The organism is Xanthomonas prunicola, assembly GCF_025266575.1.
Lineage (GTDB): Bacteria > Pseudomonadota > Gammaproteobacteria > Xanthomonadales > Xanthomonadaceae > Xanthomonas > Xanthomonas prunicola.
Map to the genome: position 1 here is coordinate 3,678,942 of NZ_CP096142.1, position 56,960 is coordinate 3,735,901.

Sequence of the window (56,960 nt, forward strand, 5' to 3'; positions counted from 1 at the left end):
CACCTCCTGGGTACGCGAGCTATGGTTCGCCACCGGCAAACCGGTCTACCGCTTCGTGACCCGCCGCGTGCTGCACTGGGAAGACAACGAAGGGCAGGGACCGAAGCCCTGAGGGGCTGGGAATCGGGAGAGCGCATCGCGAAAGCTGTTTGTTCGTCGGTTGCGGAACGTTCAAGGCGATAAGCTTTTCCCATTCCCCATTCCCATGACCCTATCCGGCAAAACCTTGTTCATCACCGGTGCCTCGCGCGGGATTGGCTTGGCGATTGCGTTGCGGGCGGCGCGCGATGGGGCGAATGTGGCCATTGCGGCCAAGTCGGCGGTGGCCAATCCCAAATTGCCAGGCACCATCCATAGCGCGGCTGCGGCGGTGATTGCGGCCGGTGGGCAGGCGCTGGCACTCAAGTGCGATATCCGCGAAGAAGATCAGGTGCGCGCGGCGGTGGCGGCGACGGTCGATGCATTCGGCGGGATCGATATCCTGGTCAACAACGCCAGTGCGATCTGGTTGCGCGGTGCGCTGGACACGCCGATGAAGCGCTTCGATCTGATGCAGCAGGTCAACGCGCGCGGCAGTTTTCTGTGCGCGCAGGCGTGTCTGCCACATCTGCTGCAGGCGACCAATCCGCATATCCTCAGTCTGGCGCCGCCGCCGTCGTTGAACCCGGCGTGGTGGGGCGCGCACACCGGCTACACGCTCGCCAAGATGGGCATGAGCCTGGTCACGCTGGGGCTGGCAGCAGAATTCGGTCCGCAAGGCGTGGCCATCAATGCGTTGTGGCCGCGCACCGTGATCGCCACCGATGCGATCAACATGCTGCCTGGCGTGGACGCAGCGTCCTGCCGCCGGCCGGACATCATGGCCGACGCCGCGCATGCGGTGCTAACGCGTTCAGCGGCCGGATTTCACGGACAATTCCTGATCGACGACGAGGTGCTCGCCCAGGCCGGCATCACCGACCTGAGCGGTTATGCGGTGGATCCGTCGCGTGCGTTGTTGCCGGATCTGTTTCTGGACTGACGACCAACAAGCTGGCGGCTGGATGCTTGCAGCGCAGGTGCACGGCGGCCAGCATGGGTGCCGCATGCGGCGTTGCGCACGATGTCGCCGCAAGTCGTCGTCGCAGGCACGCTGTGGCACGCACGAAGAGTTCACAGCCCTGTCTGCTACCGTGCGCGCTGAAAACGGTTCCAACAAGGAGGTTTCGACGTGACCCTCAACGTCTTGCGCCCAATCAGCCGCAGGCTGGCCTGTGATGACACGCGCCGGACGACAACGACACCCGATACGCAAAGGTGAGCCTCTGCTCGCACGCTTGATGGTCGCGTCTGCGGTGAATTCGCAGGCCATGCCCCAGACATTCTCCATGGAAAGCCACATGACTCATCGCCTTCGTTATGCGCCGCTGACTGCGGCAATCGCGCTTGCCGCACTGCTTGCCGGCTGCCAGAAACACGCGCCTGCCGCCGCGATGGAAAGCGCCGACAAGATCAATGCCTACATCGCCTGTTTCAATGGTGTCGAACAGCCGATACATGAGAGTTACCAGACCTATATCGGTTGGATGCAGGACCCTCAGGCCGGACCCACCGGCAAGGAACGCGGGATTCGTGCGCCGGCCACGGTGCTGTCGCATCGGGTCGAGGCATGCGGTGCGCCGATGACCGCCGCGTTGGCACAGCAACCGGTCAACGCCGAGCTCGACCCGGTCGCCAAGACGTATCAGGAACGCTTCACCATGCTCAATGAGCGTATCGGGGAGGCGGTGCGCTACTACAGCCGCGAGGATTATCTGCGCGACGACGCCAAGGGCATGCGCGCACTGCACGCACCACTGATGCAAGCCTATGCCGCTTTCTTCGAGGCCGGCGAAGCGATGAACGCGGCGTTGGAACACAACGAAGACACGCGGCGCCAGGCACAGATCGATGCGATCGAAAAAGCGCAGGGTCGCAGCGCAGCGTGGTATCACCTGAACATCATCGGCGAGGGCAAGCAGCTGGTGAAGGTGCTCGACAGCGACACGCCGGATCTTGCCGCAGCGCAAGCGCAATTGGCCGACTACCAGCGCATTCTGGAAGACGCGCAGAAAGCCAAGGCCGGCCAGGGCGATGCAATGTGGGGCCACATGGAGCGTGCTGCAGACAAGCTTGCGCGTGACGCAGGACGTCTTGTCGAACGTATTCGCAGCAAGACCCCGCTGAGCAAGAGCGAGCACATGTTGTTGGAAAGCGGCTCGATGCCGCCGGGTGGAACCCGTCAGGCGGTGCTTGCCAGCTACAACGATCTGATTGACATGAGCAACCGCATGTCGCATTGATGCCTTGTACGCATCGTTGCGGTGTGCAAATACAGTTGAATTGCTGATTGCGTTGCTGATGCCGTCGCTCTGCGAACCATGGCCGCGCATCGACCATCGACACGCCTGTCAGCGCCCCGCAGCCGAGTCACAGACCATCTGCACTGCGATCGCTTTCGCGCGCTACGCGAGAATGTGCAGGGGCGCGCAGTCGGTGCCGGCAATAGCTCTGCTAGATGCCGCCTCGCGCAAGGGCCATGGCCGCCTGCAGCTGCGACGTCATCTTTTCCTCGTCGAAGTCCGCAACTCCGCATCAGCCATTGGAAACCTCCGGCAGCGGCTCGGCGCATTGCCGGCAATAGCGTGCGTCGGCTGCGTGGCCCTCCAGCCGGCAGCGGACGCAGTTGCGTATATCGCGTTTGCCGCTGTGGCCGCCCTCGCGCAATGAGCTGGCCGGCTCTGCCGTGTAGATGCCGGTGGGCACGGCGATGATGCTGTAGCCGATCAGAATCAAGGCCGAGGTCACGAAGCGGCCCAGCGTGGTTTGCGGCACCACATCGCCCAAGCCCACCGTGGCCATGGTGACGATGGCCCAGTACATGCTGGTCGGGATGCTGGTGAAGCCGTGTTGCGGGCCTTCGATGATGTACATCGTGGCGCCGGCGATCACGGTGATGGTGAGGACGGTGAACAGAAACACCAGCACCCTGCGCCGGCTACGCCAGAGCGCGTCCAGCAGTTGTCCGCTCTCTTCGATGTAGCGGGTGAGTTTGAGGATGCGGAACAGCCGCAGGATGCGCAGCACGCGCACCACCAGCAGCGTCTGCGCGCCGGACACGAAGAAGGAGAGATAGCTGCAGGATCGACAGCAGATCGATCACGCCCCATACACTGAGCGCGTACTGCAGCGGGCGCCGCACCACCGCCAGACGCAGCGCGTACTCGATGGTGAAGATCACCGTGAACGCCCATTCCAGCGGCACCAGCCAGCCCGCGGCATGCGAATGAATGCGCGGTACGCTGTCGATCATGATCACCACCACGCTCGCCAGGATCGCGACCACCAGCATCAGGTCGTAGTGCGCGAGGGACGGGTGTCGTGGCGATAGATGAGGTCGAACCACTGCCGGCGCCAGCCATCGTCGGTGGCGGGAGTGAGTTGCGGATCTGAGAAAGGACGCATGCGCGCATTGTGCCGCAGGCCGGCGAATGCGCGAGAATGCCGGTTCTCCCTCCGCTTCTGCGACCCATCCTCATGAGCACCGCTGCCGATTCGCCCCTGTCCCTCGCGCACTACTACCTGCCGGTGTATCGCCCGCGCCAGGTCGTGTTGGAGCGTGGCCAGGGCAGCCGCGTATGGGACGACCAGGGGCGTGAGTATCTGGATCTATCGTCGGGCATCGCGGTCAGCGGGCTCGGCCATAACGATCCGGATTTGATGGCTGCGCTCACCGAGCAGGCTGGCAAGCTGTGGCATACCAGTAACGTGTTTTTCAGCGCACCGCCGCTGAAACTGGCCGAAGAACTGGTGACTGCCTCGCGTTTCGCGCACAAGGTGTTCCTGTGCAATTCCGGCACCGAGGCCAATGAGGCGGCGATCAAGCTGGTGCGCAAGTGGGCCAGCAGCCAGGGTCGGCCGGCCGACAAGCGCGTCATTGTCACGTTTCGCGGCAGTTTTCATGGCCGCACGCTGGCGTCGGTGACTGCGACCGCGCAGCCCAAGTATCAGGAAGGCTATGAGCCGCTGCCGGGCGGATTTCGCTACGTGGATTTCAACGACGTCGCGGCGCTGGAAGCGGCGATGGCCAGCGGCGATGTGGCCGCAGTGATGGTGGAGCCAATCCAGGGCGAGGGCGGTGTGATGCCGGCGGCGCCGGGCTTTTTGAGCCGTGCGCGCGCGCTATGCGATCAGCACGATGCGCTGTTGGTACTGGACGAAATTCAATGTGGCATGGGCCGTACCGGCACGCTGTTCGCGCACTGGCAGGAGCAGGTGACGCCGGACATCGTGACACTGGCCAAGGCACTGGGTGGCGGTTTCCCGATCGGCGCGATGCTGGCCGGCCCCAAGGTGGCCGAAACCATGCAGTTCGGCGCGCACGGCACCACCTTCGGTGGCAATCCATTGGCCGCAGCAGTGGCGCGCGTGGCGCTGCGCAAGCTGGCCTCGCCGCAGATAGCCGACAACGTGGAGCGGCAGTCGGCGGCGTTGCGTGCTGGCCTGGAAGCGCTCGATGCCGAGTTCGGCCTGTTTGCACAGATTCGTGGGCGTGGCCTGATGCTGGGCGCGGTGCTTGCGCCGGCACATGCCAGGCAGGCGGGTGCGATCCTCGATCTGGCAGCCAAGCATGGCTTGCTGCTGCTGCAGGCCGGACCGGATGTGCTGCGCTTTGTGCCGGCACTCAATCTGACCGATGCCGAACTGGCTGATGGTCTGGCGCGGTTGCGTTTGGCGATTGCCGAGTACATCGCGCAGCCGTGATGTCCGGAGGTGCTGGCGCACTTTTTCGCCGGCGCCGAGCCGGCTGGAGGGTGTTGCAGGATGTGTGGCGTGTGGCGCGCGTTGCCGCAGTGCGCGCGGACTTTTGACTGCCTGGGTGGGATGACTATCTGCCGCAGTACGCTCACCCCCAGCCCCGTTCCACGCCTGCGACGCGGGCGCTCCGGGGTACGCATGCCGGCGGCGTGCATGCCGTGCCCTCTCGCCCCGCCGGGAGAGGGGTTTGTTTCATGCAAGTCCGTAGCGCTTCAGCACCCGCCGCAGTGCACGTGCGTCGCGCACGGTGTCGGCGTGCAGACCGGCCGCGCGCGCGCCGCGCACGTTGACGAACAGGTCGTCGACAAACAGCGTGTACTCGGCGCGTTGCCCGAGTTGCGCAAGCGCGCGCTGATATACCTGCACATTGGGTTTGCGGCCGCCGAGTGCGCCGCTGCAGAGCACGCGGTCCTGCAACAACGGAAACAACGACGGCACGATCCGCTCGATCGCGTCCATCATCAGCGGGCCGTTGTTGGTGAGCACCGCCACAGCCGTGGTTGCCGAGACTGCCAGCACCTGCGCCACCACCGACGGGTCGGCGCGGCAGGCGCCAACGCGTGCCGCGATCCAGGTGGCGCGGTCGATCGGGTGCCCCAGCGCTTCGCTCAACTGCGCCAGATACGCTTGCGTGTCGATCTCACCGGCATCGTAGGTGCGCTCCAGACCTTGCGCGAACAACACCTCATGCACGCGCTGCGGTGAGCAGCCCGCCGCCGCCGCAAGGGCGGCCATGCGCCGTGGCCGCGCGTAGTGCGCGAGCACGCCGTCGAAATCGAGCAACAGCAGCGACGGAGGTTTAGGCGACATATGCGTGTTCGTGTGGTGACGCTGCAGCGTTGTCGAATCGGCGCGACATGGCAAGCGCGCGACCTGCACTGCCAACACCGCACAGGTAGGTGGCAGAAATAGCTATTCAGAGTTTTGAACTCGGTAGGGACCTACCCACCTGCACCGACCCCACCCTCCGCGCCGTCGTTGCGGAGCAACTGCGCTGGTTATGGTCAATGCACGCCGCATCCGCGGTGTCAGCCGGTCTCGGGGAGCGCCCGGTCACTCAGCACGCCACACGTCTTCAGGGGTTGATTGCATGCGAAAGTGCCTGAACACCGATCGATTGGCGGCCTCGGTCGCCACCATCCTCACCACCACCCGCTCGCGCCACACGCTGGCGTCGGTGACCTTGTTGCTGGCCGGCGCACAGAGCTTGCCTGCCTTGGCGCAGGAAGCACGCACGCTGGATGCGGTCAGCGTGGTGGGCACCGGGTCCACGCGCACTACCGCGTCTATCTCGGTTGACGAGATCCAGGCGCAAGTGCCCGGGGTGGCGCCGCAGCAGTTGTTGGCCAGCCTGCCCGGTGTGAACGTGCAGACCACCGACCCATTCGGGCTGTACGAGTTCGGCGATTCGATGACGATCCGCGGTTTTTCCGCCAACCAGATCGGCGTGACGCTGGACGGCATTCCGATCGAAACCTTCGACACCCGCGAAGGCGGCCCGATTACGCGTTATGTCTCCAGCGAGAACCTGCTCGATGTCATCGTGTCGGCCGGTTCGGGTGATGTGACCCAGCCCTCCTATCACGCACTCGGTGGCGCGATCCGTTACACCAGCCTGCCACCGAAGGGCGGCGACAGCTGGAGCGGCAATCTCACCCAGACCATCGGTTCGGAGGATCTGGTACGCAGCTTCGTGCGCCTGGATACACCCGATTGGTGGGACGGCGGCCCCAGCGCGTATCTCTCCGCCTCGCGTACGCAAGGCGGGGTGTGGGACATGGAGCCGGCCACGCAAAAAAGCGATCACTTCGAAGCCAAGATTCGCCAGGCCTGGGAGGCGGGCAGCCTGACGCTGGGCTGGATCTACAACAATCGCAAGGACTACGACGTGCAGTCGTACAACTCCGACGGCTCGGTGGCGTGGGATATCCATGAACGCATCACCGGCAACCCGGAAGTGGATGCCGAGCATTACAGCGAATGGCAGAACGGGCGGCGCGACTCCTTGCTCAGCCTGCACGGCGATTTTCTGTTCAACGATGCGATCGGCTTCACCGTCACCGGCTACTACGAAAACAAGCACGGGTACGGCGTCGGCGGAACCCCGCCGAGCACGGCGACCGGCTTGTACAACGCTGCCATCGCCGGCACCCCGGGGCGCACCGACATCGCCATCAACGACCTGCAGATCGTCGATGCCAACGGCAATGTCACCCACGTCGGTGCGATGACGCGGCGCGAAGAAATCATGGGGGGCGATCGCTATGGCCTAACGACGGCAGTGTCGTGGGAGACCGAGCACAACAAACTCGAAATCGGTGCGTGGTACGAAAACTATGACTTCGACCAGGTGCGCCCGCTGTACAACCTGGATCCGGCCACCGGCGCGCTACTCAAGGACTCACTGCCGATCGTCATCTATTACGACAATCACTTCTCCACCGAAGTGAAGCAGCTCTACATCAAGGACACGCTGCGCCTGCTGGACGATCGGTTGACGATGGAGTTCGGTGCCAAGGGGCTGGATGTCAAACGCGACTACAACGGAATTGCCAATCTCGATGACTTCAATGTCGGTATGCGCCGCGATGTCACGATCAAGAACAGCGATTGGTTCCAGCCGCAGGTCGGCGCCAGCTTCCAGCTTGCCGACGGCGTGCAGGTATTTGCAAACTACGCGGAAAACTTCAGCTCGGCACCGCGGTTGGCGCTGACCTCGGGTGCATTCAACCCGGATATCGCGCCGGAAGCATCCACCAACATCGATATCGGCATCCGCGCCGAATCCACGCAGTGGAGCGGTTATATCGCCGCCTACAAGATCGATTACGAAAACCGCATCATCGCGCTCACCGACCCGGACCCGTTGGTGGTTGCGCCCACCGTCTACGCCAATGTCTGCGACGTGCAGACCTACGGTGCGGAAATCTCCGGCATGTGGAAACCAGCACCGGGCTGGCGGCTGGGCGCATCGTTGACCTGGAATACATCCGAATTCCAGGACAACTACTTCGGCCCGGTGAGCGGCAACCTGGTGCAGGTGAAGGGCAACGAGGTGCCGGATGCGCCGAAGGTGATGGTCAGCGCCAACGGCGGTTGGGAAGGCGAGCATTTCTTCGCCAACCTGGATGCCAAATACACCGGCACGCGCTATGGCGACACGCTCAATACCGATCAGGTGGATGCCACCTTCATCGTCAACGGCAGCCTTGGTTACCAGGGCGACAATAGTGGGTTTCTCGCCGGTGGCCGGCTGCAGTTGTCGGTCTACAACCTCTTCGACAAGGACGATGCGATCGGCGCGGTGTTTCCCAACGAAAGCTCCGGTTCGTACCAGTTGATCGCACCGCGCCAGTTGTTCGCCAGCCTGGCCTACAAATTTTGAGGTGCAGCCGCGACCGGCAAACCTGCCGGCCGCGTGCGTTTCGTCCATGACATGCAGGGGAAGTGCGTTGATGCAAGGCAATCACACGGGAGCGATGACGCGGCGGCAATTGCTGGCGCGCATCGGCATGACCGCCGGCGGCGCAATGATGTATCAGGCGATGAGCAGCCTGGGCATGGCCGCCGAATCCAACTTCAAAGGCCCACTGCAACTGGATGGCGACCCCAAGGGGGCGTCGGTCTTGATCCTCGGTGCCGGGCTGGCCGGCATGAGCGCCGCCTTCGAGTTGCGCAAGGCCGGTTACCGCGTGCAGCTGCTCGAATACAACGACCGCCCCGGCGGGCGCAACTGGACCCTGCGCGGCGGCGACCGCTACACCGAGTTGGGCGGTGCCACGCAGCATTGCCAGTTCGACGACGGCTTGTATCTGAATCCGGGGCCCTGGCGCATTCCGCACCACCACAAGGCAGTGCTGAGTTACTGCAAGCAGTTCGGCGTGGCGCTGGAAGCCTTCAATCAGGTGAATTACAACGCGCTACTGCATAGCGAAAAAGGCTTCGGCGGCAAGCCGCAGCGCTTCCGTGCCATCGATGCCGATTACAAGGGCCATGTGTCCGAGTTGCTGGCCAAGTGCACGCAGCAACACGCTCTGGACAAGACGGTCAGTCGCGAAGATCAGGAGGTGCTGCTCGAATCCCTGCGCACCTGGGGCGCGCTCGATCAGAAGTTCGGCTATGTCAAAGGCAAGGACAGCAGCGAGCGGCGTGGCTTCGCGCGTTACCCCGGTGGTGGGCTGTCGGGCAAGCCGGAATTCTCCGATCCTTTCAGCGTGCAGGACGTGTTGCGCTCACGCCTCTGGACCACGTTGGCAGCCGGCAATAACTATGAGATGCAGACCACCATGTTCCAGCCGGTGGGGGGCATGGACCAGATCGGCAAGGCGTTCGCACGTCAACTTGGGGATGCCATCATCTATAACGCCAAGGTCACCAAGGTCGATCAGGACGGCAGCGGCGTGCGCGTGTCCTGGCAGGACGCTGCGCGCGGCGGCGAAGAACGTATCGCCAGTGCCGACTGGTGCATCTGCACGATTCCACTGTCGGTGCTCAGCCGCATTCCAGTCACCGCCAGCGATGCGATGATCACGGCGATCGGCAAGGTACCGTATGCGGCGTCGGTGAAAGTGGGCCTGCAATTCAAACGCCGGTTTTGGGAAGAAGACGAAGCGATCTATGGTGGCATCAGCTATACCGACCTGCCGATTACCTTGATCAGTTACCCCAGCACCAACTACCACAGCTCCGGCAAAGGCGTGCTGCTCGGCGCCTATGTGTGGGGACTGGATGCGTACCAGTTCACCGCGATGCCGCCGGAGCAGCGCGTGCGCAAGGCGGTGGAATACGGCACGCAGTTGCATCCGCAGTATCCGCGCGAATTCGAAAACGGCATCGCAGTCGGCTGGCACCGCGTGCCGTTTACGCATGGTTGCTTCGGCATGTGGAGCGAACAGGCGCGCGCTGAGCACTACACCCCGCTGTGCCAGATCGATGGGCGGCTGGCACTGGCTGGTGAGCACGTGTCCTACATCCCGGCCTGGCAGGAGGGCGCGATTCTGTCGGCGCACGATGTCGTCGGCCGCCTGCATCGCAAGGTCATTGCCGGAGGAGCACGCGCATGAGTCTGTTGCCACGAGTGTGCGGCGCCACCGTTGCGCTGGCCATCCTTGCGTTGTTGCTGCCGCCCGGCGTGCACGATGCGCAGGCGCAAAGCTCCGATGCCACTCAGCTGTTTCCGCAGCAGGGGTTCGCCAAAGCCTCCGGTCAGGATGTATATCAAGCGATCTGCCAGGGCTGCCATATGCCGTCCGGACGTGGCGCGCAAGGCGCTGGCGACTATCCTGCGCTTGCCGGCAACCCAAAACTGGCAGCCGGCCCATACGTGACCATGATGGTACTCGACGGCCACGCGGGCATGCCGGGTTTCGGCGACATGCTCGACGACCGCCAGGTTGCCGAAGTGGTGAGCTACGTGAGGACTCACTTCGGTAACGACTATGCCGAGCGCGTCACCATCGACGATGTCACATCGCTACGCCACTGATTTTTCTCACACAAGGAATTGCCATGCTCCGTTCCATGACGACCGTTCTCACCGCTGCAGTGCTGTGCTCTGCCAGTCTCGGCGCCGCGCAGGCCGCCGAGGTGATCCGCCACAAGATTCCCAATAGCGACTTTCCCATTGCCGCCGCTGTGGAAATTCCCGCCGGCAAGGCCACGGTGTATGTTAGCGGCAAGGTGCCAGCGGTGATCGATACCAGCGCACCGAAAGATTCCGCTGCTGCCTATGGCGACACCAAGGCGCAAACGGTGAGCGTGTTGAACCAGATCAAGCAGCAGCTGGCCACGCTTGGGTTGGGCATGGGCGATGTAGTGAAGATGCAGGTGTTCCTGGTGGGTGATCCGGCAATGGGCGGCAAGATGGATTTCAACGGTTTCATGGAAGGGTATCGCCAGTTCTTCGGTACCAAGGAGCAACCCAACCTGCCGGCGCGCTCGGCGTTCCAGATCGCTGCATTGGGTAACCCGCTATACCGGGTCGAGATCGAAGTTGTCGCTGTGCGTCCCTGATCCGCGTCGTCATCCTGCTGGAGGTTGTCATGAAAACTGCTCTTTCGCGCCGCACCTTTCTGCGCGACTCCGCACTGTTTGCCGGCGCCGCCGGTGCAGGCAGCTTGCCATTGCTGGCCAGCGCCGTCGAACGCTCGGCTGCCATCGCGCCGACACCGGCAACGGCAACGGCAACGGCAACGGCATTGGCACCGGTGATGATCGACTCCAATGAATTTCCGGATGGACCGTCTGCTGCCGCAGTGAAAGCCATCGCGCAGATTGCACCGCAAGGCGGGCGTTACCTGCGCGAGGTGCAGATGGAATTGATGACCACGTTGGCTGCCGAACTCAAACTGCCGATCGATCACCTGATGGCGTATGCCGGATCTACCGAGCCGCTCGACTACACGATGCTGGCATTCACTTCGCCCAGCGCTGCGTTGGTCACCGCCGATCCCACCTACGAATCCGGCTGGCGTGCTGCAACCCGCAATGGCGCACGTTTGATCAAAGTGCCGTTGCGCAGGGACTTTTCGCACGATGTGCAGGCGATGTGCGCCGCCGATGCCAACGCGGGCGTGATCTATATCTGCAACCCCAACAATCCTACGGGCTCGGTCACCGCACGCAAGGATCTGGACTACGCCTTGGCGCACAAGCCCAAAGGCAGCGTGTTGGTGGTGGATGAGGCGTATATCCACTTTGCGCAAAGCATGCGCAGCATGGTCGACATGGTCGCCGCCGGCGAAGACGTGGTGGTGTTGCGCACGTTCTCCAAACTCTATGGTATGGCCGGTATCCGTCTGGGTTATGCGGCGGCGCGCCCGGACTTATTGGCCAAGTTGAAGTTCTACAGCGTCAACAGCTTGCCGGTCACCGCCGCCGCCGCAGGGCTGGCTAGCCTGCGCGATCCGGTGCTGGTGCCGCAGCGGCGCGCACGCACGGCTGCAATCCGTAAGGACGTGATGGACTTTCTCGGCAAGCAGGGTTATGCCTGCACCGCATCGGAGAGCAACTGCTTCATGGTCGATGTGCAGCGGCCGGCGACTGGCTTCAGGGACGATATGGCCACCCACGGCGTGTTCATCGGCCGTAGCTGGCCGGTGTGGCCAACCTGGTCGCGCATCACCGTGGGTACGGAAGCGGAGATGGCGCGCTTCAAGCAGGCGTTCGTGCAGGTGATCGCAGGCAAACGTGGCCCGCTGCCGGTTCCTGCCATTGCTTCGGTTGCGGAAGATCCGATGGATGCGTTTTTCCGTTACGCGTGAGGTTGGCGTGCGTTGGAAGGCTTGCGTGCAGTCAGCAAACCTCTTCGCATCCTTGGTCAATATGCAAGTGCACTGCAGTGGGCTCGCACGTGATGCACTGTTGATTGCGATCGCGCGTTACTCTGGCACTATCAGCACCTCTCACCACCTCGCTGTTGCAGCGGCGCGCCGCGTGCGACGTGCTGCAATTTCCTAACGCAGGAGTGTTCTCTTGAAGCTGTTTTCCACAATTGCCGTGTGTGCGCTGGCGCTGATGGCGCCTTCGGCATGGGCACGGACGTGCGCGGTGACCATCACCGGCAACGATCAGATGAAGTTCGACCAGAGCGCGATCAAGCTCGCGCCCGATTGCACGCAGGTGGAGCTCACGCTCAAGCATTCCGGCAAGATGGCTGCCACGGTGATGGGGCACAACTGGGTATTGACCAAGTCTGCCGATTTCCAGGCGGTGGCCAACGCCGGCGTACGCTCGACCATCGCCGACAGTTATCTTCCCAAGGCCGACGCGCGGGTGATTGCGCACACCAAGGTGATCGGTGGCGGTGACAGCACCACGGTGAGCTTTCCCACCAGCAAGCTGAACAAGGGTGCCGACTACACCTTCTTCTGCTCGTTCCCCGGGCACTGGGCGATGATGAAGGGCACGCTGAGTTTCGGGTGATGCGTGCTCGTCGGCCAGCCCTATGAAGAGCAGCCAGCATAACGACTGCGCTCACCGCCAGGCGGGCGCGGCCGGTGCACGGAATCGGCGTGTATCACGCGGACTTTACGGTTCTGAGCGCGCCGTCCACGCCCACCTGACGGTTGCTCGCGAGGTGTTGTTAGCCGCTTCAAGTCTGGCCACCGCACGTGCAGCGCTGCGTTGAATGTGGCGATGCATCTGGCTGCTGATCAGTCAGGTAGCGTGCCCTGAGCTGCATGCGGGTCGCTTGCACGTAACAATCCGCGCTGCAATGCCTGCGCCAGCGCGCGTTCGCGGCTGCGTGCGTCGAGCTTGCGGTACAGGTTTTTCAGATGGAATTTGACCGTGTTTTCCGACAGATGCAGGCAGCGTGCGATCTGCTTGTTGGAGTAGCCGCGCGCCAGTTGCGCCAGCACTTCCAGTTCGCGCTCGCTGAAAATGTCGCCGGCTGGGTCGTCATCGCCGCTGAGGCGTTCCAGCAAGGCCTGGATGGTCAAGGCGCGCGTGGTGCCGCCAACGGTGAGCGGGTCGTGTTGGCGTAGCGAACGTAGCATCGCTTTGGCCGGCAAGCCCAATTCCACAATGGCCTGCCAGCTTTGCGTGAGTGCGACATGGTCCAGCGCGCTGTACAGATGCGGCAGGGCGGCAACCAGCTCGCCGCGTTGCTGCAGTACCAGCGCAATCCGCGCACGGGTACGTGCCAGATGCCAGGCATTGTCGTTGGCCAGGCAGGCCTGCTCTAGCTGTCCCAGGATAGTGAGCGCCGCGCTGCTGCGTCCGGCCAGGCGATGCCAGCGTGCCAGCGCGAATCCCATCGCAGCGCGATCGTGCCAGCGGTGTGGCGAGCGCAAGGTGTGCGCCAGGCCGGATTCGCCGCCGGTACGTGCGATCAGCACATCGATGGCGGCGTTGCCCGGATGTTCAAGCAACAGCATCAACCGCCATGCGGTAGCCAGTTCCGACAAACGCGCCAGCTTGCGTCCGTGCGCAATCTGCTCGATATGCTCCAGCAACAGCAATGCGCTGCGTCCGCTGTGGTCGCGCACGCGTTCCAACCCCAACGCGGTGCCGTATCCGGCGGCCAGCACGTCCATACCGCCATCGTGTTGTTCCAGCAATTCCAGTGCGGGATGCAACAGATCGGCGGCGGCGTCGTGGTGGCCGCGTTCGTAATGCAATTGCGCAAGCAAGCATTGCGCGGCGGCTTCCAGCACGCGATCCAGTTGCGGCGTACGTGCACACCAGCTCAGCGCCTGCTGGTAGCAGGCTTCCGCATCGCTGAGCCGGCCGCGATAGAACAGGCTCTGGCCCAGCGACAGCGCTGCCTGGCTTGCGCCCAGATCGCTGCCGCCGCGCTGCATCGCGTCGCGCGCGTTGAGTGCGTAGCGCTCGGCAACTGCGAAGGCGCTTTGCGCGATCGCGGTGCTTGCGCAGATGCATAGCAACATGCCGCGGCCGAGATGGTCGTCTTCATCCAGTGCGCCGGCCTGGGCAGCAATCTGGGTCAGACCATGCGGATTGCCGCAGATTTCGTCCAGACGGTCGCGCAGCAGCGCTACCATCACGGTGTAATCGCGCTGCAGCGGCTCGCGTAGCGCAGCGGGAAAATCGCGGAAGCGCTCCAGCAACAGCCGTGCGTGACTGAACTCGCCAAGCTTCACGTGCAGGTGCGCCTGGGTGAGATTCAACGCAGGCGTGTCGCGGATGGTGCGGTGGTCGAAATGGCGCAGCAGCGCACGCACTTCATGCGTGCCGTGGGTCAACAGCAGTTGCCAGGTGCCGGCGCGTGCGATGTAGCTGGCGGCAAGATCACCGCAGCCGCCGCGCGAGGCATGCCGCACCGCCTCGGTCAGATACTGATGGTCGCCGAACCAGCGCGCCGCGCGCTGATGCAACTGCACGCTGTGTCCGGGATGTTCGCGGTCGAGCAGTTGCTGCAGGAAGTCGGCAAACAGCGGGTGATAGCGGAACCATTCGCGCTCGCCATCCAGCGGCACCAGCAAGCCGTGGAAATGCTCCAGCCGTGCCAGCAAGCGGCCGCTGTCCTCGCGCTGGCGCACGGCATCGGCGAGCGCGGCGTTAATGCGTTCCAGCGGGCTGGTGCGCAGCAGCAGGTCGCGGGTGTCCGCGTCCAGATCGTTGACCACCTGTTCGGCCAGATATGCCGCAATCTGCGCGCTGCGCCCGGAGAAACGTGCCGCAACCTCCTGCTGCCGTTGGACGTCGCCTTCCAGCCACAGCCGCGCGAGTTGCAGCGCCACCGGCCAGCCTTCGGTGTAGCGGCGCAATTCGTCCACCACCGGTGCTGGCACGTGCGGGCCGAGCAGCGCCTGTGCTTCAACAGCGTCAAGCGCCAGTTGCGTGCTGCCGATGCGGCTGAGCTGGGCTTGCAGATCCAGCCGTGCCAACGGCAGGTTGGGCACGCGGCGGGTGGCGAGCACGAGATGCAAACGCCCACCGCTGTGCTCGATCAAGCGCAGCACCAATTCATCGACGTGGCTGCTGCCGAGCCGGTCGTAGTCGTCGAGAATCACGCTGATGCGGCGCGGCGCGGTGCGCAGGGCGCGGATCAACAGCGCCGCCGCTTCGCGCGGATCCTGGTCGCGGTTATGCAGGACTGCGGCGCACAGCGTGTGGTCGGCGCCTGCGCTTTGTAGCGCCAGTGCAAGATGGCCGAGAAAACGCGCGGCATCGGCATCTTCTTCGTCCAGCGACAGCCATGCCACCGCACCCGGCTCGCGTGCGCTCCGTTGCGCATGCCACTGCGCCAGCAGTGTGGTCTTGCCGAACCCGGGTGGGGCGAGCAAGAGCGTCAGTGGGCGCGCCCGCGCTTCATCCAGTGCAGCCAGCAGCACGCCACGCACGACGGCATCGGTGCGCGGCAGCGGTGGCTCAAGCTTGCCGGCAAGCAGCCAATCGGGAATGACATGGTCGCGCGACGGTGACGGGCGCGGCGTGAGCAGCGCAACAGGCTTGAGCATGAGGCGAAGGCGACCGTATCAAGCGTCGGCAGCGTGCCGGCTCGACACGCTACAGATCGTGGTGAACCAGCGGCAATGCAGCGCGATCACCGGACTTGGCGACGACAGTGCAGCGGCTGCTTCGAGGGTCCCCACCCATGCCCGTCCATGAGCACCATTCAGAAATGTATGACAGCCACGCGACAAAAGCAAAGCGTTTTGCGCCGAGTTGACGCGTTCAGGGTGACGGATGCGCCAGCCTGTGCGCACGGTCAAGCAACGCTAGAGGTCGCCTGGCTCCAGTGGTGCGCATTCAGAGGACACTACACAGCGTCAGGAGCACGCGGTCACGGACTTCTCGTAACGCGTACCGCCTTGCCGTTGCTGCTGCCGCGAACGAAACGGGCGACCCGCACAGTCAGGCTCACCTGCAAGTCCGGTGACACGTACATCGTCAACGTCCTGAGCAACTGCAAGTGCGGCACGATCACGCCGCGCCGCAAACCCGCAAAGCCCCGCGCTCACTGCTCACCGATTCCCCATTCCCACCCCTCAGCGCGCCACTTCTGCAAACGCTTCGCGCGCGGCCGCCAGCGTGGCCTCGATCACGGCCGCATCGTGCGCGCCGGACATGAAGCCGGCCTCGTACGCCGAGGGCGCCAGATACACGCCCCGCTGCAGCATTGCGTGGAAGAAGCGATTGAAGCTGGTGATGTCGCACGCCGTGGCCTGTGCGTAGCTCTCCACGATCTTGTCGGTGAAGAACAGCCCGAACATGCCGCCGACCTGATTGGTGGTGACGGCGATGCCGGCTGCGCGCGCGGCATCTTCCAGCCCTTCGCACAGCATGCTGGTGGCTTCGCTCAGGCGCGCATGGAAGCCCGGTTCCTGCACCAATTCCAGCATCGCCAGGCCGGCAGCCATGGCTACCGGGTTGCCCGACAAGGTGCCGGCCTGGTAGATCGGCCCGGCCGGAGCGATCTGCTCCATCAGCTCGCGGCGGCCGCCGTACGCACCCACCGGCATGCCGCCGCCGATGATCTTGCCGAAGGTGCTCAGGTCCGGGGTCACGCCGTAATGCGCCTGCGCACCGCCGAGCGCGACGCGGAACCCGGTCATCACTTCGTCGAAGATCAACAACGCGCCGTGCCGCGTGCACAGCGTGCGCAGATGCTGCAGATAGCCGGCCAGCGGCGGAATGCAGTTGGCGTTGCCCACCACCGGCTCGATGATCACCGCTGCTACCTCCGCGCCAATCTCGTCGAACAGGGCGGTGGCACCTTCGAAATCGTTGAAGCTGAGCGTGGCGGTCAGCTCGCTCAGGCCTGCGGGCACGCCAGGCGAGGTCGGCACGCCCAGGGTCAGCATGCCGCTGCCGGCCTTGACCAAAAACGAGTCGCCGTGGCCGTGATAGCAGCCTTCGAATTTGATGATGCGATTGCGCCCGGTGGCGCCACGCGCCAGGCGCACCGCCGACAGCGTGGCCTCGGTGCCGGAGTTGACCATGCGCACCATCTCGCAAGAGGGCACCAGCCGGGTAATGGTCTGGGCCATGGTCACTTCGGCGGCGCACGGCGCACCGAACGATAATCCGTTGCCGATCGCCCGCTCCACCGCTTCGCGCACGGCCGGGTGGTTATGCCCGGCGATCATCGGGCCCCACGAGCCCACGTAGTCGATGTAGCGGTTGTCGTCGACATCGAACAGGTAGGGGCCATCGGCGCGCGCCACGAAGAACGGCTCGCCGCCGACCGACTTGAACGCCCGCACGGGGGAATTGACACCCCCGGGCAACAGGGTCTGCGCCTGGGCGAACAGGGCGTGGGAGCGGGTGTGATTCATGCGCGCAGATCCTTGAGAAATACCGATTAGGGGCATCGACACCCGGCAGCGGGCATCGCGTTCGCCATTGTCACGCCTGCGGCCTCGCGCGCCTACCCGCAGGAAGCCCACCTACCCGTCGGAACGGGCGGGTAGGGGAACTCGGCTGCCTATGATCGAACGCGACGGGATCGACAGTTTGGGAATGAGCTGATGGCGTGCAGTCATTGGCGCTCACCTGCAGATGTTCAGAAAGTGTGATTCCGGTAGCCACTGGCACCGTTCATCTGTCGCCTTGCCGACAGTTCAACACTTGGGAGAGCGCATGAACCGTAGTATCCAGAAGCGTGTCTTGGCGTTGGCATTGGTTATGGCCATGGGCAGCGTCCACGCACAGTCCACCACCGGCAGCATCGTCGGCAGCGTAGGGCAGGGCAGTGGCACGAGCGTGCTGGTGGAAAACAACAGCGGCCTGAGTCGCGAAGTGCCGGTGGATGCGCGGGGGCGCTACACCGCCGGCAATCTGCCGCTGGGCACTTACAAGGTGACGGTCAAGCGCGATGGCGCAGTGGTGGAAACCCGAGAGAACGTCGCCATTACGGTGGGGGCCAACACCGACGTCTCGTTCGCTGCCAAAGACGCGGGGAGCGGCGTGCAGACCCTGGACAGCGTCACCGTCAGCGCCGCCAGCCTGACCACGATCGACGTGAGCAGCGTGGATACGCGCACCGTGGTCACCGCCGAACAGTTGCAGCAACTGCCGCTGGGCCGCACCGCCGAAGCGATCGCGTTGCTGGCACCGGGCGTGGTGGTCAACAGCGGCGGCTTCGACAACGGCCCGCTTGGCGGCTCGCTGCCCAGCTTCGGCGGCTCGGCGGCCAGCGAAAACGCGTATTACCTCAACGGCTTCAACACCACCACCATCAGCAATAACCTGGGTGGCCTGACCCTGCCGTACGGCGCCATCGACCAGCAGGAAATCTTCACTGGCGGCTACGGCGCGCAGTACGGCCGCGCCAACGGCGGTGTGATCAACCAGATCGGCAAGCGCGGCACCAACGAGTGGAAGTTTGGTGCCGCAGTGATCTGGGAGCCGAACGGTCTCAAGGCCAATCAGCGCGACATCTATTGGCGTCCGGACAGCCAGGGCAGCACCATCAACAACGCCGCCTACCGCTACGCGCGTGCGGCCAATGGCTTGTATCAGCCGGCCAGCGAGGCCGAAGCCAGTCAGACCACCTACAGCGCCTATGTCGGCGGGCCGATCATCCAGGACAAGCTGTTCTTCTTCCTGGCCGCCGAGCAGGTGAACTCTGACGGCGTACGCGTGGGCACCAATCGCGACACCGACAACGGCCGCACCGGCGGCCTCACCGACTACGACTACAAGCAGAAGCGCTGGTATGCCAAGGTCGATTGGAACATCACCGACAACCACTTGATCGAGGTGACCGGTGCCAGCGACGTCGCCGAAACCAACGGCTCGATCTATCGCTACGACTATCTTGCGCGTCAGCGTGGTGCGTATTTCACCGATGAATCCACCTGGAAAACCGGGCCGACGCTGTTCACCGGCAAGTACACAGGGTATCTGAGCGACAACCTCACCGTGACCGCGCTATACGGCAAAATGAGAACGCCGGACGAACTGACGCCGTTCAACTACGACGCGGCCGGCGGCCCGGTGATCAATAGCGCCGCGCTACAGAATCCTGCCTATACCGGCGGCACACCGCGCATCGGCAATCAGTTGGTCACCTCGGTCAGCTCGCCCGACCGCGAATACAAAAAAGACAACCAGCGCCTGAACTTGGAATGGCGCATCGGCCACCACACGCTCAACGTTGGTATCGATAACCAGAAGTCCGAAGGTATCGATGTCGGCTCGATCCTCTCTGGCCCCGGCTTTGCCTGGACCTACGGCCAGACCAATGATCCATACGGGCTGGCCACCGGCGGGCTGGTGAGCCAGTCAGCCAACGAAGCCGGCGGCGTCGGTGCGCCGAGCCCGGGCCTGGTGGATCCGGTCAATGGGGCGAGCGGTTACTACGTAGTGCGCAACATCAACACCAGCCTGTATTCGTACGAGGCCAAGCAACGCGCCTATTACATCGAAGACAAGTGGCAGGTCACCGACAACGTGCTGCTGAGCCTGGGTCTGCGCAAGGACGAGTTCACCAACTACACCCCGTTCGGTGATCCCTACATCGAAATCGATAACGCCTGGGCGCCGCGCTTGGGTTTCAGTTGGGACGTCAATGGCGATTCCAGCCTGAAGGTGTTCGGTAACCTGGGCCGTTACTACCTGGGTCTGCCGCTGTCGGCGGTGAGCCTGTTCACCCCGGCTACCACCACCGATACCTACTTCACCTACAGCGGCATCAATGCCGATGGCACGCCAGTTTTGGCGCAGCAGTTGGGCTCGGCGGTGTCGGCCAACTCGCGCTTCGGTCGCATCGCCGATGTGCGCACGGCGGTGGCCAAGGACATCGAAGGCGAAAATCAGGATGAACTCATCCTCGGTTTTACCAAGCAACTCGATAGCGGCTGGGTGCTGGGCGTGCGCGGCACGCATCGCCGCCTCAATGCCGGCATCGACGACCAGAACTACGATGTCTCCAATACCGCGTTGATCGATGCAGCGGCAGCGCAAGGGGTAACCATCGATTTTTCCAAGGTGGCGGGCGCATCGTTGATCAATCCGGGCCAGACCAATACGTGGGGCGTGATCGGCACCGATGGCCAGTTCCACGAAGTATCGGTGAGCCGCGAAGCGGCCGGTTTCCCGAAGTTCAAGCGCAATTATTCGGCAGTGGAATTCAATCTTGAACGTCCGTTCGACGGCACGTGGTACGCCAAGGTCAACTACGTCTGGTCGCATAGCTACGGCACCACCGAAGGCCAGGTGCGTTCGGATCTGTGGCGTACCGGCGGCGCACTCGGCAGCTATCAGGGCCAGGCGTCGGTCTCGACCACACAGAGCTGGGACCACCCTGCGTTGATGGAGCACTTCAACGGCGATCAATCCAACGATCATCGGCATCAGCTCAAGCTGTTCGGGTTCTACCAGTTCACCCCGCAATGGGGCGCATCGGCCAATTTCAGCCTGATTTCCGGCGCTCCGCATAACTGCCTGGGCAACTACTACGGGACCGAATACAGCGGCCGCGATCCGGCCGGCTACGGCGGCAGTGCAATTACCGGCGGTCCCTATCACTACTGCTACAACCCGGAAACCGGCACCGGCGTGGCATCGCCTCCGGGTTCGCAGGGGCGCCTGGGCTGGATCGCGCAGTTGGATATGGGCGTGACCTACAAGCCGGCCTTTGCCGGCGGCAAGCTGGCGTTGCGCTTGGACGTCTTCAATATCACCAACGAGCAGACCGCGACCAACATCTACCCGTTCTCGCAGTTGCCTGACAACACCACCAACCCGCTATGGGATCAGGTCGTCGCCTATCAGGCGCCACGCTCGGGCCGGGTGACGCTGAGCTACGATTTCTAATCGCGTCATTCGATAACCGCAGTCCCGGCAGCGGCGCGTGATGACACGCGTCGCTGTTTTGTTTTGGGGGATGGCGCTCAAATCGACATCGTTCTGATGAGCGAGAACACGCTGCCTGAGCGATGACTTGGCTGAGCGCATTGCACTGCATCACGGATGTGTTCCCAAGACGATTGGCCAACTGTCTGGTGAGGACATCGCGCACTCGATATCTTCGCGTTTACTGCAGGGCCCTTGCCCGCCCACCCTCGCAGGACACGCTGCAAGTAAGTCCTTGTAAGCTCCGCGGCGGCATCCATGCCGCCAAGGGTCCCGCGACGGTGGGCGGGCAAGGACCAATGGAGATGGTCGGTGTGCAAGTTGCAGGCACTGCTCGACGTGCGTTGTTCGTAAGAGGAGAAGGGCTGATGACTTTTCGCTACGAAGGCCGAGCAACACGCAAGCGTTCACCAGAGGACCGACCAACTGTCTGGTGCGGTGTCCTCGCCGATTGCAGGACCGTTGGCGGCATGGATGCCGCCATCGAGCCCCCATGGACGGGTTCACGGCGTGTCCCGCGAGCGGCGAAGGCACCGCACACTCGATGCACCCGGCTTTTTGTAATCAACAGATGCGGTGAAATAAAAACTCACTAGCTTGAAGCGCATTACAAGACTTGGACAAATAGCTTGAGCCTGTAAGCCAAAACGCCTTCCGTACTGAGAGCAGCTAACAAAACTACTGTGCAGCCCCCAGGCGGGCGCGGCCGGTGCTCGGAATCGGCATGTACCACGCGTACACTCCGGTTCCTGCGCGCCGTCCGCGCCCACCTGACGGCTGCTCGCTACGTGTGTTAGCCGCTCTAAGACCCAAACCCTGCGCGATACGCCTGCAAGGCTGCAACCGGATCCGGCGCCGCATACACGCCACTGACCACCGCTATCAAGTCGGCACCCGCAGTCAACAGCGCAGGTACCTGCGCGGGCGCGATGCCACCGATCGCCACGCGCGGCAGGTTGAGGGCGGCGGCCTGCTGCAGCAACGTCGGCGTCGCGCGACGGGTGGTCTGCTTGGTGGTGGTCGGGAAAAACGCACCGAAGGCCACATAGCTGGCGCCCGCTGCGGCGGCTGCGCGCGCACGTTCGATCTCGTCGTAGCACGACACCCCGATGATGGCCTGCTCGCCCAGCAGCGCGCGCGCTGCCGTCACCTCGCCGTCGTCTTCGCCCAGATGCACGCCTTGTGCACCGACCTGCGCTGCCAACTGCGCATCGTCGTTGATGATCAACGGCACGCCGTACGCCGCGCACGCCTCGCGCAAGGCGCTGGCCTGACGCAGTCGCAGCGCCGCGTCCGCTTGCTTGTTGCGGTATTGCAACCAGGCGATCGACGCCAGCAAGGGCGTCGTGCGCAGAAGCAAGCGCTGTGTGTTGGGCTCGTCCGGGGTGATCAGGTACACACCGCGGACGTTCAGGCGGTTGGGCATGGCAGCGCTTCCGAAAGCGGTGGATGGGGTGGGACAATGTAGCCCCACCGTTGCACGACCGCGATTATCCGATGAGCGAGACATCCACGACCACCTACCGCACCTGGATGTGCGTCGTCTGCGGGTTTCTCTACCACGAGGCCGACGGCATCCCCGAGGAAGGCATCGCCCCTGGCACCGCCTGGCAGGACGTCCCCGACACCTGGACCTGCCCAGATTGTGGCGTCACCAAGGAAGATTTCGAGATGGTGGAGGTCGACTGACGGGATGCTGTTTAAAGATATTATTTATCTTATTTCTAAGAGGTAATAGGTCGGGTCTAATCGACTGAGGGTCCTGTCCATAGAATTGCAAGCGGAATTTAAAAGGCGTAGCCTCGATGGGTAGCCAATGATGGCTGCCTGAATTTCGTCGTCTTTGGCGAATAAGTCCAGAATTTCTTCAATAATAAAAGGAATTTTTATGTTGAAATTATCACTTCGGACAACGATTTTGATTTTATGTTTTGTGGTTTCATTCGAGGCAATTGGTTCTGCGGCCGGTCAACAGTCCCTAATTCAAGGAATGGGGGAGCGTTTGCCGGCGGGTAAGGCGAATCTTAGTCTTTCACCATTATTCAGGGTGTACGTTTTTGAAAAGGCTGGGCTCAAATTCGTTCAGATCAACGCCCTTAACAACGATTTATTGGCGGTGCTATCTCTAGTGCCGGGCGCAGAATCCCAGCTTCCCATCGGAACAAGCGCGCAGAGCTCTACGGTGCAGCCAAATGGGATGATGACAGCACAGGCAAGTTGCCCTTGCAGTGCGCAAATAGTCTACAGTGACGCAAATTATAATATTGTCGTCATATATGGCTCGAACGGCGAGTACATAACGTCTTATCAGGTGCCCAGGTCTCCCCAGGGTAAACCTCATTAGGTGATGTTGCGTGTTCTAGGTAGCAGCAGTCAGTGCGCCCGCGCGCGCTGGCTGTTCAATTCCACCAAGTGCTCGTGCAAATTGGCAGCGTCCTGCGCACTGGGGTTGAGCACCAGGTAGCGCGACAGATCGTGGCGGGCGCCATTGCGGTGGCCCAGGTGCAGATAGGCCATGCCGCGGTCGCGCAGCGCTTCGGGTTGGTCGGGCACCAGTTTCAGGATGCGGTCGGCGCTGCGGGCGGCGCGGTCCCAGTGCTCGGCGTCGGCATAGACGCCGTGCAGGTTGCGCAGGATGCGGATCAAGATCGCACGGTGCGGTGCCGGGTCCAGAATCTGCGCCAGCGCGCGGTCGTCGGGAATTTCACCCCCCAGATGCGGGCGGGCACGTTCGCGCAGCTCATCCACGCCGAGTGGACGGCCGCCGTTGAACGGGTCCATCACCAGCACGCCGTCGTCCACCGGCAGGCGCACCAGGAAATGCCCGGGAAACGAGACCCCCGCCAATGGGATGCCCAGCCGGCGGGCGACTTCGATCTGCACCATCGCCAGCGAGATCGGATTGCCCAGCCGGCGCTCGAACACCTGGTTGAGATAGCTGTTGCGCGGATCGTAGTACTCGTCGTGATTGCCCGAGTAGCCCAACTCGTCGAACAGATAGCGATTCACTGCCGCCATCTTCAGCGGCCACAGATCGATCGCGTCCACCTCGCGGCGCAGATGCTCGACGTGGCTCTGCACCAGCGTGTCGTATAGCTCGGCATCCAGCTGCGGATACTCGTCGCGCGCGATCAGCAGCGCGGTGGACATCAACGGCACCGCATCGTCGTCCAGGCTGGCGAGCGCGGTCCAATGGGGAAGTGGGAGCATGTCGACCATGCTGCCAAGAGTGTCGGCAAGCGGCGCAGGGTTCAAGTCCGGTACTTCCTGACAGGGACGCGCGCCGCGTGAAGACGTCATGCCGTGGAGGGCTCCGTCAACGGGCGCGGTTACCGCTTCGGCAGGTAGCGCGCCGGTATCTGCCGGCAGGCAGGCAACGCGCTCGCCAGATGGTCAGAGGGCCGGATCGCAGCGTTTATTTCAGCGTCGGGATGTCCGGGCTGAAGGTCAGCGTGGCACCGTCCTTCAGGCCGAGTTTGGCGGCCTGGCCGGCGTTGAGCTCCAGCACATACCGCGCCGGCTGCCTGCTGGGGTAGGGCGGGCAGGCGTCGCCGGCCGAACACGGCGGCACATCGCGCTGCTGCGAGACAAGCCGGCGCTGCTCATCGAAATACAGGATATCCAGCGCGATCTTGGTGTTCTTCATCCAGTACGCCATCGGCTCCTGGCGGTCGTGGATGAACAGCATGCCGCGGTCTTCGTCCATGGCATCGCGGAACATCAGTCCCTGGGCGCGATCAGCATTGTTCTGCGCCAGCTCTACCTTGTAACGCGTGCCCGCAAGTTCCACCCAGCTGTCGCCGCTGCTGGCGCAGCCGCCGAGCAGGGTCAAGAACGCAAGGGCGAGAAAACGAAGACAACGCATGCGGCATACCAGCGGACAGGGATGCCGCACGATCTGCCAAGCGCCCGCGTGCGTCAAGCTGCTGCGGTGCGTTGGTAGTTCATTGCGAGCGAGCTGTATCCGGCTGCCATCGCTTCGCAATGTAGGTCACAACTGCGCGTGCGCGCGCTTGCGCACGATCGTTCAGATCACCCGCGGCGGTTCGCCACCGACGATCACGACATCGGCCGGGCGCCGTGCGAACAGACCCACGCAAACCACGCCGGGAATCTGGTTCAAGTTGCGCTCCAGCGCCACCGGGTCGGTGATCTGCAGGTTGTGCACGTCCAGCACCACATTGCCGTTATCGGTCACCACGCCGTCGCGCCACACCGGCTGACCGCCGGTCAGCGCCAGGATCTGCCGGGCGACCAGGCTGCGCGCCATCGGAATCACTTCCACCGGCAGCGGAAATTTTCCCAGCACCGGTACCTGCTTGCTCGGGTCGACGATGCAGATGAAGCGCTCGCTGGCTTCGGCGATGATCTTCTCGCGTGTCAGCGCTGCGCCGCCGCCCTTGATCAGGCAGCGGTTCGGGTCGCACTCGTCGGCGCCGTCCACGTACAGCGACAGGTTGCCGGTGTGGTTGAGATCCAGTACCTCGATGCCGTGCTGGCGCAGGCGCGTGGTGCTCTGCTCGGAGCTGGACACTGCGCCCTTGATGCGATGGCCGATGCGGCCCAGCGCGTCGATGAAGTAGGCCACCGTCGAGCCGGTACCGACCCCGACGATCATGCCGTCTTGCACGTAATCGATGGCCTTTTCGGCGGCCAGGCGTTTTGCTTCGGACATGGGTAAGAGCTCGGGATGAGTGATTGGGGGTTGGTAAGAGCAGGTCACGCGGGACGGCAATGGGCGACTTCCCACTGCCGAATTCCCCATCATTGCGATTCCATCGCCAGCAATAGCTTCCACTGCGCGGCAGTCACCGGCAGGATCGACAGGCGGTTGCCGCGCGCGATCAGCGGGAAGCCTTCGCCCAGCGCATCGGCCTGTTGCTTGATTTCATCCAGCGAAATCGTACGCGTGAGTTTGCGCTCGAATGCCACGTCCACCAGCATCCAGCGCGGATCTTCGCGGCTGGACTTGGGGTCGTAGTAATCGGACTTCGGATCGAACTGGGTGTCGTCCGGATACGCCGCGCTTGCCACCTTGGCGATACCGACGATGCCGGGCACCTTGCAGTTGGAATGGTAGAAGAACACGCCATCGCCAACGTGCATGCCAGCGCGCATGAAGTTGCGCGCCTGGTAGTTGCGCACGCCGTTCCACGGCTCGGTGCCGACGCGTTCCAGATCATCGATGGAGAACGTGTCCGGCTCGGACTTCATCAACCAATAGCGCTTGCGGGCAGTCATTCGGAAACGGTGTCGTCTTTCAGGAAGGTGGCGTGTTCGGTGCAGATGGCGTCGACCGCCACATCCCACGCTTCAGTGGGCAGGGCGGGCACCTGCTGCGCAGCGAAGCCGACGCCGACCAGCCAGGGCGGCGGCGCCTGGCGATGCCGGAACGCGAAGCTGCGATCATACCAGCCGCCTCCCATGCCCAGCCGGCGGCACGCCGCATCGAAACCGGTCAAGGGGGTAATCACCAGCGCCATCTCTTCTGGTGCCAGCATGTCGGCGCGGTCCACATCAGGCTCGGGAATGCCGTAGCGATTACTCACCAACGGCTGGCCAGGCCGCCACGGCGCAAAGCGCAGTACGCGCCCATCCAGCACCGGCAAGCAATAGCGCACCCCGTCCGGCAAGGTCAGCTGCCAGCGATGCAGCGCAATTTCGCCATCCATCGCCCAGTAACCCGCCACGGCACCGCTGTGCGGTGCGAATGGCAGAGCCAGCAACCGCTCGGCCAACGCATCGGCTGCGGCTAAGCGCTGTGTTGCCGGCACGCTGCGTCGGTGTGCGCGCAAGTGCAGACGCAATGCATCTCGGTCCTCGGTCATCAGTGTCTCGCGGCGCAATCGGTGCTGCATTGTCGATGGCGCACACGCGCATGCCTAGCGTGGCGTGCAATGCCGCTCGCAGACGCGGCTGTGGGTCTGCGCAGAGCGACTGGTGGTGCGCACTGCTGGCACCTGTCGTCTGCAGCGCTCACGCATCAGCGATGCAGCGGCAACGCCTTCGACGCAGCAACAGGGGCGCGAACGCAACAAGAGCCGCAGTGCCGCATCAACGACCGCAGGTCAGTCGTTCGGACGCGCAAAAAGAAACGACGCCCGAAGGCGCCGTTTCAGATTTGCATTCTCCGCCATGACGATGCGGGCGAAACGACCTTGAACCCGGGGTTCAAGTGGGGACGTTGTGAGGCCATCGGGCTTCCCGCTACGAGGCGGACTTGCACACCCAGCTCCGTCGCGCCCCCGTGGTCGTAATTAAGGGACAAGGCGAATGTTTTGCACGCTGTCGTTTACAGCAGAGAACGCAGGCGAATTATAGACCTCTGCGCCGCGATGGCTAGCCCATTCGTCGGCCGGCGGGCTTGAGGATTCATATTTGCGATGGCAGTGCGAATTCCGCTCAGCGTGGTGTGTCGGCAACGCTATCCAGTCGGCGATTCAAGGTGTCCAGCGTATTGGCCAATTCACGATCGTAGAGCGCCTGCTGTTCGCGCAGTTGCTGCAACTCATGCGCCAGATTGAGCGCAGCCAGCACTGCGACACGGTCCACCGCCGCCATGCGATTGCTGCCGCGGATCTCACGCATGCGTAGATCCAGCAGCCGCGCGGCTGCTGTAAGACTCTCGCGTTCGTCCGCAGTCACGCCGACCGTGTATTCACGATCCAGAATACGCACGCTGACCGGTTCGTTGTTGCTCACGTGTGCTGCTCCAGTGACTTCAAGCGGGCGATCATCGCTTCCACACGCGAGCGCGCCTGCTCGTTCTTGGTCAACAGTTGCGAGCGCTCGCCGATGAGCTGCTCCTGTTGATGACGCAGGCTACGGTTTTCGTCGGTGAGCCGTTGGGTACGCTCCACCAAGGCCTCCACGCGGGCGGCGAGTGCGCGGATCTGAGCGAGGGCGGCAGCGTTGTCCATGCGCTCACGATAGGTGCGTGCGCGCGCGGTGGTCAAGCGTCCCGCGCACGTCCCGATCGCTGGGCTAGCCCAAGCCCTGCAAGGTCTGGCGCAGAATCCAGACAGGCCGGCATCGCACGCGTGGAACCCTGCATGGAACGCGCAGATCGCGGCCCATGCTGGCCGCCTTGATACACTGGGAAGTCATATCGCCGGCCCTGCGTCGGCACCTTATCGCTCTTCAGCCTGGATGACCCGATGGATCTGCCCGACGTAACCGCTGTGCAAAACGAAAGCCGTCAGCTCGCGCTGGCGTCCTCTGCGGCGGAGTTGCATGGCGGGCTGTGCGGGTGGCTCTCCGGCGGCGGCGCCGACAGCGCCGACTGGCTGGCACGCATTTTGGCCGACACCGGCCAGGGCGCACCCAAACAGGGCGGGGCGCTGGACCAGCTGCGGCAGGCCACCGTGGCGCAACTGGAAGACCGCGATTTCGCCTTTGAGCTGCTGTTGGTCGAAGACGGCGCCCCGTTGCCAGCGCGTACCGATGCGTTGTTCGACTGGTGCCGCGCCTTCCTAGGTGGATTTGGTCTGGCCGCGCAGCAGCGCCCGGCGCTGAGCGAAGAAGGCGAGGAAGCGCTGCAGGACCTGGCGCGTCTGGCGCAGGCTTCCAGCGACGACTTCGACGCGGCCGACGAGGACGACACCGCATTGGCCGAAATCGAAGAATTCGTGCGCGTGGCGGTGCTGTTGCTGCATGGCGACTGCGTGATGGGGCCGCGTTTCCGCCAACGTCTGAACTGATCGGTCCGCCATGAAGAAGCTCACCGGGATCGGCACAGCCGAGTACGCGCGCCGCCGCAAGCAGCTCATGCAGATGGCCGGCGAGCAGGCCATCCTGATTTTACCGGCCGCGCCTGAGCGCGTGCGCAGCCACGACACGCATTATCCGTACCGGCAGGATTCGGATTTCTGGTATCTGAGCGGGTTTCCGGAGCCCGAAGCGGTGCTGGTGCTGGTGCCCGGCCGCAAGCATGGCGAAGCGATTCTGTTCTGCCGCGAGCGCGATGCCGAGCGCGAAGCCTGGGATGGCCCGCGCGAGGGCCAGGAAGGTGCGGTGGAGCGCTACGGCATGGACGATGCGTACCCCATCGACGATGTCGACGACATCCTGCCCGGCCTGCTGGAAGGGCGCAGCCGCGTGTACTACCACTTCGGGCGCGATGTCGATTTCGATCTCAAGTTGATCGGCTGGCTCAAGCGTGTGCGCGAGCAGGTGCGCCATGGTGCACAACCGCCGCACGAATTTCTCGAGCTCGGGCACCTGTTGCACGAACAGCGTCTGTTCAAGTCGCGCGATGAGATCGCGTTGATGCAGCAGGCCGCCGACATCAGTGTGCGTGCGCACCGCGCGGCGATGCGGCTGGCGCGGCCGGGGGTGCATGAGTACGAATTGCAGGCTGAGGTCGAGCGCGAATTCCGCGCTGCCGATGCGTGGCCGGCGTACGGCAGCATCGTCGGCACCGGTAGCAATGCCTGCGTGCTGCATTACCGCGCCAACAACGCGCGCAGTCGCGATGGCGAGCTGGTGCTGATCGATGCCGGTGCCGAATACCGCGGCTATGCGGCCGATATCACCCGCACCTTTCCGGTCAACGGCCGCTTTACGCCGGCGCAGCGTGCGCTGCACGATCTGGTCGGTGCTGCGCAGGCGGCGGCGCTTGCGCAGGCATACCCCGGCGTTGCGTACGAAGCGGGGCATCTGGCCGCCGTGGAAATCTTGACCGAAGGGCTACTGCGACTGAGCCTGCTCAAGGGCAAACTCGAGCGCAACATCGCAGATGGGCAGTACAAGCGATTTTATCGGCACAAGACCGGCCATTGGCTGGGCCTGGATGTGCACGATGTGGGCGACTACCGGCTGGCCGGCGACTCACGGCTGCTCGAGCCCGGCATGGTGTTCACCATCGAACCGGGGCTGTACGTGTCTGCCGACGACACCTCGGTAGAGGCCAAGTGGCGCGGCATCGGCATCCGTACCGAAGACAATGTGCTCATCACTGCCGATGGCCACCGGGTATTGACCGACGCATTGGCGCGCAGTGCCGACGAGATCGAAGCGGAGATGGCTGGCGGCGCGTAGCCGCCCGGCAAGCAAGTGATGCGAAGCGGCTGATACCACGCAGGGCGCAGCCGTGCGGCAGGCATGGCGCAACGCAGTCGCTGCGCTGAACGCGGGGTTCCCGCCGATTCCGAGTAATAACTGCCCCGCCGGGTTGTTCGCTGCGTTTATTGACCCAGCTGCGGTGTCTGCGCGCGTTCGGGCTGCTGCACCTGCTCGCTCGGCCCGGCAAGTCGCCGCGCGCGCTCGAACGATTGTTCTTCCGGCGTGCCGAGCGCCTGTTCGGTTTTCATGTGCGCGCGCAGATGTGCCGGGTTGGCGGGATCGCCTTGCACCACGAACACGTTTTCGCCGCCGTGCACGCCGCGATGGTTCGCTTCGCTCATCAGCACGTGATCCACGCGCGACAGCCCGCCCTCCTTGGCCAGCGGCAACAACGCTGCAGTGAGGCGGGCGCTGGTCTGATCTGGCGCGCGGCCGTGCGCCGCATCGATCGCATGCACGCCGCGTTCGATCTGCTGATACATCGTGTGGTCCGGGTGCGAGGTCTGGCGTGGATCGTTCATGGCAATGTTCCGTGTGTGGTAGTGCTGAAACGTCGCGGTGCGTTACCGGGTGGTGGAAGGCGCGGCGGACCTCAGTGGAGGCGCGATGCATGTCGGTGCCGGGTTTAACCGTTCCGTCCAGGCACGGTGCGCCGTGATGTTGTCAGGTGCGCCGTGTCCTCATGCGGCGGCGAAGACCGGGCGAGTCAGATTTTCTGCGCTTCCCTCGGTGCACACCACTTCATCTTCGATGCGGATGCCGCCGTAGGGCTTGAACGCTTCCACGCGCTGCCAGTTGACGCTGGCGGCGTGGCCGTTCTTCTTCACTTCGTCCAGCAACATGTCGATGAAGTACACGCCGGGCTCGATCGTGACCACCATGCCGGGCTCCAGCACGCGGGTCAGGCGCAGATACGGGTGGCCGGTCGGGCGCTCGATGCGGCCGCCGCGGTCGCTGGCGGCAAAACCAGCCACGTCGTGCACCTGCAAGCCGATCAGATGGCCCAGGCCATGCGGGAAGAACGCAGCGCTGACGCCGGTGGTCACTGCTGCCTCCGGCGAGACGGTCAGGACGCCGAACTCCTTGAGGATGCCCATCAACGCCAGATGCGCGTCGAGATGCAGCTGCTTGTAGTCCACACCGGCACGTACGTTCTGGCCCATGCGCAGTTGCGCAGCATCCACCGCGTCGATCAGTGCCTGGAAGTCGCTCCCGGGGTCGGCGGCGTAGGTGCGGGTGATGTCGCTGGCGTAGCCGTATGCGGAGGCGCCGGCGTCGATCAGAAAGCTGCGCAGCGGTTGCGGCGGCTGTTGGCCCAATTCGGTGTAGTGCAGTACCGCGCCGTGTTCGTTGAGCGCAATGATGTTGCCGTACGGCAACTCATTGGCGTCCTGGCCCACCGCCGCGCAATATGCCATGTGGATGCCGAATTCGCTCTGGCCGGCGCGGAACGCCGCTTCTGCAGCGCGATGGCCGCGCACCGCCAGTTGCTGGGCGATGCGCAGCAATGCCAGCTCGTACGGCGTCTTGAACGCGCGCTGGTATTCCAGGTAATCGAGCACCGGCTGCGGGTTGTTCGGCACATACGCACCGAGCGTGCTTTGCGCTTCGCCCAGAATCGCACAGCGCTCAGCTTGTTTGGGCAGCAGGGCCAGCGCTTGGTCCGGGGTGCGGATGATGTGGATGTCGCAGTGTTCCACCCACCAGCCGCTGGGTGCGGCGGGCACGACATGCCAGTAGTCGAACGGCTGATAGAAAATCACCGTCGGGCGCTTGCCCGGCGTGTAGACCAGCCAACTGTTGGGCACCCGCGTCAGCGGCACCCAGGCTTTGAATTGCGGATTGACCGCGTAAGGGTAATCGCGGTCGTCGAACAGCTGGTAATGCGTGCTGCCGCTGGGAACCACCAGATGCTCGAAGCCGCCGCGCTGCAGCGCTTCGTCGGCGCGCGCGGTGAGCGTACGCAGGTGGTCGGAATACAGGCTGCTCAAGGAGGGCTGGGTCATGCGGGGCTCGATCGGCAATGCAAAGGCAATGCACAATTTTGCCGCAATCCTTGCAACGCTGCTGTCGTGGAGTGGCTGCTACAACCAACGTGCAATCGTCAGATGGCGCGACGGCGCGAGGAGCGTCCGGACGCCCGGTTAGATGTGGCGTCTACCCCTGCCGCGCCCGGCTGGGGGCGGTCGTGGTGCAAGCCGCATTAGCCAGCCAGATGCTCTTCGGCGATCCAGGCGCGCAGGCGCTGCCGGTGCGGCTCGGACATGGTCAGGAAGCGCACGCCGGCCCAGGACTGCCCGGGCGCGTGCGCGGCTTCGGACCACAGCAGATGCACGCCGACATCGATCTCGGTGGCGCGGCCAACCCGCTCGGGCAGCGTGAAGCGCAACTGATACAAGGCGTCGTCGTGCAGCGGAACCGACCCCAACAACAGCATGCCGGTTTCGGACAGGTTGCCGACCCGGCCGATCTGCGCCTCGGTCAGCGTGTCGATGACCGGCAGCAGGTCGGTCGGCTGGCGGCGCGGTGCGCGGCGGGTGTCCTGGATCATGGCTGGGCCTCGGTAACAGGCGACTGGCCGGCCAGGCTGCGCAGCGTGCGCACGGTGGCATGCCAGGCGCGATCGATCAGACGCGATTTTTCTTCCACCAGCAGACGTGCCTGCCCACCGGCCATCAGCCGCGCCAGGCTATCCAGCGAGTGCTCGCCAACCTTCTGCCCGCGCTGATTCACGAACAGTGCGTTGCCGGTCATCGGGCTGTACCAGGACAGGCGTTGCCGGCGCAGATCGCCCTGCTGGTTGATCACGAATTCGAACCAGGTCCCGAACGGCAAGCTGCGCAGCTGCGCGTAGCATTCCTCTTCGGCCGGCGTGCGCGGCGTCGCCGCCGGCTTGCGCGGCGCGCTGTCGCCCTGGTCGCCGAGCCGGGTACGCGCCTTGAGTTTGGCGGCAAGCTCGGTGCGCGAGGTCACTTCGTCTTCGCCGCCGGGCGTGGACAAGCGCCGCGCGATCGCCGCCGCTTCATCGTGGTGATACCCCACCTGCAGCAGCGCGGTTTCCACATCGGTGCCGAGTGCGATGTCGGTGGGCTGGCCCTTGCTGCGGCAGGTGACTTCGGCAATGCGCGCGGTCAGCGCCTGGCGCTCTTTCCATTCGGGCGACTGCTCGCCCTGGCGCAGCAAGGTCAGCGTGAGCACATCCGACCAGGCCTGGCGCAGCAGCGATTGCACGAAGCGCGGTGGCGCGCTTTGTTCGCACAGTTGCTCGATGCGCGCTTCGGCCTGCTGCTTGGCCGATGCCAGACGCTCTTTGCCACGCGCAGCATCCACATGCCGCCGCTCGGTCACTTCTGCCTTGCGCGCGAGTGCGCGCAGATGCGTCTGGATGTCGTCGTTGGCAGCGGCGAAAACGGCCTCGTCGCCCTGATAGTCGTTGACGATCTTGTCGACCGCGCTGCCCAGCTTGTGCAGCAGTTGCGGGTCGATATCGTCCTCGCCCAGCCACACGGCGCCGGATTCAGCCACGGTGTTGAGCAATTCACGCACAGGGTGCTGGTCGCGCACGAAAAAATGCGCGTCGGCCAATGCGGCGCGGGCGACCGGTACCTGCAACTTTGCCAGCAATGCCTGTGCCGGCGTCTGCTCGCGCACCTCGCGCTGCATCTGCGCGTAGAGCAGGCCAAGCAGGTCGAAGGTGTCGTTGTCCTGCCGCGCCAGCACGGCATCTGGACCGTGCTGGCTACGCAGCAGCTCCAGCACCTGACGCTGCACTGCATCGATGCCCGACGCTTGGTGTGTCGCTGCGGCCTGTCTGGCGAGCGCACCTTGCAGGCTGGCAAGCGCATCGCCGAGCGCGGCCTTGGGCACGGCAGCGGCGGCGGCGCGCTGCGATGTGTGGGTCGCTGCTGCGAGCAACGTGGAGGAGGGCGGCATCGCGGTGCTGGCGGGCGCGGCTGCGCCTGCGTGACCTGCATGGACAGCTGCCTGCGATTGCCGTGCCGACGCCATCAAGCCGCCCAGGGCCTGCACTGCATCGTTGAGCGCCGGCGACAGCGCCTGCGCAGGTGCCGCCATCGCAGGCGCTGGTGACGCAGCAGCGTGATCCAGCAAGGCGCTCTGCCAGGCCGTTGGCGCAGCTTGGCCTGCCCAGCCAGTGGCCGGGCGCGGCAGGCGCGAGGCTGCAGCATCATTGCTCGTTGCCGCGGCGTCTTTCGAGCCCTGCGCCGATGTCGGCGGCGTACGCCGCGTCTGTACCTGCGTGGGCTTGACCAGATACGGGTGATAGATCAGCCCCGGCAGGATGCCTTCCTGGTCCAGCAGGCTGTTAGCGCTTTCGAACAGATCGCCCAGACGGTCCATCACCTGGCGCTCGAATACCTTGTACAGCGTCAGCTGTCCATCCAGGCTCAGCCCGAGCGTTTCCCCGCACTGACGCAGAATGCGGCATAGCGCGTACGGGCCAAGCGGTAAGTCTTCCAGCTCGAATTCGGGCACCGCACCGATCACTGCCAGACGCTGCGCTAGCAAGAGCAGTGCACCGGCGCGCCGCGATGTCTCGCGACGTGCGATTTCGCTCAGCACGATGTCGCGATCGATATCGGTGTATTCGACCAGTGTCAGCATCTGCGGTTGCGCTGGGACATCGATCAGCGGCGCCAGCACCGGACGTTCGCGCAAGCCGGCCAGCGCCTTCGCCAGCTCCTGCACAAACGCCTGTGGAAAGCGGTCGATATGGTCGCGCAGGCCGCGCGTCTGTGCATAGGTTTCGGCCTGGATCTGGCTGTTGCGCGCGTGCTCGGCCTGATACAGCAATTCGCGTTCCAGCTCGACGACGGTCAGTCGCAGTGGTCCGTTCAACGCCTGCACGCAATGCGCGTGCAGCATGCCAAGCAGGCGCCGGCCGCGCGCGGACACTGGCGCATCGGCAATCGGGCCGCTGAGTGCGGTGGGCAGGGAAGACACGGGCGTGGACATCCGGGGGAGGCGGACTCGGTTCGAAGCGTGAGCTATGTAGCATGTTTTTCCACAGGCTGCGCGGCATGGGCGCCCAGCGCAGCCGGTTCGCACGATGCCACGCGGTGCAGGTGCGGGCATGCGCTGCGCGCATGCAGCCGATCGACCAAAGGGTTGCGGCGACTCAGCCCAGGAACAACGCGACCACATCATTGGTAAACCGACGTCCCAACTCGGTCGGCACCACGCGCCCATCCTGCCGGGTCATCCAGCCCTGTGCCAGCGCGCGCGCCAGCGGTACCTCGATGACGGAGGCCGCGAGGCCAGTAAGGGTTTCGAAATCGCTCAGCCGGAAGCCTTCATGCAGGCGCAGCAGATTGAGCATGTATTCGAATGGCAGCCGTTCGCGCGGCACGATGTCGTCGCCGCCGATGGACGCGGCGGTACCCGCACTGGCCAGATAAGTCTGCGGATGTTTGTGCTTCCAGCGCCGCAGCACGTGCTCTTCGGCACCGGAGCTGATCTTGCCGTGCGCACCTGCACCGATCCCCAGGTAGTCGCCGAAACGCCAGTAGTTGAGGTTGTGCGCGCACTGCCGCCCCGGCTTTGCGTACGCACTCACTTCGTATTGCGCGTAGCCGGCGTCGGCCAGCAGGCGCTGGCAGTGTTCCTGGATATCCCAGGCGGCATCGTCGTCGGGAATACCCTTGGGCGGCCGCGCGAAGAACACCGTGTTCGGCTCCAGCGTGAGCTGGTAATGCGACAGGTGTGTGGGCTGCAGCGCAAAGGCACGTTCCAGATCGTGCTCGGCTTGCATCAACGTCTGCTCGGGCAACGCATACATCAGGTCGATATTGAAATTATCGTAGCCGGCGTCTTGTGCCAGTTTGATTGCACGTTCGGCTTCAGCGCTGTCGTGAATACGGCCAAGCCGTTGCAGCGCCACGTCGTCGAAGGTCTGCACGCCGAAGCTCAGACGGTTCACGCCCGCAGCGCGGTAGTGCTCGAAACGGCCGTGCTCGGCGGTACCCGGATTGGTTTCCAGGGTGATTTCAGGATTCGGCGCAAAGCGCAGTCGCGCCGAGGCAGCTTGCAAAAAGCGGTCGATCGCTTCGGGCGGAAACAGGCTGGGCGTGCCGCCGCCGAAGAACACCGAGTGCACCACGCGGCCCCACACCAGCGGCAGATCCGCATCCAGGTCGCGGATCAGTGCGTCCACGTACTCCTCGAACGGCAGCACGCCCTTGGCCGCGTGCGAATTGAAATCGCAGTACGGGCATTTGCGCACGCACCAGGGCAGGTGCACGTAGAGCGACAGCGGCGGCGGAATCAGCTGGGGCATTGCGCTAGGCGTACTTCACAGCGACAACGCATGCAGCTTGTGCTGCAACGTGGCCAGCGCCACCGCACGATGGCTTAGGCGGTTCTTCAACCCAGTGTCCATTTCCGCAGCGGTCAGGCCATACACCGGATCCAGAAACACCGGGTTGTAGCCGAAGCCGCCATCGCCGCGCGGCTGCGTGGTGATCACGCCTTCCCAGCTGCCTTCGGCGATCAGTGGTTGCGGATCTTCCGGATGCCGTAGCAAGACGATCACCGCATAAAACCGCGCGCTGCGGCGATCGGCCGGCACATCGCGCATGGCATCGAGCAACTTGGCATTGTTGGCCAGCGCATTGGTCGGGCTACCGGCATAGCGCGCGCTGTACAAGCCGGGTGCGCCATCCAATGCGTCCACAATCAACCCGGAGTCATCGGCCAGCGCCGGCAACCCCGTCACTGCGCTGGCATGGCGCGCCTTGATCAAGGCGTTTTCGACGAAGGTCAGGCCGGTTTCCGGCACATCTTCCACGCCGAGGTCGCCTTGCGCGACGATGCGCAGCGGCAGGTCGGCCAGCATGGCGCGCAGTTCTTCCAGCTTGCCGGCGTTGCCGCTGGCCAGGACCAGTTGTTTCATTGCTTGGGCTCCAGCAGATCCCACTTGGTGCCGTACAGATCGCGAAACACCACGACCGTGCCGTACGGCTCTTTGCGCGGGGTTTCCAGAAATTCCACGCCGAAGGCCTGCATGGCCGCATGGTCGCGCCAGAAGTCGTCGGTGTAGAGGAAATGATCCACTCGCCCTCCGGTCTGATCGCCGATGCGAGCGCGTTGCGCGGCGTCGGCCGGCTGCGCGAGCAGCAAGCCGGCGTCCTGCGCACTGCCAGGGCCGATCACCACCCAGCGCTTGCCGTCATCGAGTTGGCGATCCTGCAACACATGGAAACCCAGCGCGCCGGTGTACCAGGCAATGGCCGCATCGTAATCGGCAACCAGCAAGGTGGTCAGGGCGATACGACGGCTCATCCGGCCAGCGCAGCGCGTTGCAGGGCGAACAGTTCGCCCATGCCCTTTTCGGCCAGGGCGAGCAGCGCATTGAGTTCGTCGCGACGGAACGCGTGGCCTTCGGCAGTGCCCTGCAGCTCGATGAAACCGCCGCCATCGTTCATCACCACATTCATGTCGGTGTCGCAGTCGCTGTCTTCGGGGTAATCCAGGTCCAGCACCGGCTCGCCGCGATAGATGCCCACCGACACCGCGGCCACCGCGCCGATCAGCGGGTGCTTCTTGATGTCGCCGCGCTTGAGCAGCAGGTTCACCGCATCGGCCAGCGCCACGTAGGCGCCGGTGATCGCCGCGGTGCGGGTGCCGCCGTCGGCCTGCAGCACGTCGCAGTCCAGGGTGATGGTGCGCTCGCCCAGCGCAGTGCGGTCCACGCAGGCGCGCAATGCGCGGCCGATCAGGCGCTGGATTTCCAGCGTCCGCCCGCCCTGCTTGCCACGTGCGGCTTCGCGGTCGGAACGGGTGTGGGTGGAGCGCGGCAACATGCCGTATTCGGCGGTCACCCAGCCTTCGCCCTTGCCGCGCAGGAAGTTCGGGACGCGGTTTTCCACGCTGGCGGTGCACAGCACGCGGGTGTCGCCGAAGCTCACCAGCACCGAGCCTTCGGCATGGCGGGTGAAGGAGCGTTCGATGCGCACCGGGCGCAGCTGATCGGCCGTGCGGCCGCTGGGACGGGAAAAGGTCATGCGATGAGTCCGGAAGTCGGGAGGTGGGTCTTGGCGCCAATGCACGGCGGGCAGCAGCCGGCCGGTGTGGGCGGCTAGGGTACCATTCGCGCTTTGACGGTACGGGATTGACGATGATCCGAAGCATGACCGCGTTTGCCGGCGGCGAACGCATCACGCCCTGGGGCACGCTGGGTTGCGAGCTGCGCTCGGTCAACCACCGCTTTCTGGAAGTGGGCGTGCGCCTGCCCGAAGAACTGCGTGCGCTGGAACCGTTGCTGCGCGAACGCGTGGCAGCCAAGAACAGCCGCGGCAAGCTGGACCTGACGTTGCGCCTGCGCGCGCCGGACAACGCGCAGACGCTGGCGGTCAACGAATCGCTGCTGCAGGAACTGGGTGCGCTGGCCACGCGGCTGGACGGGCTGTTTCCCAAGTTGCAGGTGGGCTTCACCGATCTGCTGCAGCTGCCGGGCGTCCTGCAGGTGCAGGACGTGGATGCGCCTGCGCTGCAGGCACAGGCGATGGCCTTGCTCGATGAAGTGGTCGACAGTTTTGTGGTTGCGCGCGAGCGCGAAGGTGGCAAGCTGGCCGAGGCGATCAGCGAACGTGTGGACGCGATCGAACGCATCGCCGCCGAGGTGCGCATCTTGATTCCGGTGATCCGCGAGGGGCAGCGCGCCAAGCTGGCTGCACGCCTGGCCGATCTGCCGCATCCGGTGGACGCTGGCCGCGCCGAGCAGGAACTGGTGCTGTGGTTGCAGAAGCTCGATGTGGACGAGGAACTGGACCGCCTGTCCAGCCACATCGCCGAAATCCGCCGCGTGCTCAAGCAGCGCGAGCCAGTCGGCCGTCGCCTGGACTTCCTGCTGCAGGAATTCAACCGCGAAGCCAATACCCTGGGTTCCAAGTCGGTGGACAGCCGCACGTCCAATGCCGCGGTGGATCTGAAGGTGCTGATCGACCAGATCCGCGAGCAGGTGCAGAACATCGAATAACCGGGATTTGGGGATTCGGGATTCGGGATGGGGCAACTGCACGCCCCTCTATCTGCGGGCTGGGTCCAATCCCGGTAGCATGTCGACCCCGGTGGTACCGGTCCGCAGCCCGTTCGCGAATCCCGACTCCCCAATCACGAATCCCTGATCTATGCGCGGCACCCTCTATATCGTTGCGGCCCCCTCGGGCGCCGGCAAGAGCAGCATCGTCAACGCCACCCTGGCGCGCGACCCGAAGATCGCCTTGTCGATCTCGTTCACCTCGCGCGCGCCACGGCCGGGCGAGCGGCATGCCGAGCACTACCATTTCGTGTCGGCCGACGAGTTCCAGGGCATGATCGAGGCGGGCGACTTCTTCGAATACGCGCTGGTGCATGGCGACTGGAAGGGCACGGCGCGGCAGTCGGTGGAGCCGCAGCTGGCGGCCGGTCACGACGTGCTGCTGGAGATCGATTGGCAGGGTGCGCGCCAGGTCCGCCAGAAGGTGCCCGATGCGGTGAGCGTGTTCATCCTGCCGCCGTCGCGCCAGGCGCTGGACGAGCGCATGCGCAAGCGCGGCCAGGACAGCGAGGACGTGATGGCGCAGCGCCTGGCTGCCGCGCGCGAAGAGATGCTGCATTTCGAAGAGTTCGATTACGTCATCATCAACGAGACCTTCGACACCGCGGTCTCGGAGATGTGCGCCATCTTCACCGCCAGCCGGCTGCGTCGGCAGGCGCAGCAGCAGCGGCATGCCGGCCTGATCCAGGCGTTGCTGGACTGAGTTGCTGGTGCGCCAGGGCCGGAGCGGCGATCGGCGATGCCAGCGTAGCGACGACGCTGCAGCTGGAAATCGATGCTCGGCCAGCGCGCCGCCGCAGCTGACAGGCCGGCGGCCGGGCCAGGCGTGGGGGCCCGTTCTGCGCACCAGGGCAGTGCTGCGGCTTGATCGATCTGCTCCAAGTGACTGATTCCAAAGCGAACTGAATGACCGCCGGTTGCCCGCCCAGCCGCGCAGGCGTACACTCCGCCCCCCTTTCCCTCATTCGATGCGCGGCCGTTGCTGGTCGCCGGGAGCCCGCATGGCCCGCATTACCGTAGAAGATTGCCTGGAAGTCGTGAACAACCGTTTCGAGCTGGTCATGATGGCCTCCAAGCGCGCCCGTCAGCTCGCCAACGGCGTGCAGCCGTTGATCGAAAACGCAGACGCCAGCGACAAGCCCACCGTGATGGCGCTGCGCGAGATCGCCGCCCGCCGGATCGACAACGCGCTGATCGATGAAGTCGAGAAGGCCGAACGCGAGCGTGCCGAGCGCGAAGCGCTGGAATGGGCCGCCGCTGAAGTGGTGGCCGACGAAGACATGTCCAAGAACGACGACTGATCGTCCCGGCCGCTGCGGTGGCCAACGATCTCCGGACAGCCCGCCTTGTGCGGGCTGTCTGCGTTTTGAGGGATGGCGCGAGCGACGGGATGACTGCGACAGGGTGGGACGCCTCCGTAGCTCGCGCTGCGCCGCCGTGTGGGGTGCATGCTGCGCGCCGCGTGCTGCATCCGACCGCTGCCCGCGACGGTGCCCTGGCCGTTTTTATCGACCTCGATGCAGCGCAGCTAACCGATCCGCGCGCTGGTCGTCAGACCGACGCCAACCACGCCCGTGCTTGCCGCTCGCGCGCCGCAGGCGTCGGCAGTCATCGTGCGCCGATGTCTTCCATCGTGTGGCGCAGCTGCCGGTCCAGCGCCTGCATGGCCTGGTACCCGCGCCGCTTTGCGGCATGCAAGCGTGCGATGTCTTCCGGCGTCGCTGCGGTGCTCGCGCCCAGGCCGCTCATCGCCGACATCGCTGCCGGCAGATCGGCAAAACCGCCGCTGGCCACGGCGGCCAGCATCGCGCTGCCCAGCAGCACCGGTTCGGCGGTGGCCGCGACCTGCACCGGTACGCCGCAGGCATCGGCCATCAACTGGCGGACCAGGCGGCTGTGGCTGGCGCCGCCGCTCATGATCACGCTGTCGAACGTCACTGCCTGCGCGCGCAGCGCATCGATGATGTCGGCCAGCCCGTAACCCAGGCCGCAGATGCCGGCCACGTACAGCGCTTCCAGACCTTGCAGGTCGTGGTCGATGGTCAGCCCGGCGATCATCGCGCGGGCGTTGGGGTCGGCATCGGGAGAGCGGTTGCCCAGATACTCCGGCAGCACGTGCAGCCCGCGCGCCAGCACGGCGGCCTGGGATGCACTGCCAACGCGTGCCAGCACGCGCTCTTCCAGCCACTGCAGTACATCGCGGCCTGCAGCGGTCGCCTGCGCGTTGGCGTCGGCATAGCCCGGATGGGAGCGCACCAGGGTGTCGATTGCGATGCCGGCGGCGGATTGGCCACCTTCGTTGAGCCACAGCCCCGGGACCAGTGCGGAGCCGTAAGGCCCCCACACGCCGGGCGTGAAGCATGGCGTCTGGGTGCTGGCCAGCACGCAGGCCGAAGTGCCGAAGATATAGGCCAAGCGTGCGGTGAGCGGCATCGGCTGGCCATCTGCAGACGGGCTGGCGAGCGTGCCGATGGCACCGGCGTGGGCATCGATCAACGCCGCGCCCACTGCGGTGCCCGCACGCAGGCCCAGCTCGCCGGCAGCGCGCGCTGTCAGCCCCCGGCCCAGTGCCGTGCCCGGCGGCACCACGGTGCTGCCGATCCGCGCGGCCGCATCGTCCAGCAGGTCGGCCAGGCCGATGCGTTCGAAGTAACGCCGGCTCCAGCCTCCGTCGTGCTGCACGTAGGTCCACTTGCAGGTCACCGTGCACAGCGAACGCGCGGTGCTGCCGGTGGCGCGCCAGCTCAGCCAATCGGCCAGGTCGAAGAAGTGCGCCGCGCGCGCGTAGCTGTCCGGCAGGTGCTGCTTGAGCCACAGCAGCTTGGGAGTCTGCATCTCCGGAGAAATCTGCCCGCCGACGTAGCGCAGCACCGGCTCGTCGGTGGCATTGATGGACGCGGCCTGGGCGATGGCGCGGTGGTCCATCCACACGATCACATCGCGCTCGGCCTGGCCGCTGGGACTGATGCACACCGGCCCGCCGTCGGCGGCCACCGCCACCAGCGAGCAGGTGGCATCGAAGCCGATGCCGGCCACCCGCGCGGCGTCCACGCCTGCTTGCGCCAGCGCGGCGCGGATCGCCTGCACGCAGGCCTGCCAGATGTCTGCCGAGGATTGCTCGACCATCTCGCCGGGCAGGTACCAGGTCTGGATGGCGTGGCGCGCGGTGCCGAGCAACTGTCCGTGCGCGTCGAACAGCCCGGCGCGGGCGCTGCCGGTGCCCACGTCCACGCCGATGTAGATCGCCTCGTTGGTCGCTTGCATGATTTACCAGCAGGTATAGCCGCCGTCGGCCAGCACGATACTGCCGGTCATCAGGCTGGCGGCAGGGGAGGCCAGGAACAGCGCCACCGAGGCGATTTCTTCCACTTCGCCCAGCCGCCCCATCGGCGTACCGCCGATCCAGGCGTCGTACATCGCCGGATCTTCCTTGACGAAGGCATTGAGTGGCGTGGCGATGTAGGTCGGCGCGACTGCATTGACGCGCACACCGCGCGCGCCCCACTCGGCGGCCAGCGATTTGGTCAGGTGATGCACCGCGGCCTTGGAAGCGTTGTAGTAGGCCTGCGCCTGCGGTTTGTTGACGATGAAGCCGGACATCGAGCCGACATTGACGATCACGCCATCGCCGCTGTCCAGCATGTGCTTGCCGAACGCGCGGCAGCACCAGAACGTGCCGTTGAGATTGACGTCGATGACGTTGAGCCAGTGCTCGTCGGTGACCGTTTCGGCCGGGGTCTGGCTACGGGCGATGCCGGCGTTGTTGACCAGGATGTCGACCTTGCCGAACTGGGAGTTCAACGCATCGGCCACGCTGGTGACGCGTGCCGAATCGGTGACGTCCATCTGCACGACCTGCGCATCCAGTCCCTTGCTGCGCAGCGTGGCCAGGCCTTGCTCGGCCACATCGCCATCGTGATCGGCGATGACCACCTTGGCACCGGCTTCGGCCAGCGCCTGGCAAATGGCCAGACCGATCGCGCGGCCGCCGCCAGTGACGACCGCCACACGGCCATCGAGTTTGAACTTGTCCAGATACATCGGCATATCTCCTGCTGGTCTTGATCGTGGGGGAGTGGCGAGAACGGGGGAGGAACAACGAGGAAGTGGTGCGCTCAGCGCATGGCCTGTTGCTGCGCGTCGAAGCGGTGCAGATGCTCCGGGTCGGGGATCAGGGTCACCGTCTCGCCGACGTGCACACGCAGATCGCCGGTGCAGCGCGCATCGACCGTGCCCACGCCGGGGATCTCCACGTACACGAAGGTGTCGCTGCCCAGGTGCTCGGCCTGGATCACGCTGCCCTGCCAGGCATCGCCGGTGCCGGGTGCGGAGCTGCCGCGCTGCACGTCGATATGTTCCGGGCGTACCCCGAGCGTGGCTGCGCCGTGGCGCGCGGCTGCCTCGCCCTGCAGCAGATTCATGCGTGGCGAGCCGATGAAACCGGCCACGAACACGTTGGCAGGGCGTTCGTACAACTCCAGCGGCGTGCCCACCTGTTCGATACGTCCGGCCTGCAGCACCACGATCTGGTCGGCCATGGTCATCGCTTCGACCTGGTCGTGGGTGACATACACCGCGGTGGTCTTGAGTTGCTTCTGCAGGCGGGTGACTTCCAGCCGCATCTGCACGCGCAGGGCGGCATCCAGATTGGACAGCGGCTCGTCGAACAAAAACCCCTTGGGCTCGCGCACGATGGCCCGGCCGATCGCCACGCGCTGGCGCTGGCCGCCGGACAACTGCCCGGGCTTGCGGTCGAGATAATCGCTGAGATTGAGCACGCTGGCGGCCTGCGCCACGCGCCGCTCGATCTCGGCGCCGGGCACGCGCGCCATCTTCAGGCCGAAGGCGATGTTCTTGCGCACGCTCATGTGCGGATACAGCGCATACGACTGGAACACCATCGACAAGCCACGCTTGGCCGGCGCCAGTGCGGTGACGTCCTGGCCGTCGATGAGGATGCGCCCGCCGCTGACGTCTTCCAGCCCGGCGATCAAGCGCAATAACGTGGTCTTGCCGCAGCCGGACGGACCGACGAAGACCACGAACTTGCCATCCTCGATCTCCAGATCCGCGCCGTGGATGACCTGTGTGTCGTCGAAGGATTTGCTGACACCTTGCAGCGTGATGCGTCCCATGAACCACCTATCAAAGTTGAGTGAGCTACTTCACCGCGCCGAAGGTGAGCCCGCGCACGAGCTGCTTCTGGCAGAACCAGCCCAGCACCAGGATCGGCGCGATGGCCATGGTCGAGGCGGCCGACAACTTGGCCCAGAACAGGCCTTCCGGGCTGGAGTACGAGGCGATGAACGCAGTCAACGGCGAGGCCTGCGACGAGGACAGGTTCAACGACCAGAACGCCTCGTTCCAGGCCAGGATCACGTTGAGCAGCAGCGAAGACGCGATGCCGGGAACGGCCATCGGCGCCAGGATGTAGAGGATCTCCTTGCCGATGGTGGCGCCATCCATGCGCGCCGCTTCCAGGATGTCCTTGGGGATGTCCTTGAAGTAGTTGAACAGCATCCAGACCATGATCGGCAGGTTGCTCAGGCACAGCACGATGATCAGGCCCAGCTGCGTATCCAATAACCCGGAATCGCGGTAGAGCAGATAGATCGGCACCAGGACGCCCACCGGCGGCAGCATCTTGGTGGACAACATCCACAACAGGATGCCGCGCGTGCGCTTGGTGGGCGAGAACGCCATCGACCACGCGGCAGGGATGGCGATGGCCAGCGCGATCAGGGTCGAGCCCAGCGACACCGCCACCGAATTCCAGGCATGCGCGAAGTAGTCGCTGCGTCCCTGCACGGCGACATAGTTTTCCAGTGTCCAATGGAAGAATACGAAGCTGGGCGGGCTGGAAAACGCATCGACCTCGGTCTTGAAGCTGGTCAGCAGCATCCACAGGATGGGGAAGAAGATCACGCCGCCGACCGCCCATGCGGCGACCGTGGTGAGGAGGATCTGCAGCGTGGGAGTGCGACGGGCCATCTCAGGTCTCCAGGTTCTTGCCGACGATGCGCACCAGGAAGATGGCTGCGATATTGGCCAGCACCACGGCGATCAATCCGCCTGCCGACGCGGCGCCGACGTCGTATTGCAGCAGCGCCTGCGAATAGATCAGGTAGGCCAGATTGGTGGTCTGCAGGCCGGGCCCGCCGCCGGTGGTGACGTAGATCTCCACGAATACGGTGAGCAGGAAGATGGTTTCGATCAGCACCACGATGGTCAGCGGGCGCGCCAGATGTGGCAGGGTCAGATGGAAGAAGCGGTCCAACGCTCCGGCGCCGTCCATCAGCGCCGCTTCCTGCTGTTCTTCATCCAGTGACTGCAACGCGGTCAGCAGGATCAGCACCGCAAACGGCAACCATTGCCAGGCCACGATGACGATGATGGAGAACATCGGGTACTGGGTGAACCAGTCGATCGGGGTCAGCCCCACGCTCTGCCAAAGCCACGCCAGCAGCCCGGACACCGGATGCATCAGCAGGTTCTTCCAGATCAGCGCGCTCACCGTCGGCATCACGAAGAACGGCGCGATCAGCATCAAGCGCACGATGCGGCGGCCCACGAACACCTGGTCCAGCAGCAGCGCGATCAGCACCCCGAACACCGCAGTGATCGCCAGCACCGACCCGACCAGCGACAAGGTATTGCCCAGCGATGACATGAAGGCCGGGTTGCCCAGGAAGTAGCGGTAGTTGCCCAGCCCGACGAAAGTCTTTTCCGGCGTGAGCAGGTTGTAGTTCAACGTGGAAAACCACACCGTCATCGCCAGCGGCACGATCATCCAGGCCAGCAGCAGCACGATCGACGGCGCGATCAGGAACCGTGCGAGTTTTTGCGTTTGATGCGTGGCCATCGGCAAGGTCCAGGATGAAGGTAGGCAGCGCGCCTGCGATGCATGGCAGCGGACCGCTGCGTCGACGCAGGGGCGGGCGTCGAACGCACGGCCGGGTCGGGCGTCAGAAGTTCAGGCTGACCTGCAGGCCGAGGATGGTGGCGTTGTCGCCATCCAGTCCGCCCGGATGACGGATGTACTGCACGCTGGGCATCACTTCGATCCCGCGGCTGACGGCAATGTTGTAATTGAGCTCGATGGGATATTCGTAGCGCTGCACGCCGATGGCCGCCGCGCCCGCGGGCAGGCGCTGGTTGTAGCGGGTCTGCGCCGCACGCAGGCGATCGCTGAGTGCATTGCGGCCGATCGCCACGCCGACGCGGTCGTTGGGGCGCGCGGCGGACAGTCCTTTCCAGAACCCGCCGACGGCCAGCACCTGACCCACCGTGCTGACCTGGTCGTCGGCGTCGATGATGCTGGCGAACAGCCGCAAGCCGCCCCCGGCGCCATTGCTGGTGACCTGTTGTTCAACGTTGGCGTAGAACGCGCGGTCGGTGTCCTGCAGCGCGGCCGGATCGGTGCCGAGGCTGGTCGGCACGCCCGAGCGGGTGTAGACGCGCGGTTGATCGTTGCTGTTGCGGGTCGTGCCGATCCGGTAGTCGCCATCGATCCCGTTGCCGTAGTCGGGCTTGTACTCCACTTCGGCCACCAGCAGGGTACCGTGGTCGTCGCCGGAGGTGCCGAGCTTGAGGCCTTGGTCGGTGGATCGGTTCTGCGGGTTGGCATCGTAGCCGCCCACGCGGAAAAACCAGCGTTTGTCCGGGCTGAAAGTGACCACGCCGCCCCAGGCGCTGAGCGGGTCGCCATACCAGTTGTTGCTGATGTAGTTGGACGAGCCGCCGCTGCAGAAGGTCAGGTGCTGGTAGTTGCAATTCAGCGCGAAGAAGTCGGCGCTGGGATACAGGCGGCCGCCCTTCAGTGTCAGCCTGTCCTCGAACAGGCGCTGGGTCAGCGAGAACTGGGTCAGGCGTGTGACATCGCCGCGTCCGAAGATCTGCTGCGATTGCAGGAGCGTGGGGATGCCTGCGGTGTTGTTGATCAACTCGCCGTTGCGATTGGTGATCTCCAGCTTGAAATCGGCGCCGGACCAGCCCCACAGCCGTTGCAGATCGAAGTAGCCGCCCAAAAAGAATTGATCGGCATAGGCAGTGCGTTCGCGCAGCCCGCCGGAGGTGTTGTGCGCGGTCTGGCTGAAGTGCGCCAATTTGAACTGGATGCCGTCATCGGCCAGCCGGCTGCGCAGGCCGCCCCAGTCGCCGCCGATATGCTTGTCCGGATCGAATGCCTGGGCGCTGGCCTGGGTGCAGGCCATACCGGCGAGCAGCATCGTCAGCGCAGGTGTGGTGTGCCTGATCTTCATCGATTGCCTCGTGGGAAGGTGCGGCGCCGTGACGCCGGAACATATCTGTGGCAAGGGGGCGGCCGGGCGGGGCGCCCGGCCCATCGCAGCGGCTTAGCGTTTGGGGTAACCGGCCCGCTGCATCTCGCGCTCGGTGGCGGCCTGCGCGTTCTTCAACGCGTCATCGACGCTGATCGAGCCGGTGAGCGCAGCGGAAAACTGCTGGCCCACGGTGGTGCCGATCGACTGGAACTCGGGAATGGCCGCGTACTGCACGCCGACATAGGGTACCGGCTTGACCGTGGGGTGATGCGTGTCGGCGCCCTGGATGGCAGCCAGGGTCTGCTTGGCGAAGGGGGCGGCCTTGAGGTAGTCGGCAGTGGTGTACAGCGACTGGCGCGTCCCCGGCGGAACATTGCCCCAGCCTTCCTTGCCGGCCACCAGCTCGGTGTAGTCCTTGCTGGTGGCCCAGGCGATGAATGCCTGCGCCTTGTCGGCCTTGTTCGAGCTGGCCGGGATGGCCAGATTCCAGGCCCACAGCCAGCCGGTGGTCTTGCCCTTGCCCGCGTCCGGCGCCGCAGCAAAACCGACCTTGTCCGAGACCTTGGATTCGCCGGGATTGCTGATGAACGATGCGGCCACCGTGGCATCGACCCACATCGCGCACTTGCCTGCGGTGAACAGCGCAAGGTTCTCGTTGAAGCCGTTGGATGCGGCACCCGGCGGGCCGGCCTGCTTCATGACATCCACATAGGTCTGCAGTGCGGCCTTCCATTCCGGCTGGTCGAACTGCGGTTTCCATTGTTCGTCGAACCAGCGCGCACCGAAGGCATTGCCCATCGCGCTGATCAAGGCCATGTTCTCGCCCCAGCCGGCCTTGCCGCGCAGACAGATGCCGTAGATGCCGGCCTGCTTGTCGGTCATCTTGCGGGCGGCGTCGGCCACGAAGCTCCACGAGGGCTGCACCGGCATGCTCAGGCCGGCCTTTTGCAGCAGGTCGGTGCGGTACATCAGCATCGAGCCTTCGGCGTAGAACGGCGCGGCATACACCTGTCCCTTGTGACTGACCGCGTCGCGGATCTGCGGGATCAGATCGTCCACCTGATAGTCCGCATCGAACGTCAGCGGCTTGAGCCAGCCGCGCTCGGCCCAGATCGGTACCTCGTAGGTGCCGATGGTCAGTACATCGAACTGGCCGCCCTTGGTGGCGATGTCGGTGGTGACGCGCTGGCGCAGCACGTTCTCTTCCAGCGTGACCCACTCAAGCTTGATCTGCGGATGGGTGGCGGTGAAATCCGAGGTGAGCTTCTGCATGCGGATCATGTCGCCGTTGTTGACCGTGGCGATCACCAGGGTGTCTGGCTTGGACGCCGCGCCGCCGTCGTGCGTGCCGCCGCCGCATGCCGCCAGTGTGGCGCTCAGTGCCGCGCCGATCAGGGTCTTGATCGAAGTGTTCATACCGATGCCTCAGCGTGAGGTTGGTTGAGTAAATGCCCGTGTGATGCGCATATGCCCACGGCCTTGCCGCGCTGTAAAGCACTTTCGATCGTGCAGCGCAGCATCGCCGCGCACGCCAACGTGCCCGTGCATGCCGGCAAATTTCAGCAATGAACTGCCATCCAGCCCCGCTGCGATTGCGCCGCTCAGCTGGCGAGCAAGGCCTTGGCGGTGTACTCGTCGGTGATCAGGCCATTGAGGATGCGGCCCTTCAGCGCGGCCTTGATCGGGCCCACCTTGGCGTTGCCCACGGCCACGCCGATCGACAGGCTGGTCGCCGGCACCGGATGCGGCACGCTGGTCAAACGCAGGTTGGTGCCTGCATCGATAATGTCGCCGGTTGCGGTGAGCGCCCAGCCGATCACTTCGCCCACTGCGCCCAGCCGGATCAGGTCCAGCAGTTCGGTGCGGCTGATGAAGCCATCCACATGCAGGGGCGCGGTCTGATCGAGCTGACCGACACCGACCAAGCGCAGATCGGCCTTTGCGGCGATCGCACGGACCCTGCGCACCGCCTCGATTCCCAGCAGCGTTTCGCGCTCTTCCTGCGAGGACAGAAACACCGGCAGCGGCATCGGGTAGTGCTGCGCGCCGGTCAGGTCGGCCAGGCGGGCCACTGCATCGAACGGACTGGCCGAGCCATCCGGGGAAATGTTGCCGACCAGCGAAACCAGCTGATGATTCCGCGTCTGCATCGCGGGGATGCGCTCCACTGCCGCGCGCATGGCACGGCCGGTGCCGATGCCGATGATGCTCGGGGTGTCGCTGCGCAGGGTGGATTCCAGCAGCGCCGCGGCACGTTCGGCGACACCGGTGACCAGGTGCGGGTCGGCCGGGTCGGTGGGCGCGACCTCGCAATAGCGCATGCCGAAACGGTCCTGCAGCTGCGCGGCCAGATCCATGCAGGCGGCGATCGGATGTTCCAGCCGGAAGGTGATCAACCGCTGGCTCAGGCACAACGACACCAGGCGCTGCGCTGTTGCGCGCGAGACCTTGAGCTTGCGTGCGATCTCGTCCTGGGTGTTGCCGGCGATGTAGTACAGCCAGCCCGCCCTGGCTGCGGCATCGAGTCGGCTGGTGTCGTTATCGGGGTTTGCCATCGTCACATCTGTCTGCGTGGAAGTCTCAGCCTAACGTAGTGCCCCGGCGCTGGGTTCCGATGGCACCCAGCGCTGCGGCGACGGCCGGCATGTCTGCGAACACCTGCGATGCGCCTGCGGCAGCGAGCGACACGGCGGCGGCCGCGGTTGCGCGGTGATGGCCGCCGCCGGTGAATCCCCAGACCTGCATCCCGGCCGCACAGGCGGCCAGCACGCCGCTGGGGCTGTCTTCGATCACCAGGCAGGACGCTGGCTCGACCTGCATGCGTGCGGCGGCGAGCAGGAACAGATCCGGCGCAGGTTTGCCGCGGGCGACCTGCTCGGCGGTGTAGATGTGCGCGCCAAAATGACCGGCCAGGCCGGTGACCTGCAAGCACAGGCGCACCCGTTCCAGATGGCTGGACGAGGCGACGCAGCGCGGTATCTGCAGTGCGTCCAGCAGCGCGGCCACGCCCGCCATCGGCTGCAGCTCAGTGGCAAAGCGTGCCAGCAACGCGGCATTGAGGTCGCGCTCGAAGGTGTCCGGCAGTGTGCGCTCCAGCGTCTGCACATGCGCACGCACGCTGCCCAGGCTGCGCCCGAGGAAGTGCTGCTGGACCCCGTCGATGTCGATGTCCACGCCGTGTTGCTGCAGTGCCTGGGCCAGGACCGCGCACGCCAACGGCTCGCTGTCGACCAGCACGCCGTCGCAATCGAAGATCAGCAGGTCGGGGGGAGCAAGCATGGGTGGAGTCCCTGGAGTGGCGCGGGTCCGAGTGTAGCAGTCGGGCAAATGCCGCTTGGCTGGGCAGAATTGCAGGCCGCGCGTCCGGGGCCGCTACGGCTGGCGCGGGGCGGCGACGCAGCGGCCGATCGCAGCCAGCCAACCTGTCCGCAGTGCATGCCGCGTTGCCGCAAACCGGCCACTGGCATAGTCTTCGCGCATGAACCCAGGCCCCACTGCCCAGGCGACCGTGGCGACGTCCCCGTCTTCCGACCCGGCCATCCCCGACTACGTCCTGCACCTCGAGCGCGCTGCCAGCTACCTTCCCAAGGAGCAGCTGCCGATCCTGCGCCGTGCCTGGGAAGTCGGTGCCACTGCGCATGCCGGCCAGACCCGCAAGTCGGGCGAGCCCTACATCACCCACCCGGTGGCGGTGGCCGGCGTGCTGGCCGAGTTGGGCCTGGACATGGAATCGCTGATCGCCGCGATCCTGCACGACACCATCGAAGACACGCCGCTGACGCGCGAAGAACTGGCGTCCGAGTTCGGCGAAGCGGTGGCCGAACTGGTCGATGGCGTCACCAAGCTGGACAAGCTCAAGTTCCGCGACCGCCAGGAAGCGGCGGCCGAAAGCTTCCGCAAGATGCTGCTGGCGATGTCGCGCGATCTGCGCGTGATCATGATCAAACTGGCCGATCGCCTGCATAACATGCGCACGCTCGGCGCGCAGAGCACCGAAGCGCGTGGCCGCATCGCCCGCGAGACGCTGGAAATCTACGCACCCATCGCGCAGCGCCTGGGCATGAGCCTGATCAAGTCCGAGCTGCAGAATCTGGGCTTCCGCGCCTTGTATCCGTGGCGCCACGCCATCATCGAAAAACATATCCGCAGCCAGCCGGTGGTGCGGCGCGAATCGATGGCGCAGGTGGAAGTGCAACTGTCGCAGCGGCTGGCCAAGGAAGGGCTGGAGCATCGGCTGGTCAGCCGCATCAAGACGCCCTGGAGCATCTATTCCAAGATGCACGAAGAGAACAAATCCTTCGACCAGGTGATGGATGTGTTCGGCTTCCGCCTGGTGGTGCGCACGGTGGCCGATTGCTATCACGCGCTCGGTGCGGTGCATGCCAGCTTCAAGCCGCTGGACGGGCGCTTCCGCGATTTCATCGCGATCCCCAAGGCCAACGGCTACCAGTCCTTGCACACCGTGCTGTTCGGACCGTACGGCTCGCCGATCGAAGTGCAGATCCGCACCGAAGAGATGGACCTGATCGCCGAACGCGGGGTGGCTGCGCACTGGACCTACAAGGTCGGCTCGGCCTCCCCCAATAGTGCGCAGAGCCGCGCGCACGACTGGATCGTGGATCTGATCGATTCGCAGCGCGCCGCCGGTTCGTCGCTGGAATTCCTGGACAACGTCAAAGTCGACCTGTTCCCGGACGAGGTCTATCTGTTCACGCCCAAGGGCAAGATCCTGGCGCTGCCGCGCAATTCCACTGCGCTGGATTTCGCCTACGCGGTGCATACCGATGTGGGCAACCGCGCCGTGGCCTCGCGGGTTGACAAGAAACTTGTGCCCTTGCGCACCAAGCTGGTCAGCGGTCAGGCGGTGGAAATCATCACCGCACGCTCGGCCACGCCCAAGCCGCAGTGGCTGGAATTTGTGGTCAGCAGCAAGGCGCGCACGGCGATCCGTCACCAACTCAAGCAGCTCGAGCACGAAGATGCGGTGCAACTGGGTCATCGCATGCTGGACCGCGCGCTGGAAGCAATGGACTCCTCGCTGGAACGGCTGCCCAAGGGCCGCCTGGACGCTTTCCTCAACGAGCACCGCTATCCACGTTTGGAAGCGTTGCTGGCCGATGTGGCGCTCGGCAACTGGATGCCCAATCAGGCCGCGCAGGCGCTGATGGCTTACGCGGAATTGCGTGGGGGCGGCCTGTCCAAGCATTCGCACGAAAAGATCCTGATCGACGGCAGCGAACGCGGCGTGATCAGCTTCGCCAATTGTTGTCAGCCGATTCCCGGCGACGAGATCATGGGCTACCACACCGCCGGCAAGGGCATCGTGGTGCATCGCCTGGATTGCCCGAACCTGGCCGAGCTGCGCAAGTCGCCCGAGCGTTGGGTGCCGATCGATTGGGACTCCAATGTGACTGGCGACTACGACACCGCGCTTGTGGTCGAAGTGGAAAACCGCACCGGCGTGCTGGCCCAGCTGGCTGCGGCGATTGCGCAGAGCCAGTCCAATATCGAGCGCGTGGATTACCTGGACCGCGATTTCAACGCGGCGGTGCTGCGCTTCAACATCCAGGTCCGCGACCGCCGCCACCTGGCCGAAGTGATGCGCCGGCTGCGGCGCCTGCATGTGGTGCAGAGCGTGGGGCGGCAGTAGAAGCGGCGAACAAACCGTAGCGAGCAGTCTCAGGTGGCTGTAGGCGTCGCGCTCAAAGCCGGCGTGTACGCGTGGTCCATGCCGCACCGGGCACCGGCCGCACCCGCCGGGCGGTGCGCACAGTCGTGTTGCCAGTTGCTTTGAATCCGGTCCTGGCGTTGGACATTGGCTGCGCCGCCGTGCGTCTGTGACAGTGCACGCGGCTTGCCCGGCTCAGGCGATCAAACGGCGCAGCGCAGGGTTGTCGTTATCCTGTTTCCACACCAGGTGCAGCTCCACCGGCGTGGCCGGGGTGTCCTCGCGCAGCGGCAGGTACACGATGCCGGCGTAACGCAGGCCGCTGGCGCCTTCGGGCACCAGCGCCATGCCCATGCCGCCGCGTACCAGCGCCAGCACCGAATGGATCTGGCTGACGTACTGCACCGAGCGCGGCGCGATGCCGCGCGCACCGAACAATTGCGCCAGCAGATCGTAGAAGTAACGCGCCTCGTCCGGTGCGTAATTGACCAGCGGCTGGCCGTGGAAATCCTGCAGACGCAGGCTGTCGCGGTGCGCCAGCGGCGCGTCTTCCGGCAGCGCGGCGATCAGCGGTTCGCGTGCCACGCAGCGGCTATGCAGGCCCTGGCGTTGGATCGGCGGGCGCAACAGTCCGATATCCAGCCGGCCTGCATCCAGTGCGTCCAGTTGCGCCAGGCTGACCATCTCCTTGAGTTGCAGATCCACATCCGGCGCTTGCCTGCGCCACCGCGCGATGGCCTCGGGCAGGAAGCGGTAACTGGCACCGGCGGTGAAACCCACCGACACGTTGCCGGCATCGCCGGTGCCGATCCGGCGTGCGCGCAGGCCGGCGTTTTCGGCCATGCGCAGGATCGCGCGCGCTTCGGCAAGCAAACTGCGCCCGGCCTGGGTCAGTCGCACATGCCGGCTGTTGCGCTCCAGCAGCGCGGTGCCGACGCTGTGCTCCAGCAACTGGATCTGCCGGCTGAGCGGCGGCTGGGTCATGTTCAGGCGCTCGGCTGCGCGACGGAAATGCAGTTCGTCGGCGACGGCGACAAAGCAACGCAGCTGCTGCAGATCGAACATGGTGGATGCGCCTCGCATGGCAAAACAGGTGAATTGGATGCTGCACCCGCAACATCGCTTCGCCGCCAGCGCCAATGAATAGGCTGTGCCCTGCCAACAACCACGTTGGCGGGCGCAACCGGCCATAATTACGCAGCGTCGAAAAAGCGTTGCAAAGCAGCCATTTGCGGCGCACTACGTCGATTGATGATGTAATTGATTCAATTTGTGTATCAAACAATACGTCCTTTGATTTGGACCGGCAACGATCTGCGTTTCTAGGATCAACCGCATCCCCCGCCCAGGAGCGTTTGTCCGATGAGCAGCAGATACACCCCGTCCGAAATGGCCCAAGCGCTGGGCGCCGGGCTGTTGTCGTTTCCGGTGACCCATTTCGATGCCGACCTGGCCTTCGACGAACCCGCCTACCGCAGCAATCTGGACTGGCTGTCTTCGCACCCGGCCGCCGGGCTGTTTGCCGCCGGCGGCACCGGCGAACTGTTTTCGCTGACGCTGGATGAAGTGAATCGCGCCGTGCGAGCAGCGGTGACCCAGACCGCCGGCCGCATGCCGGTCATCGCACCGGCCGGTTACGGCACCGCGATCGCCATGGAGATGGCGCAGGCCGCCGAGCGCAACGATGCCGACGGCATCCTGCTGTTTCCGCCGTACCTCACCGAGTGCGATGCCGATGGCGTGGCCGACCATGTCGAGCGCGTCTGCAAGGCGACCAGGCTGGGCGTGATCGTCTACGGCCGCGCCAACGCCAAGCTCGACGACGTGACGCTGGCGCGGGTGGCCGAGCGTTGCCCCAACCTGGTGGGCTACAAGGACGGCATCGGCGATGTGGATCGCATGACCCGCATCTACGCACGCCTTGGCGACCGATTGCTGTACGTGGGCGGACTGCCCACCGCCGAAACCTTCGCGCTGCCGTATCTGGAAATGGGCGTGACCACGTATTCGTCGGCCATCTTCAATTTCCTGCCCGAGTGGGCGCTGGCGTTTTATGCAGCGGTGCGTGCGCGCGACCACGTCACCATCTACCACGAGCTCAATGACTTCGTGTTGCCGTACACCGTGCTGCGCAATCGCCGCGCCGGTTATGCGGTGTCGATCGTCAAGGCCGGCATGCGCGCGGTCGGCCGCCCGGCCGGTCCGGTCCGCACGCCGCTGGCCGACCTCAACGAGGACGAATTCGCCCAGCTCAAGCAACTGATCGGAGGACGCCGCTGATGCACAGCATCACGGGCCAATCGCTGATCGGGCAGCGCGACGTGCGCGGCGCGGGGGAGCAATTTCATGCGGTGGATGCGGCCAGCGGTGCGGCATTGCAGCCGGCATTCGGCTCGGTGAGCGCACAGGATCTGGAACAGGCCTGTGCGTTGGCGCAGGCGGCGTTCGATCGTTACCGCGAAACGACGCTGGACGCGCGCGCAGTCTTCCTGGAAACCATCGCCGAGCAGATCCTGGCGCTGGGCGATGCCTTGATCGAACGCGCCATGCACGAAAGCGGCCTGCCGCGCCCGCGCCTGGAAGGCGAGCGGGGGCGCACGGTGGGGCAGCTGCGCCTGTTCGCCACCGTGGTGCGCGAAGGAAGCTGGCTGCAGGCGCGGATCGACCCGGCGCTGCCGCAACGCACGCCATTGCCGCGTGCGGATCTGCGGCAGCGGCATATCGCGCTGGGGCCGGTGGCGGTGTTCGGTGCCAGTAATTTCCCGCTGGCATTCTCGGTGGCCGGTGGCGATACCGCCTCGGCACTGGCGGCCGGCTGCCCGGTGGTGGTCAAGGCGCACAGCGCGCATCCGGGGACTTCGGAATTGGTGGGCCGTGCGATCCAGGCGGCGGTGGTGCAATGCGGTCTGCCCGAGGGCGTGTTCTCGCTGCTGTTCGACGCCGGCATCGAGATCGGTGCACGACTGGTCGCCGACGCGCGCATCAAGGCGGTGGGTTTCACCGGCTCGCGGGCCGGCGGCATGGCGCTGGTCAAGATTGCCGCCGCACGCCGCGAGCCGATTCCGGTGTATGCGGAGATGAGCGCGACCAATCCGGTGTATCTGTTGCCGCAGGCGCTGCAGACGCGCGCATCGGATCTGGGCAAAGCGTTCGTCGGCTCGCTGACCCTGGGCAGCGGGCAGTTCTGCACCAATCCCGGCTTGCTGCTGGCGATCGATGCGCCGGCGCTGGATGCATTTGTCGCCTCCGCAACGCAAACGCTGCAGGCCGTGTCGCCGGCAGCGATGCTCACCGCAGGCATTGGCCAGGCTTACGCGCAAGGCGTCCAGCGTCTGGCCGCGCACCCGCAGGTCAGCACACTGGCACGCGGCGCTGCGGCGGACGCCGGGCGCTGCCCGGCGGCGTTGTTCGGCACCGACGCCGATGCCTTCCTGGCCGATGAAGCGCTGCAGGCCGAAGTCTTCGGCGCCTCGTCGCTGCTGGTGCGTTGCAGGGACATCGAACAGCTACGTGCGCTGAGCGAGCACCTGGACGGCCAGCTCACCGCCACCTTGCACATGGAGGCGGGCGATACCGAACTGGCCGCCGCCTTGCTGCCGGTGCTGGAGCGCAAGGCCGGACGCATCCTGGTCAACGACTGGCCCACCGGCGTGGAGGTCTGCCACGCGATGGTGCACGGCGGCCCGTTCCCGGCCACCTCCGACAGCCGCAGCACCTCGGTCGGCACGCTGGCAATCGATCGCTTCCTGCGCCCGGTCTGCTACCAGGATCTGCCGGCGGCGCTGTT

Annotated in this window: 49 protein-coding genes, 3 other RNA genes and 1 pseudogene (2 of these 53 cut by a window edge); 22 read left to right on the forward strand and 31 right to left on the reverse strand. The window is 64.8% G+C overall.

Annotation, left to right across the window (positions count from 1 at the left end):
* The 3 genes from M0D43_RS15800 to M0D43_RS15810 form a co-directional block, all read left to right on the forward strand.
* On the forward strand, positions 1-112 hold the final stretch of the coding sequence (locus M0D43_RS15800; protein ID WP_101362025.1) for a serine/threonine-protein kinase. Its footprint begins 548 nt before the window's first position; the window shows 112 of its 660 coding nt (coding positions 549-660); its start codon lies beyond the left edge, outside the window; it ends in the stop codon at positions 110-112.
* A 93-nt stretch (positions 113-205) separates the two neighbouring features.
* Positions 206-1,021: an SDR family oxidoreductase gene (locus M0D43_RS15805; RefSeq protein ID WP_252162160.1), complete on the forward strand. Its 816-nt coding sequence runs from the start codon at positions 206-208 to the stop codon at positions 1,019-1,021.
* Between the two features lie 358 nt (positions 1,022-1,379).
* Complete coding sequence (locus M0D43_RS15810) at positions 1,380-2,321, forward strand: YiiG family protein (RefSeq protein WP_252162161.1); 942 nt, start codon at positions 1,380-1,382, stop codon at positions 2,319-2,321.
* 292 nt (positions 2,322-2,613) lie between these two features.
* Here the strand turns inward: M0D43_RS15810 and M0D43_RS15815 are convergent.
* Positions 2,614-3,483, reverse strand: a pseudogene (locus M0D43_RS15815) (ion transporter).
* A 72-nt stretch (positions 3,484-3,555) separates the two neighbouring features.
* Here M0D43_RS15815 and M0D43_RS15820 point away from each other — a divergent pair.
* Positions 3,556-4,782 carry an acetylornithine transaminase gene (locus M0D43_RS15820; protein ID WP_252162162.1) on the forward strand — a complete coding sequence of 409 codons (1,227 nt, stop codon included), beginning with the start codon at positions 3,556-3,558 and terminating at the stop codon, positions 4,780-4,782.
* A gap of 246 nt (positions 4,783-5,028) precedes the next feature.
* Here M0D43_RS15820 and M0D43_RS15825 read toward each other — a convergent pair whose 3' ends face one another.
* Positions 5,029-5,646: an HAD-IA family hydrolase gene (locus M0D43_RS15825; RefSeq protein ID WP_252162163.1), complete on the reverse strand. Its 618-nt coding sequence runs from the start codon at positions 5,644-5,646 to the stop codon at positions 5,029-5,031.
* 292 nt (positions 5,647-5,938) lie between these two features.
* Between M0D43_RS15825 and M0D43_RS15830 the strand changes: the two genes are divergently transcribed.
* From M0D43_RS15830 to M0D43_RS15860, 7 genes are all read left to right on the forward strand, one after another.
* Positions 5,939-8,221 (forward strand): TonB-dependent receptor, encoded by a 2,283-nt coding sequence (locus M0D43_RS15830; protein WP_260808281.1) that lies wholly within the window; start codon positions 5,939-5,941, stop codon positions 8,219-8,221.
* A 70-nt stretch (positions 8,222-8,291) separates the two neighbouring features.
* Positions 8,292-9,899 (forward strand): flavin monoamine oxidase family protein, encoded by a 1,608-nt coding sequence (locus tag M0D43_RS15835; protein WP_252162164.1) that lies wholly within the window; start codon positions 8,292-8,294, stop codon positions 9,897-9,899.
* A complete protein-coding gene (locus M0D43_RS15840; protein WP_252162165.1) occupies positions 9,896-10,321 on the forward strand; it encodes a c-type cytochrome in 426 nt (141 codons plus the stop codon). Before M0D43_RS15835 ends, M0D43_RS15840 begins: the two co-directional genes overlap by 4 nt.
* Before the next feature lie 23 nt (positions 10,322-10,344).
* On the forward strand, positions 10,345-10,848 hold the full coding sequence (locus M0D43_RS15845; RefSeq protein ID WP_101362017.1) for a RidA family protein: 504 nt from the start codon (positions 10,345-10,347) through the stop codon (positions 10,846-10,848).
* 29 nt (positions 10,849-10,877) lie between these two features.
* Positions 10,878-12,098: a pyridoxal phosphate-dependent aminotransferase gene (locus M0D43_RS15850; protein ID WP_252162166.1), complete on the forward strand. Its 1,221-nt coding sequence runs from the start codon at positions 10,878-10,880 to the stop codon at positions 12,096-12,098.
* 211 nt (positions 12,099-12,309) lie between these two features.
* On the forward strand, positions 12,310-12,759 hold the full coding sequence (gene azu / locus M0D43_RS15855; protein ID WP_252162167.1) for an azurin: 450 nt from the start codon (positions 12,310-12,312) through the stop codon (positions 12,757-12,759).
* An 89-nt stretch (positions 12,760-12,848) separates the two neighbouring features.
* Positions 12,849-12,925: non-coding RNA, sX9 sRNA (locus M0D43_RS15860), on the forward strand.
* A gap of 64 nt (positions 12,926-12,989) precedes the next feature.
* Here M0D43_RS15860 and M0D43_RS15865 read toward each other — a convergent pair.
* Both M0D43_RS15865 and hemL read right to left on the reverse strand, forming a co-directional pair.
* The gene (locus tag M0D43_RS15865; RefSeq protein WP_252162168.1) at positions 12,990-15,761 is read right to left on the reverse strand and encodes a winged helix-turn-helix domain-containing protein; all 2,772 of its coding nucleotides are present in this window, start codon (positions 15,759-15,761) and stop codon (positions 12,990-12,992) included.
* A gap of 531 nt (positions 15,762-16,292) precedes the next feature.
* Entirely contained in the window at positions 16,293-17,582 is a 1,290-nt protein-coding gene (gene hemL, locus M0D43_RS15870; RefSeq protein ID WP_252162169.1) for a glutamate-1-semialdehyde 2,1-aminomutase, read from the reverse strand.
* A 304-nt stretch (positions 17,583-17,886) separates the two neighbouring features.
* Between hemL and M0D43_RS15875 the strand changes: the two genes are divergently transcribed.
* Together M0D43_RS15875 and M0D43_RS15880 are read left to right on the forward strand one after the other, a co-directional pair.
* On the forward strand, positions 17,887-21,066 hold the full coding sequence (locus tag M0D43_RS15875) for an outer membrane beta-barrel protein (protein WP_252162170.1): 3,180 nt from the start codon (positions 17,887-17,889) through the stop codon (positions 21,064-21,066).
* A 763-nt stretch (positions 21,067-21,829) separates the two neighbouring features.
* A non-coding RNA gene (locus M0D43_RS15880) (sX9 sRNA) lies at positions 21,830-21,904 on the forward strand.
* Positions 21,905-21,907: 3 nt separating this feature from the next.
* Here the strand turns inward: M0D43_RS15880 and thiE are convergent.
* Positions 21,908-22,531: a thiamine phosphate synthase gene (thiE, locus tag M0D43_RS15885; RefSeq protein ID WP_260807354.1), complete on the reverse strand. Its 624-nt coding sequence runs from the start codon at positions 22,529-22,531 to the stop codon at positions 21,908-21,910.
* Positions 22,532-22,554: 23 nt separating this feature from the next.
* Between thiE and M0D43_RS15890 the strand changes: the two genes are divergently transcribed.
* Positions 22,555-22,794, forward strand: a complete 240-nt coding sequence (locus tag M0D43_RS15890; RefSeq protein ID WP_260807355.1) for a rubredoxin — start codon at positions 22,555-22,557, stop codon at positions 22,792-22,794.
* A 684-nt stretch (positions 22,795-23,478) separates the two neighbouring features.
* Here M0D43_RS15890 and M0D43_RS15895 read toward each other — a convergent pair.
* The 8 genes from M0D43_RS15895 to M0D43_RS15930 all read right to left on the reverse strand — a co-directional run bounded on the left by M0D43_RS15895 (position 23,479) and on the right by M0D43_RS15930 (position 28,025).
* The gene (locus M0D43_RS15895) at positions 23,479-24,360 is read right to left on the reverse strand and encodes a SirB1 family protein (protein ID WP_260808282.1); all 882 of its coding nucleotides are present in this window, start codon (positions 24,358-24,360) and stop codon (positions 23,479-23,481) included.
* A 160-nt stretch (positions 24,361-24,520) separates the two neighbouring features.
* Entirely contained in the window at positions 24,521-24,970 is a 450-nt protein-coding gene (locus M0D43_RS15900) for a DUF192 domain-containing protein (protein ID WP_252162172.1), read from the reverse strand.
* 162 nt (positions 24,971-25,132) lie between these two features.
* Positions 25,133-25,780, reverse strand: a complete 648-nt coding sequence (gene rpiA / locus M0D43_RS15905; RefSeq protein WP_101362005.1) for a ribose-5-phosphate isomerase RpiA — start codon at positions 25,778-25,780, stop codon at positions 25,133-25,135.
* Positions 25,781-25,869: 89 nt separating this feature from the next.
* Complete coding sequence (locus M0D43_RS15910; protein ID WP_252162173.1) at positions 25,870-26,346, reverse strand: EVE domain-containing protein; 477 nt, start codon at positions 26,344-26,346, stop codon at positions 25,870-25,872.
* Positions 26,343-26,933 carry a 5-formyltetrahydrofolate cyclo-ligase gene (locus M0D43_RS15915; RefSeq protein WP_252162174.1) on the reverse strand — a complete coding sequence of 197 codons (591 nt, stop codon included), beginning with the start codon at positions 26,931-26,933 and terminating at the stop codon, positions 26,343-26,345. Before M0D43_RS15915 ends, M0D43_RS15910 begins: the two co-directional genes overlap by 4 nt.
* A 295-nt stretch (positions 26,934-27,228) precedes the next feature.
* A non-coding RNA gene (gene ssrS / locus M0D43_RS15920) (6S RNA) lies at positions 27,229-27,412 on the reverse strand.
* 95 nt (positions 27,413-27,507) lie between these two features.
* The gene (locus M0D43_RS15925) at positions 27,508-27,807 is read right to left on the reverse strand and encodes a cell division protein ZapA (protein ID WP_003486119.1); all 300 of its coding nucleotides are present in this window, start codon (positions 27,805-27,807) and stop codon (positions 27,508-27,510) included.
* Entirely contained in the window at positions 27,804-28,025 is a 222-nt protein-coding gene (locus M0D43_RS15930) for a TIGR02449 family protein (RefSeq protein ID WP_003486122.1), read from the reverse strand. The genes M0D43_RS15925 and M0D43_RS15930 overlap by 4 nt, the downstream gene beginning before the upstream one ends.
* Before the next feature lie 237 nt (positions 28,026-28,262).
* On the opposite strand from M0D43_RS15930, the gene M0D43_RS15935 reads away from it, so the two are divergent.
* Together M0D43_RS15935 and M0D43_RS15940 are read left to right on the forward strand one after the other, a co-directional pair.
* Positions 28,263-28,805, forward strand: coding sequence for a YecA/YgfB family protein (locus tag M0D43_RS15935; protein ID WP_252162175.1), 543 nt, complete (start codon positions 28,263-28,265; stop codon positions 28,803-28,805).
* A gap of 10 nt (positions 28,806-28,815) precedes the next feature.
* Complete coding sequence (locus M0D43_RS15940) at positions 28,816-30,144, forward strand: aminopeptidase P N-terminal domain-containing protein (RefSeq protein WP_252162176.1); 1,329 nt, start codon at positions 28,816-28,818, stop codon at positions 30,142-30,144.
* Between the two features lie 146 nt (positions 30,145-30,290).
* On the opposite strand, the gene M0D43_RS15945 is transcribed toward M0D43_RS15940, so the two are convergent.
* The 8 genes from M0D43_RS15945 to rph form a co-directional block, all read right to left on the reverse strand.
* A complete protein-coding gene (locus tag M0D43_RS15945) occupies positions 30,291-30,689 on the reverse strand; it encodes an XVIPCD domain-containing protein (protein ID WP_252162177.1) in 399 nt (132 codons plus the stop codon).
* A 159-nt stretch (positions 30,690-30,848) separates the two neighbouring features.
* Positions 30,849-32,174, reverse strand: coding sequence for a Xaa-Pro dipeptidase (gene pepQ / locus M0D43_RS15950; protein WP_252162178.1), 1,326 nt, complete (start codon positions 32,172-32,174; stop codon positions 30,849-30,851).
* Between the two features lie 197 nt (positions 32,175-32,371).
* Positions 32,372-32,719 (reverse strand): PilZ domain-containing protein, encoded by a 348-nt coding sequence (locus M0D43_RS15955; protein WP_252162179.1) that lies wholly within the window; start codon positions 32,717-32,719, stop codon positions 32,372-32,374.
* Positions 32,716-35,142, reverse strand: coding sequence for a DUF1631 domain-containing protein (locus M0D43_RS15960; protein WP_252162180.1), 2,427 nt, complete (start codon positions 35,140-35,142; stop codon positions 32,716-32,718). Before M0D43_RS15960 ends, M0D43_RS15955 begins: the two co-directional genes overlap by 4 nt.
* A gap of 163 nt (positions 35,143-35,305) precedes the next feature.
* Positions 35,306-36,463: a radical SAM family heme chaperone HemW gene (gene hemW, locus M0D43_RS15965; protein ID WP_252162181.1), complete on the reverse strand. Its 1,158-nt coding sequence runs from the start codon at positions 36,461-36,463 to the stop codon at positions 35,306-35,308.
* 15 nt (positions 36,464-36,478) lie between these two features.
* Positions 36,479-37,078: an RdgB/HAM1 family non-canonical purine NTP pyrophosphatase gene (gene rdgB / locus M0D43_RS15970; protein ID WP_252162182.1), complete on the reverse strand. Its 600-nt coding sequence runs from the start codon at positions 37,076-37,078 to the stop codon at positions 36,479-36,481.
* On the reverse strand, positions 37,075-37,467 hold the full coding sequence (locus tag M0D43_RS15975; RefSeq protein WP_252162183.1) for a VOC family protein: 393 nt from the start codon (positions 37,465-37,467) through the stop codon (positions 37,075-37,077). Before M0D43_RS15975 ends, rdgB begins: the two co-directional genes overlap by 4 nt.
* Complete coding sequence (gene rph, locus M0D43_RS15980; protein WP_101361994.1) at positions 37,464-38,189, reverse strand: ribonuclease PH; 726 nt, start codon at positions 38,187-38,189, stop codon at positions 37,464-37,466. Before rph ends, M0D43_RS15975 begins: the two co-directional genes overlap by 4 nt.
* 113 nt (positions 38,190-38,302) lie before the next feature.
* On the opposite strand from rph, the gene M0D43_RS15985 reads away from it, so the two are divergent.
* The 3 genes from M0D43_RS15985 to rpoZ all read left to right on the forward strand — a co-directional run bounded on the left by M0D43_RS15985 (position 38,303) and on the right by rpoZ (position 40,524).
* Positions 38,303-39,163: a YicC/YloC family endoribonuclease gene (locus M0D43_RS15985; protein ID WP_252162184.1), complete on the forward strand. Its 861-nt coding sequence runs from the start codon at positions 38,303-38,305 to the stop codon at positions 39,161-39,163.
* A 151-nt stretch (positions 39,164-39,314) separates the two neighbouring features.
* Entirely contained in the window at positions 39,315-39,926 is a 612-nt protein-coding gene (gmk, locus tag M0D43_RS15990; RefSeq protein ID WP_005996765.1) for a guanylate kinase, read from the forward strand.
* Positions 39,927-40,224: 298 nt separating this feature from the next.
* Positions 40,225-40,524 (forward strand): DNA-directed RNA polymerase subunit omega, encoded by a 300-nt coding sequence (gene rpoZ / locus M0D43_RS15995; RefSeq protein ID WP_002812428.1) that lies wholly within the window; start codon positions 40,225-40,227, stop codon positions 40,522-40,524.
* A 307-nt stretch (positions 40,525-40,831) separates the two neighbouring features.
* Here rpoZ and M0D43_RS16000 read toward each other — a convergent pair whose 3' ends face one another.
* The 9 genes from M0D43_RS16000 to M0D43_RS16040 all read right to left on the reverse strand — a co-directional run bounded on the left by M0D43_RS16000 (position 40,832) and on the right by M0D43_RS16040 (position 50,784).
* Complete coding sequence (locus M0D43_RS16000) at positions 40,832-42,487, reverse strand: FGGY-family carbohydrate kinase (protein WP_252162185.1); 1,656 nt, start codon at positions 42,485-42,487, stop codon at positions 40,832-40,834.
* A 3-nt stretch (positions 42,488-42,490) separates the two neighbouring features.
* The gene (locus tag M0D43_RS16005; RefSeq protein WP_252162186.1) at positions 42,491-43,264 is read right to left on the reverse strand and encodes an SDR family NAD(P)-dependent oxidoreductase; all 774 of its coding nucleotides are present in this window, start codon (positions 43,262-43,264) and stop codon (positions 42,491-42,493) included.
* 74 nt (positions 43,265-43,338) lie between these two features.
* The gene (locus M0D43_RS16010; RefSeq protein ID WP_260807357.1) at positions 43,339-44,358 is read right to left on the reverse strand and encodes an ABC transporter ATP-binding protein; all 1,020 of its coding nucleotides are present in this window, start codon (positions 44,356-44,358) and stop codon (positions 43,339-43,341) included.
* A gap of 25 nt (positions 44,359-44,383) precedes the next feature.
* Positions 44,384-45,214: a carbohydrate ABC transporter permease gene (locus M0D43_RS16015; RefSeq protein ID WP_101361989.1), complete on the reverse strand. Its 831-nt coding sequence runs from the start codon at positions 45,212-45,214 to the stop codon at positions 44,384-44,386.
* A gap of 1 nt (position 45,215) precedes the next feature.
* Positions 45,216-46,085, reverse strand: a complete 870-nt coding sequence (locus tag M0D43_RS16020) for a carbohydrate ABC transporter permease (RefSeq protein ID WP_252162187.1) — start codon at positions 46,083-46,085, stop codon at positions 45,216-45,218.
* A gap of 103 nt (positions 46,086-46,188) precedes the next feature.
* A complete protein-coding gene (locus M0D43_RS16025) occupies positions 46,189-47,484 on the reverse strand; it encodes a carbohydrate porin (protein WP_252162188.1) in 1,296 nt (431 codons plus the stop codon).
* Positions 47,485-47,577: 93 nt separating this feature from the next.
* Positions 47,578-48,921, reverse strand: a complete 1,344-nt coding sequence (locus M0D43_RS16030) for an ABC transporter substrate-binding protein (RefSeq protein WP_252162189.1) — start codon at positions 48,919-48,921, stop codon at positions 47,578-47,580.
* Between the two features lie 185 nt (positions 48,922-49,106).
* A complete protein-coding gene (locus tag M0D43_RS16035; RefSeq protein WP_252162190.1) occupies positions 49,107-50,060 on the reverse strand; it encodes a sugar-binding transcriptional regulator in 954 nt (317 codons plus the stop codon).
* Positions 50,061-50,085: 25 nt separating this feature from the next.
* On the reverse strand, positions 50,086-50,784 hold the full coding sequence (locus M0D43_RS16040; RefSeq protein WP_252162191.1) for an HAD family hydrolase: 699 nt from the start codon (positions 50,782-50,784) through the stop codon (positions 50,086-50,088).
* Positions 50,785-50,983: 199 nt separating this feature from the next.
* Between M0D43_RS16040 and M0D43_RS16045 the strand changes: the two genes are divergently transcribed.
* The gene (locus M0D43_RS16045; RefSeq protein WP_260807358.1) at positions 50,984-53,155 is read left to right on the forward strand and encodes a RelA/SpoT family protein; all 2,172 of its coding nucleotides are present in this window, start codon (positions 50,984-50,986) and stop codon (positions 53,153-53,155) included.
* Positions 53,156-53,368: 213 nt separating this feature from the next.
* Here M0D43_RS16045 and M0D43_RS16050 read toward each other — a convergent pair whose 3' ends face one another.
* Positions 53,369-54,238, reverse strand: coding sequence for a LysR family transcriptional regulator (locus M0D43_RS16050; protein ID WP_260813419.1), 870 nt, complete (start codon positions 54,236-54,238; stop codon positions 53,369-53,371).
* Between the two features lie 297 nt (positions 54,239-54,535).
* Here M0D43_RS16050 and kdgD point away from each other — a divergent pair, with 297 nt between their 5' ends.
* Both kdgD and M0D43_RS16060 read left to right on the forward strand, forming a co-directional pair.
* Complete coding sequence (gene kdgD / locus M0D43_RS16055; RefSeq protein ID WP_260807359.1) at positions 54,536-55,453, forward strand: 5-dehydro-4-deoxyglucarate dehydratase; 918 nt, start codon at positions 54,536-54,538, stop codon at positions 55,451-55,453.
* Positions 55,453-56,960, forward strand: partial view of an aldehyde dehydrogenase (NADP(+)) gene (locus tag M0D43_RS16060; protein ID WP_252162194.1) — the 5' portion only. Its footprint extends 73 nt past the window's final position; 1,508 of the gene's 1,581 nt are visible here — the first part of the coding sequence; its start codon is at positions 55,453-55,455; its stop codon lies beyond the right edge, outside the window. The genes kdgD and M0D43_RS16060 overlap by 1 nt, the downstream gene beginning before the upstream one ends.

What these genes read in the sequence shown, in the direction of transcription:
- M0D43_RS15805 (WP_252162160.1), top strand. Translation starts at nt 206, where the DNA reads ATGACCCTATCCGGCAAAACCTTGTTCATCACCGGTGCCTCGCGCGGG.
- M0D43_RS15810 (WP_252162161.1), top strand. Translation starts at nt 1,380, where the DNA reads ATGACTCATCGCCTTCGTTATGCGCCGCTGACTGCGGCAATCGCGCTT.
- M0D43_RS15820 (WP_252162162.1), top strand. Translation starts at nt 3,556, where the DNA reads ATGAGCACCGCTGCCGATTCGCCCCTGTCCCTCGCGCACTACTACCTG.
- M0D43_RS15825 (WP_252162163.1), bottom strand. Translation starts at nt 5,646, where the DNA reads ATGTCGCCTAAACCTCCGTCGCTGCTGTTGCTCGATTTCGACGGCGTG.
- M0D43_RS15835 (WP_252162164.1), top strand. Translation starts at nt 8,292, where the DNA reads ATGCAAGGCAATCACACGGGAGCGATGACGCGGCGGCAATTGCTGGCG.
- M0D43_RS15840 (WP_252162165.1), top strand. Translation starts at nt 9,896, where the DNA reads ATGAGTCTGTTGCCACGAGTGTGCGGCGCCACCGTTGCGCTGGCCATC.
- M0D43_RS15845 (WP_101362017.1), top strand. Translation starts at nt 10,345, where the DNA reads ATGCTCCGTTCCATGACGACCGTTCTCACCGCTGCAGTGCTGTGCTCT.
- M0D43_RS15850 (WP_252162166.1), top strand. Translation starts at nt 10,878, where the DNA reads ATGAAAACTGCTCTTTCGCGCCGCACCTTTCTGCGCGACTCCGCACTG.
- M0D43_RS15865 (WP_252162168.1), bottom strand. Translation starts at nt 15,761, where the DNA reads ATGCTCAAGCCTGTTGCGCTGCTCACGCCGCGCCCGTCACCGTCGCGC.
- hemL (WP_252162169.1), bottom strand. Translation starts at nt 17,582, where the DNA reads ATGAATCACACCCGCTCCCACGCCCTGTTCGCCCAGGCGCAGACCCTG.
- M0D43_RS15875 (WP_252162170.1), top strand. Translation starts at nt 17,887, where the DNA reads ATGAACCGTAGTATCCAGAAGCGTGTCTTGGCGTTGGCATTGGTTATG.
- thiE (WP_260807354.1), bottom strand. Translation starts at nt 22,531, where the DNA reads ATGCCCAACCGCCTGAACGTCCGCGGTGTGTACCTGATCACCCCGGAC.
- M0D43_RS15890 (WP_260807355.1), top strand. Translation starts at nt 22,555, where the DNA reads ATGGGGTGGGACAATGTAGCCCCACCGTTGCACGACCGCGATTATCCG.
- M0D43_RS15900 (WP_252162172.1), bottom strand. Translation starts at nt 24,970, where the DNA reads ATGCGTTGTCTTCGTTTTCTCGCCCTTGCGTTCTTGACCCTGCTCGGC.
- rpiA (WP_101362005.1), bottom strand. Translation starts at nt 25,780, where the DNA reads ATGTCCGAAGCAAAACGCCTGGCCGCCGAAAAGGCCATCGATTACGTG.
- M0D43_RS15910 (WP_252162173.1), bottom strand. Translation starts at nt 26,346, where the DNA reads ATGACTGCCCGCAAGCGCTATTGGTTGATGAAGTCCGAGCCGGACACG.
- M0D43_RS15915 (WP_252162174.1), bottom strand. Translation starts at nt 26,933, where the DNA reads ATGACCGAGGACCGAGATGCATTGCGTCTGCACTTGCGCGCACACCGA.
- M0D43_RS15930 (WP_003486122.1), bottom strand. Translation starts at nt 28,025, where the DNA reads ATGGACAACGCTGCCGCCCTCGCTCAGATCCGCGCACTCGCCGCCCGC.
- M0D43_RS15935 (WP_252162175.1), top strand. Translation starts at nt 28,263, where the DNA reads ATGGATCTGCCCGACGTAACCGCTGTGCAAAACGAAAGCCGTCAGCTC.
- M0D43_RS15940 (WP_252162176.1), top strand. Translation starts at nt 28,816, where the DNA reads ATGAAGAAGCTCACCGGGATCGGCACAGCCGAGTACGCGCGCCGCCGC.
- M0D43_RS15945 (WP_252162177.1), bottom strand. Translation starts at nt 30,689, where the DNA reads ATGAACGATCCACGCCAGACCTCGCACCCGGACCACACGATGTATCAG.
- pepQ (WP_252162178.1), bottom strand. Translation starts at nt 32,174, where the DNA reads ATGACCCAGCCCTCCTTGAGCAGCCTGTATTCCGACCACCTGCGTACG.
- M0D43_RS15955 (WP_252162179.1), bottom strand. Translation starts at nt 32,719, where the DNA reads ATGATCCAGGACACCCGCCGCGCACCGCGCCGCCAGCCGACCGACCTG.
- M0D43_RS15960 (WP_252162180.1), bottom strand. Translation starts at nt 35,142, where the DNA reads ATGTCCACGCCCGTGTCTTCCCTGCCCACCGCACTCAGCGGCCCGATT.
- hemW (WP_252162181.1), bottom strand. Translation starts at nt 36,463, where the DNA reads ATGCCCCAGCTGATTCCGCCGCCGCTGTCGCTCTACGTGCACCTGCCC.
- rdgB (WP_252162182.1), bottom strand. Translation starts at nt 37,078, where the DNA reads ATGAAACAACTGGTCCTGGCCAGCGGCAACGCCGGCAAGCTGGAAGAA.
- M0D43_RS15975 (WP_252162183.1), bottom strand. Translation starts at nt 37,467, where the DNA reads ATGAGCCGTCGTATCGCCCTGACCACCTTGCTGGTTGCCGATTACGAT.
- rph (WP_101361994.1), bottom strand. Translation starts at nt 38,189, where the DNA reads ATGACCTTTTCCCGTCCCAGCGGCCGCACGGCCGATCAGCTGCGCCCG.
- M0D43_RS15985 (WP_252162184.1), top strand. Translation starts at nt 38,303, where the DNA reads ATGATCCGAAGCATGACCGCGTTTGCCGGCGGCGAACGCATCACGCCC.
- gmk (WP_005996765.1), top strand. Translation starts at nt 39,315, where the DNA reads ATGCGCGGCACCCTCTATATCGTTGCGGCCCCCTCGGGCGCCGGCAAG.
- rpoZ (WP_002812428.1), top strand. Translation starts at nt 40,225, where the DNA reads ATGGCCCGCATTACCGTAGAAGATTGCCTGGAAGTCGTGAACAACCGT.
- M0D43_RS16000 (WP_252162185.1), bottom strand. Translation starts at nt 42,487, where the DNA reads ATGCAAGCGACCAACGAGGCGATCTACATCGGCGTGGACGTGGGCACC.
- M0D43_RS16005 (WP_252162186.1), bottom strand. Translation starts at nt 43,264, where the DNA reads ATGTATCTGGACAAGTTCAAACTCGATGGCCGTGTGGCGGTCGTCACT.
- M0D43_RS16010 (WP_260807357.1), bottom strand. Translation starts at nt 44,358, where the DNA reads ATGGGACGCATCACGCTGCAAGGTGTCAGCAAATCCTTCGACGACACA.
- M0D43_RS16015 (WP_101361989.1), bottom strand. Translation starts at nt 45,214, where the DNA reads ATGGCCCGTCGCACTCCCACGCTGCAGATCCTCCTCACCACGGTCGCC.
- M0D43_RS16020 (WP_252162187.1), bottom strand. Translation starts at nt 46,085, where the DNA reads ATGGCCACGCATCAAACGCAAAAACTCGCACGGTTCCTGATCGCGCCG.
- M0D43_RS16025 (WP_252162188.1), bottom strand. Translation starts at nt 47,484, where the DNA reads ATGAAGATCAGGCACACCACACCTGCGCTGACGATGCTGCTCGCCGGT.
- M0D43_RS16030 (WP_252162189.1), bottom strand. Translation starts at nt 48,921, where the DNA reads ATGAACACTTCGATCAAGACCCTGATCGGCGCGGCACTGAGCGCCACA.
- M0D43_RS16035 (WP_252162190.1), bottom strand. Translation starts at nt 50,060, where the DNA reads ATGGCAAACCCCGATAACGACACCAGCCGACTCGATGCCGCAGCCAGG.
- M0D43_RS16040 (WP_252162191.1), bottom strand. Translation starts at nt 50,784, where the DNA reads ATGCTTGCTCCCCCCGACCTGCTGATCTTCGATTGCGACGGCGTGCTG.
- M0D43_RS16045 (WP_260807358.1), top strand. Translation starts at nt 50,984, where the DNA reads ATGAACCCAGGCCCCACTGCCCAGGCGACCGTGGCGACGTCCCCGTCT.
- M0D43_RS16050 (WP_260813419.1), bottom strand. Translation starts at nt 54,238, where the DNA reads ATGTTCGATCTGCAGCAGCTGCGTTGCTTTGTCGCCGTCGCCGACGAA.
- kdgD (WP_260807359.1), top strand. Translation starts at nt 54,536, where the DNA reads ATGAGCAGCAGATACACCCCGTCCGAAATGGCCCAAGCGCTGGGCGCC.